This is a genomic window from Bacteroidota bacterium (assembly GCA_039111535.1).
GTDB lineage: Bacteria > Bacteroidota > Rhodothermia > Rhodothermales > JAHQVL01 > JBCCIM01.
On the sequence record JBCCIM010000025.1, the window covers coordinates 1 to 43,821 of the forward strand.

The following is a 43,821-nucleotide window of genomic DNA, read 5'->3' on the forward strand; positions in this document are numbered from 1 at the left end:
ATCACACCGAGCACGAGATCCGAAGATCGTTTCTTTTGCATGTTTATTACTACTTTCTAGTGCAATTCGAAGTCTGCCTTAGACCGCGCTATCAACCACCAGAGATAAGTTGTTTGAACCTTCTCTTGTTGTTGGAATAATGCATAGCCGTTTCGGGCGTAATGAAGCGTTGCTGCATTAACCTATACAAATCTTGCTCCATAGTTATCTGCCCCTGGCTACCACCTTCCCACATCATCTGATAAATTTCGCCAACGTTGTTATTTTTGATAGCGGCACGTGTTGAAGGTGTCATCCAGAGTACTTCTTTCGATAGTATTCGTCCCCCTCCAACTTTCGGGCAGAGCTTCTGCGAAATAATACAGCGCAAAACGTCAGCCAGACGGTTTCTTACGCGATCCTGTTCATCTGTTGGATATTCAGCAATAATACGGTCGATGCTCTCCACAGCAGAACTGGTATGAAGCGTGGAAAACACTTTGTGACCAGAGTCAGTCACTTCAAGTGCCGCCGAGATGGTTGTCGGATCACGCATCTCACCAATTACAATCATATCCGGGTCCTGGCGAAGGGCCTGAACCACGCCGTCTTTAAATGTTGCAACGTCTCGCCCTACTTCACGATGTCGTACAATACAGTGTTTAGACTCATGCATATACTCAATCGGATTACCGATGATTACAACATGGGCGTGCACATCCTGATTGTTCGCATCAATGATGGCGTCGAGCGTGGTACTTTTACCAGAACCGGTAACTCCGGTGACAAGCGTAAGCCCATCTCGAACGTTTCGGAACATCAATCCATTTTCTATTATCGGATGAAACTTCAAAGAACTAAGCGTTCTGAGTTTATCCTCAATAGCACGAACGTTAAGTGCAAGATGCCCGTAATCGAAATAAACGGTTACACGAAAGCGTCGGTCGCGCTTGCCTTCAACGTAAAGGGCGTAGGAGAAGTCTGCAGCTGAATGTGTAAAGAGGTGATCAATCTGGGCTTCAGATAACATATTGAGGAAGAGGATATCAGCCAGGTCCTCATCAATGCGCCCCATTTCTTTATGGGGGCCTTTGTTACCGTCAACGCGGTACCAGATGTACCCATTACACGCAGTGCCGCCGGCGTCGATATCACTCGCGCCAATTTTCAACATGTGTTTCACGTAATGGTCAACATGCTGCCGCAGAATCGCGCGGTCTTTGTCCAGCAAGGCCATTACATGCTCACTCAAGAATCGTACACGATCAATTCCTTTGACCGCACGTGGCACAGAATCAATAATGATCTGGCAAACCTTTGGAGGTTGGGGTGCTAAAGGAACCTGAACACGGGCTTTCATGGCGCCTTCTTTACGAGGCCCACGATCCCAACGGATTTCGTTACTTTGAGGATTCAAGATATACTTCGCGTTGGTAGTGAGAAAAAACTACGATTCTCCAAGCGGCGATAGGCGATTGATGTCTAACTGCACGAATTTCCCCGTCTGCTGTGTTTTCTATTGTGGATCAAGAAAACCAGTATGATGATTCCAGTTTCTGCGACGCTCACACGGGAACGCCCTGAAACTGTTCCTCTGATAAGGACAGCGCGCGACAGTTAATATAAAGACATGTAACATTAAAGCTCCATTTGCGAACGGACTACATCCTGTGGAGCAAGTAATATTAGATAATTCGCTTGATTCAACTATGTTTCCCGCGGAGGGAAACCCGACAGTTTATCTAACTGCTTTTTTAAAAGTACGCATATTCAAGCAAAAACTAAAACGAACTGCTATTTCTGGTCAATTTGCGGCAAGTAGACCAAAAGTTGTGCCCCAGTGCGTTTCGGGAATATAAGCATCTTCTCCATAGGGCATGGCCATCGCAACTTCTATGCTAATCTGCTCTGCATCAGCCACAGCAAATACATTCTGTCCCCGATCGTTTTCGAGGAGTATGTTAAAATGGGTAACATATGGCGCACTCTCTCCTGTTACGGTCCCTCCTACAAGGCGCTGAACCTGCCAAAGCGGTACATCTGTACCATTGATTTCCATAAACACTTGCTGACCAGAAGTCGTTACCGGAATCACCTGATATTGCACAGTGGCGACGCCTGTTGTATCGCTCTGTTTGCGATCGAAGGTAAACTGTCTTGTCAAAGTTGGAATCGTATCATTCTGGGCAATACCTGATATACCATTTCCCGTTGTAACTCCCCAACCAACATTTACCATATCCTCTTCCACCCATTTGCCAAAATCCAGGATATTCTGGTTCGCAGCGTACATCATCACCTGTTCTGCTGATACACGCTGCACACGCTGTTGCATGATAACAAGCAGCAAAAGAACAGCTATACCTATCAGTGTGGCAGAAAGATTATCGAAAATAAGAAACATGTCATTTCCTCAGGAGCAGATTGCTACAAACAACCATCTGCTGGTTCGCAAACTACAAGACGCGTAATGCGAATGGGTTTTAGCATAATGCCTATTAAATCCTGTGCTTCTACAGCAATTAATTTGGAATAAGTCTCATATGTAACAGAGGAATCCGGATTGACAGTATCATCCACGTAGAACACCTCTGCTGATACTGCAAAGGCAAACGTATCATCCCGCCCAGAAAAAGACATGGTATCTACCGTCATACTATGGTAGTCGTCTACATCCAAACAATTCAGATCCAAACCCTGCAAAAGGCAGTCATTACCCTGTACAAATGGCAGATCTTGCAACTCAGAAGGATTAGAGACGGTTGCGGTACCAGAAACGGCATTATCAAATTCACGCTGACTGATGTATTCGATGGACCGCAGCGCAACAGCAGATGCCATGAATTCCATCTCATCATTCAACATCAACTCATAAGCCAACAACATCGACTGCTGCTGGTTTAAAGACAGCATGGTAACGATCATCATTGCCAGAAAGGCTAGAACGGTCTGCGGCATAGTAAATACCCAGTAATACAGGTACCTAGCCGGGGGTTCTAGGGCAATTTAAGAACTAAGAATGAGGGGGGATCAACCTTCAGCAGTCACAACGCGAATCATCTCGCGAACAGACGTTTCGCCCAACTTCACAATTTCACGTGCCGAGTCGCGCAACGTAAGCATGCCTTCTTTTACGGCTTGCTCTTTGATGGCGCCTTCGTCGATCATTTTGTCCGCCTCAACAATCATGTGCCGGATTTCGCGGGAGAAAAAGAGCGCTTCACAAATGGCGCGACGTCCTTTGTATCCAACCCCTTTACAGGTTGGACAACTGGAATCGTTGCCTGGCTCGTAAAACGTGAGGTTGGCTACTTCTTCTCTCGTAAACCCAAGCTTTTCAAGCATAATGCCATCTGGATCCAGGTCGGGCTGCTTACAGGTTGGGCAGAGCTTTCTGATCAGTCGCTGGGCAACAATCAGGTTGATCGCGTAAGCGATCAGGAAGGGTTCGATACCCATTTTGTAGAGTCGGCTGATCGCGCTCGGGGCATCGTTGGTATGGAGCGTGGAGAAGGTAAGGTGACCCGTATTGGCAAGCTTGATAGCAAGCTCAGCCGTTTTCTTGTCACGCATCTCACCCACCATAACAATGTCGGGGTCATGACGCAGGATAGCGCGCAGTGCGTTTTCGAGCTCCAGCTTGAAATTCAGCTTAATCTGCCTCACGCCTGGGATGATATACTCCACAGGATCCTCAACCGTGAGCACATTCACTTCACCATTGATTACGTGGTGCAGCGCAGCTACAAGCGAGGTACTTTTACCCGAACCGGTTGGACCTGTAAGAATGACCATACCATGCGGCTGCGAGATTGCAGACTCAAACGTCTCCATCGCGCTATCAAGCAAACCGAGTTTGCGCAAATCACGGATTACTTTACGGTCATCGAGTACACGAATTACAATACTTTCAGAGCGAATTTCCTGGCTGGCATTGGCAATCGGCAATACCGACACACGAAAACGGATGAGTACGTCATCAATCCAACGCTGGATGTAACCATCCTGTGCGGCATCCCGCTCGAAGCGGTCGACGTTCATTGCGTTGTCTTTGATAACGGCTAGCAATGCTTCCGGGTGCACTTTGTGCTCGGTATGCCAGAGCGAAAGCCGGCCGTCGATACGGAAGTGAATTTCTACACGCTTCTTGGCATTCGGATAAATATGAACGTCCGATGCGCCCTGACGCACAGATTCAACGAGCGTTGCCTCAAAGAGGTTAATGAGCGACGAGCGACTAATTTCAGCCTCAAGCGCATCTTCGTCGATGATCTCGGTGCCTTCTTCGTAGGTCATGCCAAGATCAAACGCCATGGGATCTTCCAGAACGCGCTCCATGAACTCGTTCTTACGCGGGAAGGCCTCAACAATCACAGCTTCCACTGCAGATTTCGGCGCATAATACAGGTCAAAGCGATCCAGCTTCAACTCTTTCATGACCTTACGAACTTCGGTGCGCATTGGGTCATGGGTAATGAAGACGAGCTTAACGGTACCCGACTGCTCTGTTTCGCATTCAAACGGTACCAGATGCAGGTTTAAGAGGCGATCTCGATTTTCCTCGGAAAGCGTCTCCATCACAGAACGCACAAACTTGGCATCCAGCTTATCTTTGGTATCTGCGATTGGGAATGCGTAGATACGCGCAGCTTCTTCAAAGACTGCATCGCTGTCAACAGACTCCATCGCAACGAGAATACGCCACAGCGTTTCTCTGGAGCTCTCACGCTCCTTAACCTTTTGCGCTTCGTAGACCTGCGTAGCTGTCACAATCTGCTTTTTGAGCAGAATGCCGACAACGCGGTCTTTTGTACGAAGGGCTTCAATATCAATTGATCGAGGCTGGGCTTCCAGTTCCTCCGTCTGACGCTTGGCTGGCAATTGCGAGCCGGGTGCTGGCGGCTGCGGAGGGATTGCCGCGGGGCCACCAAAATGTGGCGGCACTTGCTCGTCAGGCACAATTTGTTCAGGCTGCTGCGGGCCACGTGGCTCCTGGACAACTTCGTCAAAGAAAGCACTGGCAAGATCATCAATACCGCCGCCGTCTTGGGGGCTGGCATCCTGTACACCGATATTTCCAAAGCCGTCGCCCATAATGGCATCAGCATCAAGGGGAATACCAGCGTCAGGTTTCTGACCGGGACGCGGCACAAGTTCTATGTCTTCTGGGCCAAGTCCATTGCCGGCAGGCCCAGGCGTCTGATGTACATCAGCCCGATAATCATTTACTTCTTGAGAATGTGTATATCCTTTAGCACTTGCAGTGTCTTGAGGCGCGGGCTGGTCATCGTCAGAAATGAAATCTACCAACCAATCCAGCCGTGGACCGCGATCATCCTCATCATCAAACTCAAATCCATCAGCCATCTGGTCTTCCAGACGCTGCGCAGGAGAAGCAGGCGGCGGCGGTGTTGGCGGCGCAGCCTGGTTGCCTTTTGCTTTGCGCGCAGCAATGGCACGACGTACAGATTCTAGATCGTTGTCAGCACCACCAGCCGGCGCATTGTCTGCATCTTTACCAAAGAGTGCAGTAATTTCATCACGTGCGGCAACATCCCAGTCAATTGAAGACATTTTTTTGGATGCGCGGCGTTGTGCAACAGCACGGCGTGTACCTTCAAGGTCTTTGCCGTTCTGGTTATCCTTTTTAGACCGACTAAAAATTGAGGCCATCTCCTCTTTCGCCTTTGCATCCCATCCACCAGCAGGTTGCTTTGGTGCAGGTTGATTTGCGGCCGGCTTAGGGGGCACACCATTCCCATGACGCATCTCATCCTGGTGAGATCGCCTTGCTTGCTGATCCTTTTTCTTATTTCCGCCTTTCCGTTTAAACAACATGCTGATACTGCCTTTAGATCAGAGCGATTATCTAAGTAGCACCTAGCCGCCAATACCCATAATATCCTGGGTATTTGGCTGAATGAGCGCAATCTCAGAAGAGATTATTGTAAGGAAACAGATGGCTATTGTGATTAGTACGGCAACCATGGTTTGAATACCTTCCACAGCTGTTCTCAACTTGAGCGTAGTTTCTTTTTCGTAATAATCAGCCATTTGCTGCGAGCTTTTACGGACATTACCCGTCTCAGAGCCACTTCTAAATCGAGCAATAGCCATAGGCGTAAACACACCACTGGCCTCCATGGCTCTTACAAGCTCAGCACCCTGTGCCACCATCATAGGCACAGTTATGGTCTTTATACGATGTTCCAGATAAGCGTTCCCGCTTGCTTCAGCGGCAACCTTGATCACACTGATATTTTCACCGCTACCAGAGTACAAGATAGCAAATGTGCGACAAAAAATCTCAATGTTCAATTTGTGCAAAAGTGACCCAATTACGGGAATCTGGATCATGTATCTATGCAAAATGAACTTACCCTTCGTCGTTTTTGCAAAGACAAAAAAACCACCGACCAGTAAAAAGGTGAGGGTAAAGACCCAGCCGTAGTTGTGGTCAAACCAGTCAGCAAACTTGAGTGTTGCTGTGGTCATTGGGGGCAGTTCGATATTGTATGAAGAGAACAGGCCAGCGGTTGCAGGGAAAATGTACCATACATACCATACAAACGCGGCAATGAGCACAAGCACGGTAATCGCCGGCGTAATCATAGCGCTGCGAACGCTTTTATTGAACTCTTGCTGTCGTTCAAGAAATCGGGCTGTTGATTCGTAAATATCAGCCATGTTACCGCTTCGTGATGCAATGCCAAGCATATACGCGGTAAACTTGCCCAGCATGTGCTGGTGCTTCATAAACGCTTGCTGGGCTTCCATCCCGCCTTTAAGGTCGGCATTCAAGTCACGAATAACCTGCTTGAGGCTTTTGGACGAAACGTCCCCCACAAGCAGATTAAGAATTTCGTCAAACGGCAGATGTTCACGAAGGAGGTTGGCAGACAACCGCACAAACATAATAACATCCTGTCGTGGCGGCTTAATTTGGAAATCGAGTAATTTTTTCTCTACCCGAATAACCTCAAGGCCCATTTTGGTAAGCGCCTTGACAATTTCTTCCTGAGAAAAAGCTTTTTGCTCACCACTGGCAACTTCGCCATTCGGATGCCGAACTTTGTATAGAAAGGCTTGGCGTTTCTGGATACTCTGCGGGCGAAAATGATGCTTTTCAGAAAGGCTGGTTACTTTCTTTTCAGCTGCGCGCTTGGAGGGAGCAAAAATAGTCCCTTGCACTGGCTGCCCTGCTGCGCTGATTCCATTGAATTTAAATTCTTTGACAGCCATGAAAAATTTGATGCAGGTGGTTTACTGAAACAGTTCGGAGTTGCCGGAGAAATAGACAAAGGCACCCCTAAAGTACAAAATAAGAAATTATTTATATAGCAAAAACAGCGCCAGACCTAAACGAGAATGCCTGACCAGGCTTTAATCCAGGGTAATTCCCCCGTTGTAGTCAATATCTGTATCGACAATTTCTTCGCCGGCTACACTTACCCGCACGCCAACATCCGGAAAGCGTTTACTGACAGCAATGATGACGAGAGAATCAGAAGTGGCCGTAATAATTTTAAACTCTCCCCCTTCTGTCTGATCGCCTATAAAGAGGCGGTCAAACCCTCCTTCGGTCAATCCAGCGTAGCTGGCATTACCGCCTTCAAAAGGATCTGTTTTCGCTTTCCAGAATACGGCTTCTTGGGCAATGCTTAAACATCTGTTAATGAGGGCATCAGCATCATGCTGCTTAAAGCTAATCTCAGACGCCGCATATCCGGCAAGGATAGCTACGCCAACAATGACAATCCCCATTACAAGCAATAATAGCTGCTGCTGCCCCATGGTACCTTACAAATTCGCAACTTAGCAAACTAAGGTTGCCCTTGAGAGCAACCTTGCGAAGAAAACCCCTAAAGCCGGGGGGAATTATAAGGGGAAACACTAGCGCATATAGATGAGCATTGGTGTTGCTGAGAGAAGCCATGTTGTCTCACAACACCAATACTCATCATTATGCAATATGGAATGGCTTCAAAAAATCGAAGCCAAACGCTACTCCTTACGGAGTTGTACAGCCAGCAGGCGCCGTTGCCGGGTTGATGGCTGTAGTAATGTTTTCAACCAAGACGCCGGCAACCGTCACACAAATGAGGTTGTTGTCACCAGCACCACTCGTAGCAGCGCTACCAGCAGAAATAACAAGGTTGTTGCCATTTACTGAAATAGCATACTCACCGTTTACATCGGCATAGTTACCATCGCCGTTCAGCGGGTATCCCAATCCTTCAAGCGTAATCTCTGTAGAAAGACCGTTAAAGTTAGTCCGACGGTCACCATTCGTGTCTAGGCTTGCTCCACCAAACTGGACTGGTTTACGCAAAAATGCCTGCGCGTCTGACGCAATACGCATAGCTGTCATTACCATTGCGTCTGCATTTGCTTTTTTCTGGTTCTCACTAAACGCCTGAATACCAACGACAACCGCCAAACCGACGATTACGATACCCAGTACGAGAAGTAGGAGTTGTTGCTGACCCATAGCAGAATCTCCGTGTTTTGTTTAGGTTATTATATTGAAAGATGATGCGGCTTAATGTCCCAGGCACATGGGTCTATCCCATGGTGGGGTATCAACTTGTCTCCATAGCGTACGAGTTGTACAAGGTTTATCGACACAATAAATACATCTCTTAAGCCAACGAACTGCACCTACCTGATGTGAAAACGCTCATTAAACGCCCATACAGTATAAGACAGCGTAAGGGGGCAATTTTCAGTTATTTCGCTGATAGCACCTCCCTTTTAAACAAAGGGACTTGATCAGGAACAGTTAACATTTTTTCTCACAATGAATCTCATATAGATTCAAGGCTCGTCCTCCTATTCTTGTATTGATAAGGCACAAGTCCGTGTTCTTCAAGCAACCTGTTTAAAAAATGCATCAAATTCTGAAGCATTCGCTTACGGGTTCCAACACCGTGAGAACAACAAGTAACTTTGATACAGACACCAATTATGCCAAAAAATCAAGTTTGAGCAGGAATTTACGTAAAGAACAAAAAACGAACGTATTGATTTCTTTTTGAGTAGTTAATCCAAGTCCTTTTGAATTCACTCATCCTGATCGTTACACACATGTTACCATGCGAAAAAACAGGATTACAAATAGTAATCATTCACACCTACGCTAAAGCAGACAATCTAACCACACTGCCTCTATTTCGTTCAACGCAACAACATGTCGCGCATCGCGTAACTTTTTAAGACGCATTATTCGACATGCCGTCTTATTTTCTGACTTCTCCCAAACCTAACCCTGTGCTATGTCTGCTACCAACACATCCGAAAGTTCATTCGAACACATGAAAGTCAAAGGCAACCAACTCAAGGAAAAAATCAGGGAAATTATTGAAGAAGGCACTGCGCGGCGTGTCATCATACAAAAAGATGGACGAACCTTGCTTGAATTCCCGCTTGCCATCGGCCTCGGTGGCGCTGCAGCTGCTATTTTGCTCCATGCACCACTTACGGCAGTTGGTGCCATCGCAGCACTTGTTACTGATGTTCAGATCATCATCGAACGCGATACAGTTACGGCTGAATCTGCAGATGAAACAACTGAATCATCAGACAACGAAGAGGAAGACTAATACCAATATCTATCTTTCAGTCTTGTTAAGAACAAAGTCCAGCTCTTTTACCTACAACATATAAGCCATTGCAAGTACAAAAGAGCTACGGGCAATAAACATCAATAAACAGGGCCAGTTGTCACAAAGCTGTGTTGTTTCAGTTTATTACCTCGGTGTATTCTATACAAGAGTGTTGCATAAGTATTCATTCAACTTTCAGCCGGCGCACAGGCGTACTCCCCCCATCATCTCGGGTCCTCTCCTGCATAAAGTACACCGCCACGTTTTCTATTCCTTGCCGCCGGCCTTCCCTCTCATAGTATGCGAGCATATAGCTTCCATGTATCGCACCCTTGTTCATCACCCACTCCATATACTTGCGCCAGCGCTGGTTACCATAGGTGTTTGCGATATTCGCCGGCCGATCCCACTGCAAAGCCTCGTTTTTAGCGCGTAAATCAATACCCTCCCCTCCTGGCCTGTAGCCGGCAACCACAAACCAACCATCTCTACGCGGCGGCTCGGGTGAAAACATATCCCAACGCTGCCGCAAATTTATTGTATTCACAACCGGCTCCACATGCACATACAACCCGTCGTAATACGATTCATCCATCATACCAGCATACAGCATTGCACTCGAAACTACCCCAAACAGTGCTAACACCGCAATCAACGTCTCTGAGACGCCAGGTAACACATTTACAGTTTTTTCTTTTATGGAAACCCATGCTTCCCACCGCTTGCGTAGCTGCCCCCCCAACTGCCTCACCGTACCTATCTGTGTCACTTTATCCCAAAACCCAGCAGGCAACACAAGAATCCAGGCAGTAATACAGATATAAGGAAAAACCCCAAGCTCAAAAGAAATCGCCAATCCTACATGAAACAACATGAACGTAATAGCCAATACCGTGCGAACCGCTCCTGTAAAAAATGGGACCACGAGCAAGAGCGGCCCCCACTTTTCTAAATGCAACGTTGCAAGCGTCAACATGCGCAACACCTCATCTGGCAGTAACAGCAACTGCTGACCAAGGGGCGAGACTATTCGATCCAGACTTAGGGCGAACGCAATGGCCGTACCGTCGATCTGCCAAACAGGGCTAATTTTATGGTGACCAGCCAACACATAGAACAACCCTATCTGTAGTAGAATACCCAACGTTGCCAGCGAAACTACGCGAATTGGCAGTTGCTGACCAGCCGGCTTTTGCATACCATCCCATGCATAACGCGCACCTAATGGGAGGAAAATTCCCCAAAACAATAAATCTACAAGCAGCCAATCACCCAGGTTGTTTACAAACGGATTTCGGACATGCAGGGACAATAACAATAGCCAGCACACAAAACACGACACCCGGCTTCTATATCCGATCAACAATGCGACCGCAGCAACCCCAGTGGCTAAAAACAGAAGCACTTGCAGCAAAGCACCACCACTCAACATATGAAATGACATGAGCCACGGCTGCTCTGCGTGTGCAATAACCAATTCACGGGGTACAACACCGGCATCTGTGTAGTGTGCAACCAGATCAAATGAGCGATTGAGTAGGTCGACCAACACCATCCAGGCAATCATGATGCGAAACGCGCCGAGCGCACGCAAATCAATACCGAGCAATTCTTCGATCTTTAGATACAAACCAGACGTAGATGCTGTATTTTCCGCTTGCTCACTCATTTACACTAAAGTTTTAACGTATGCACCCGGCCTTCCACGCCAATCTTACTTCCGTCGTTTCGTTTGGTACCATACAAAGAGCAGCACAGGTGCTTCAAGGTGTGGCAAACCGCACGCCTGTCATGACTTCGCGCACTATAAACAAACGCACAAGAGCTTCTGTTTTCTTCAAATGCGAGAATTATCAACGCATCGGCGCATTCAAATTCCGAGGTGCATACTTTGCGCTTTCAGAGCTTGGTGCAAAAGAAAAAAACCAAGGTGTGATTACCTACTCGTCAGGCAATCACGCACAGGCTGTAGCCCTTTCAGGTAACTTGCTAGAGATACCTACCACGATTGTTATGCCTGAGGATGCGCCGGCTGTAAAAATTAGCGCAACAAGGGGCTATGGTGCCGAAGTTGTTTTGTACAATAAGGAAGAAATCACCAGAGAAAAACTGGCCAACGAAATTGCGGCGCAACGTGGTCTCACCATCATCCCGCCCTACGATCATCCCGATGTAATCGCCGGCCAAGGTACAACTGCCCTAGAGCTCTTTGATGAAACTGGCCCCCTCGACGCCCTCCTTGTATGCTGCGGCGGAGGCGGCCTCCTTTCTGGGTGCGCAATCACAACTAAAAATATTTTACCATGCTGCGAAGTAATTGGCGTAGAACCTGCTGCTGGAAACGACGCCAGGCGGACTTTTCTTTCGGGAGTATTACAGCAAGTACACAATCCGGATACCATCGCCGACGGTGCGCGTACGCCTTACCTCGGCAAATACACACACCCGATTATCTCTAATTATGTTGACGAGATATTGACCGCAAACGACCATGACATCCGAAAAACCATGTTTTTGCTTTGGGAACGTATGAAAATTGTAGTTGAGCCTACAGGTGTACTCGCAGCAACGGCGTTTCTGAATAATGCTGAACGATTTAGAGGGAAACGCGTTGGAGTCGTCCTCACAGGAGGCAATGTAGATTTGAAGAAATTGCACCTCTTTTTTAAATGATTGCCCATTTCCTTATATCAACTATATACAATTGTTACGCATTGCTATTTTCCTCAACGACAATAAACTAGGCAGGTTTGTAAAGATCCACATTATCCAGCCGGCACATTGTACTATCTTAGCCGGTTGAAATCAGGTATTGAATAGCAGTATTTTCCCCTCTATGTATAGAGCTCTATGAAAGTAGGAATTATTGGAGCAGGACCGGCAGGTATCACCGCAGCCTATCAACTTTCGAAAGCCGGCATAGACGTTGACCTGTACGAAGCCGGCCCTGCTGTAGGCGGATTGGCAAAAACCATCACCCTCTGGAATCAACAGGTTGACCTTGGCCCGCACCGCTTCTTCAGCACCGACCGACGCGTCAACGAGCTCTGGCTTGAAGTTGTTGGTCAGAACTATGCGATGGTTGACCGCCTTACTCGGATCTACTACAACAAAGATTTTTTCAATTACCCGCTCCGTGTTGGCAATGCCCTCAAAAACCTCGGACCATTTGAAGCGGCGCACTGCCTGCTTAGCTATTTCCAGCAAAAAGTTAACCCCATCGAGCAAGATGGGTCTTTTGAAGACTGGGTTGTCAACCAGTTTGGCCGACGCCTTTTCGACATCTTCTTCAAAACCTACAGCGAAAAGCTCTGGGGTATCACCTGCAAAGAACTCGATTCTGACTTTGCGTCGCAGCGAATCAAAAAGCTTTCACTCACTGAAGCTATCAAAAACGCTGTGGTTGGTGGCCGGGGTAACAAACACAAAACCCTCGTTGATCGCTTTGCCTATCCACACCTCGGCAGTGGCGTCGTATATGAGCGCATGGCAGAGAAAATAACTGCCCTGGGCAACGTAGTCCACCTAAACACGCCTGTTGAACGCGTCGTTCTTGAAGATGGACAAGCCCGCGCCCTGGCGCTTACAAGCGGGCAAACGGTTGCTTACGATCATATCATCTCTTCAATGCCGCTCACGTTGCTTGTACAGCGACTCGAGAACACCCCGCAGCAATTACTCGATCACATAAACGAGCTCAAATTTAGAAACACAACGCTCGTTTATCTCAATGTTGACCATAGCGACCTGTTTCCCGACAACTGGATTTACGTACACGACCCGTCACTACAATTTGGGCGCATCACCAATTTCAGGAACTGGACACCGCAAATCAACAACAACGAGACGACAACCATTTTAGCGCTTGAGTACTGGAGCTACGACGAAGATCCTATGTGGAAAGCAGACGATGAAACCCTCATCGCGCTTGGCAAAAAAGAAATCAGGCAAACTGGCCTCATCGGAAGTGCTGATATCCTAGATGGAAAAGCAATCAAAATCCGCCGTTGCTACCCTGTCTATAATAAAGACTACAAGGTACATCTCAAGCCTGTAGAAGCTTATCTCTCCTCGATAGAGGGGCTGTCAGTAATTGGTCGGTATGGTGCCTTCAAGTACAACAACCAGGACCACAGCATTCTGATGGGTATTCTTGCCGCAGAGAAATTAACTCAAAATGCCGACCACAGCCTGTGGGATATCAATACCAATTACGACACCTATCAGGAAACTGCATTGATTACTGAGACGGGACTAACCAAGGCATGAGCACCTCGCCCAACATCCCGCAGCCAAAGCCGGCCGTCGGATTTAAAGCACCCATTATTATCTTCTTCCTCTTCCTATGCTCTGTTCTCCTGCGTACACACGCATTTGAAGAGTCTATCAGGGGCGGGCACGTTTGGCTCACCGCGCACACCGTCATGACCATGCAGATCTGGTTTGAAGACGGACTCCAGGCACACCACTACAGCCCAGTCTACACCTACAACAACGACGCAGATCGAAATATCAGGAGCTTGACCAGCGGCATTCCGGACGAAAACGGCAACTACTACTACGTTTCATACGGTCCAGTCAGTTTTCTTTTAGCCTACCTGGTCTTGAAAACTACCGGGATGGAGCCTTCGCTTTTCGCCCTCCAATTCCTGAACTTGATCATTCATTTCCTCACCTCGCTGCTCATCTACATCATTCTGTGCAGGTTTTACCGCAAACGGGTCCGCGATGCCGTTTGGGTGCCGGCGCTGGTTGGAAGCATCATTTACCTCTTTTCGATGCATCCGCTGTGGTGCCACACGTACGTATATTTTGCAGATACCTTGATCCAACTCCTTTGGGCCAGCGGCATTTACATGGTGATTCAACTTTTCCTCTATAACAAAATTCAGAATTGGCGCTACGTATTGGGTTTTGGAGTACTGGTATTTGTGTCCATTCAAACGGAATGGATCGGGTTGCTCTTTGCTGCCATCGTATTCTGTTTTGCAACCCTGTACGCCTTTAAAGACAAACATTTCTTTGGCCTCATGGGAGCGATTGCGCTGGCTACTTGCCTTGCCCTGGGCTTGTTCGTGTATCAGTATGCGTCAATCAATGGACTCGATGAGTTCCTGGAAGCTTCGTTTCAAAAGTATTTCCAGCGTAGCGGCTATGACAAAGAAAGCTGGTACTTTACCCAGATCGAGCTTATGCATGTGCTCAAACATTACCGCCGGCTCTACTACCCTATTGCCGGCATGATTCTGTTTCTTCTTCTTGCCTCTTTTACCATCAAAAGAACCCGCATGGAGAAAACGAGGAAGCAAGAATTCACCCTGTTTTTGAGTATTCTGATTGTCCCAATCTTGCTCCACCACAGCCTTTTTCTTGGCTTCACAAAAATCCACGACTTTGCGCTACTCAAGTCTTCCTTGCTCGCAGCCTTTGTGATTGGTATGCTGTATAACCGGTGCACCTTCCATGCTGAACCAGATCAGAAGAAATTCTACCATATCGTTTCATCCGCTATCATCAGCTTGATGCTGATGCTGAGCTTGCTTTCTTTTTATGATTTTGACCGGTTTGAATACAAATACATCTATGAACGGGTGGCCAGCATGGTGAAAGCAACTGCAGCCGACGATGAGGCGCTATTCATTATAAGCGAACGCGACCGCGAAAATGGCATTATGGTGTATATCGATGAACACCGCTCCATCAGTCCACAGGTTCAGATGATCGCCAGGCGGAATTTACTTGGTATCGCTCATAAATCAGATGCTTTTGCGCATCTGCAACGATACAACCTGCAAAAAGGGCGCATATACACGATCAGCACGGAAGGGCATATTATTACCATAGAGCCCATAACTATAGACGAGGCAAAACGCCCCCAACATTGAAGCCATGCGTCTGTCTACGTTGTCTTTTGCCTGCCTCCTAGGCCTTTTTGCACTATCGATTGCGGTTCGCAGCCCACACATCAATAGGCCTTTGTCTACCAATTACGAATGGGTTACTGCCCATACGTTGGTAACCTTACAAATCTGGCAAGAAGAAGGTATGTTTGCGCACGGCATGCGCCCTATCTACACCTTTTCGAATCCGAATGATCACTATATAAAGTGTCCGATCAGCGGTATTTCAGACGATACAGGTAACTACTATTATGTATCATACCCGCCCTTTGCCTTCATCTTTCCACACGTGATCTTCAATACCCTCGGAATAGATCCAGATGTCCTTTCGCTGGAATCACTCAATCTGCTGTTGCACTTTCTGTGTGCGGTGATGCTTTATTTGCTGATTGGCAACCTGCTGCCGGCAGACAGTAACCGGCGGGCAATCTCGATACCTGCGCTCATCGCTGCGGCCATCTACATATTTTCGCCCCTGCCCCTATGGCACCACGCAAATGTGTACTTCGCCGACATTCTTGTCCAATTGTTTTTCATCATTGGACTCTATCTAAGTCACCGTCTCCTCTTTGCCCCCGGCAACCAATCGGACCGCCGGCTCTCAGCATTGCTATTTCTCACTCTTTTTCTGATGGCTTACACAGAATGGATTGGCTTTCTATTTGGCATCTGTCTGGCTGCGCTGGCACTTCTTTTCAGAAAACACGTCCGGCATGGTGTACGCGTGATATGGATTTCTTTCTTTGCGTTGCTCTTCAGTGGTCTGCTTACATTTTTTCAGTATAGCACAATTAGTGGGATTACAGATTTTATTGATATTGTACTCAATCGCTACACTGAGCGCAGTGGCCATCTCGGCAAAAATGAGTTTTATCAGCTCAACGCCCATTTGTATCTGAGCAAAGTATACCTCCGCAACTACTTCCCTCAGTTTGTGATTATTGGCTTCCTGGGGTTGATGATGTGGATCGTCAAACCGCTAAAAGTCCGGCTTTCAACTGAGGAGAAGGTGTTTTTATTGCTCGCCTTACTGCCGGCATTACTACACCATGTAGTACTTTTTGAGTTTACCCTCGTTCATGACATGGCCCTGGTAAAAACCTGCGTCTTTATCAGCTTGCTATCCGGCATACTGCTTTACCGGGTACAATCTGCAAAAATAAGCCAGGAAGGCATTGCGTTTAAAATTGTCCCTCACTTTGTGATTGTATCGATGCTTGCCTTTTCAGCATTTCTCTATCACGCGCACGTGATTGAACCAGACGGATTTTCCTTCAAAGCCCTTGGAGAAGAAATCAGGGCAAACGCCGGCCCTGACGATACTGTCTTCTTCAAAACGACCCGTACCCTCGGCGATTTTCTAATACAGGCACCGGAAAACTTTGTTATCGCACCCCAAATACAATATTATTCGGGAAGATGCATTCAGGTTGTGCCAGACGCAGCTTCAGCCAGAGTGCATTTACAAAAATACAACAAGCCCCAAGGTGTGATATTTACGATTGAAAACAATCGGTATCAGATCGAACAGATGGAGCGAATTGCTATTGATTCGCCGTAAGAGCAAACCGCTACATGGATCACAATACAGCGCGCAAAGCCTACCTGGATGGACTCGTAACCAAATACGAAACGCAGGCATTCATCCAACTTGATCCTATATCTGTGCCACATGGCTTTGACGATCCAGCTGATCAAGAAATCATTGGCCTTTTTGCCGCGCTGCTCGCCTGGGGACAACGAAAAACGGTACTTAGCAAACTTGCCGATTTGTGCGAGCGCATGGACTTCAAACCCCATGCTTTTGTATACAACTTCAACGCAATCCAACACGAATCAGTACTTGCAGGCTTCAAGCACCGCACTTTTCAACCATCAGACGCTGTCTGGCTGATTCAAAACCTGTCTTCGATACTTAAGCGCTACCAGACCATTGAGCGGGCTTTTGCCGCTTTCGACGATTCATCGGAACCACATGTTGGGCCGGCCATACAGGGATTTAGTGACTTGCTATTCTCCATACACCCGGAAACACCCCGCCGGCTAAGAAAACACCTTGCGCGTCCATCCACAGGTAGCGCGTGCAAACGCTTGTGCATGTATCTCCGCTGGATGGTACGCCCCGGGCCTGTTGACCTTGGCATCTGGACGCAGATTGCTCAGCACAAACTTGTACTCCCTCTCGATGTACACTCCGGCCGGCAAGCCCGTGCGCTCGGATTTCTTACGAGGAAACAAGACGACTGGCGCGCTGCACTGGAATTAACGGAAGCTTGCAAATTACTCTGCGCCCAAGACCCTGCAAAATACGATTATGCGTTCTTTGGCGTTGGCGCCTACAAAGAACCGCTCGACGCCCGGTTTATCGTCAATCCCACGCCAGCTAAATGACCTTTCGGTTGCGCATCACAAAAGAGATTGACTCTTTGAATGAGCGCATTGCCACTTTAAAAAGTTTGAAATGTTTGATTGAGACAGTGCCCGTCTGCCGAAACTGATTCTTTATGGGCATCTCTTTACAGCGAAGTTTTTTTGCGCCAGCTGCCATCCCGGTAATCAGAACATTAGGCGCAAACGTATCAACAGGAATACGCTGAATAAGCGGACTCAAAGCTGCGCTTCTGAACAAGCGAAAGGGAGAATTAACATCAACCAACCTACTCCCAAACCCTAAACGGACAACCAGCCAGGCGATGTATGAAATAAACTGTCGGGAAATCGGGAAGTCTTTATGCGAGCGCTGCCCGAGTAAAAAGTCATAAGAATCGCGAAGCTCCCAGAAAGCCTCAAACTGGTCTGCCCGTATTTCATTGTCTGAGTCGATCTGAAAAATCCAATCTGCATGCCGCGACTCAGCATATCCCCGCAAGATCGTCGGGCCGTGTCCCGTATTCGGCTTGTTGACTACAACGAGATGGGGGTAGGTAGCATCTAGCTGTGACAGGATATCAAGCGTATTGTCTTTAGAGCCGTCATTATAACACCTGATTTCGAAATCCACACCCATCCCGGAGAGCGTATCATGCCAGTCCTGCACCACAGTTTCAATGATTTCTTCCTCATTGTAAACGGGCATTACTATCGATAATCGGTCTTTTGTTTTATTCATCTTCGCAATTGACCCTGAACGTCAGGCTTAAGGGGATGTACGCCGGGAGACTAGCTGACGGGTAGAAAAGACCTTGCAGTATGCATTTTGGAATATTGGCTCGGACTGCCAAACCCAAGATGCACTATTTCCCCAAACGGGATCGGCTTTTTTAACTACAAGCAAATCGATGTTATATAAATTGGTCATCGCCTGAACTTCCGCAGGCGTATTCTGATCCTCAAAAATGCGCGCTATCGCATCATAATGGGTATAAAACGTGTCACGGTTCACGCCATACAGTTGCCCCAATGTCGTATCGGCTATCGCAACCTGTCGGTTACCGTATAACGCATGGAAATATTCAATCTCAATTTTCGGGTTATGCTGCAGCACAGCTTCTTGTGGTGCAGTTTGATCAATCCACTCGTAGGTCTCCCTGATTGCATAGCCATAGGCGCCCTGCTCCGCGTAGGAAAACTGCCGGATAACAAATGCTTCATAGACATTGGACCCTATACCAAGCGCCAGCATGCCAATGAGCACATACCGCATCGCCGGCTCAAGCTTAAGCGTTGGGTACGCTTTACTCCCAAAACACGCTGCGCAAACAGGAATCCCATATACAAGCATGGCAAACTGGGCAAACATAAAGCCCCGCCAACCCAGATCGTTATTTTTAATATTGGACTTGACAAAGGTGCATAATAGCAACGATACCAAAAACATCACCAGCATGAACTGCTCTTCCCGCTCCAGGGGCCGGGCCTCCTTTTTCCTAAAATCCCAAAACAGCCAGGTTGCCATCAGGAAAAAACCCAATTCAAGTATATAATTGATCGGCAATGCCAGCAGGCGCAATAGCAACATCCCCACACCAGAAACCCCCAAACGCATCTGCTCCAGAATGGGAAACGGGCGCACAGTGAATGCAAGTGGCGACCGGCTAAGGCTTTGCGATCCGTACAAATCGAGAATGTATGGCACAAGAAGCAAGGCCGTTGTCAAACCAACCAATAACAAGGGAAAGAGCTCATTCTTTCTGTCAATGGTCAATACAACGATCATCCAGACCATTAAAATCACAGCCGCTGCAAACGCGATCCAAATGGACATCCCCACCGCAGATGCCAGAGCCAGTACAGCGAAAAGAAGCAATAGATTGCTGCCGGCTCCTGTCTCTTCGTTAAACCGTTCATTAATCAGTAAAAAAGCAAACAAACAGCAAACAAAAGCGCCAACGTAATGTGGCACCCAAAGTATTGCGCTAATCCAGGCGCTGACCTGCTCATTCCACCACTCAATCGAAGGAATTAACAGACCATCAGCTCCCTGTGTTGAATGCGTGAGATAACCACTGTATGCCGGTATAAAATCCAGGCCTGTTACAAGTAACAACAGCAGGCCCCGGACGATATGCCGTGGTGAAAGGCCCAGCTTGATGCGTTGCCGCTTCATCCAAAACAGCATCACAACAACCAGCGATATCCCGCCCCACATAATACTACCCATGACGGCATGGCGGGCTGTTACAATGCTTCCCCCCACAATATCTACAATGCTGCAGAGCTGAAACCAGAAGTAATAATAAAACAGCTCTACCGGTGCTGTCGGGTAAAAGCTGGGATTGACGGGCGGAATGCCGGTCATAGAAATGGCATTGGTTACTGCAGTGTGTTTCGTATAGTCGTAAGATACAAGCGGCCGCACCAGTTCCCCATCAAGAACCAGATCGACCATATAACCCATGGCAACAAGCAGCGCAATACCCAGACCCAACAAGAGGCGAAGGTGTTGCTTTACCATGGCACGCAAGCGGTCCATTGCAAACGATCGCCCGACAAATGAGGTAGTGAAGAAACCCATCCAGCTTACCGCCAAGAGCGTCCATACAGCCGCTATACCGCTGGTTTTGCCTATGAGGTAAATAGCAATGGGGCAACAGGCAAGCGACAACAACAACGCGACGCTGAGTTGATAGCCTAAACCGCGAGATCTGAATTGCAGAATATCTGAGAAGTAGCCAAGAGCAAATCCTGGCAGGATGATCACCAGAGGAAAGAGCGCAAATGCGCTTGATGCCCCCAGTAAATCAGAAACAGTAAAATGCACTAAACAATGGATTAGAAGTCAGCTAGGCAGTACCGCCTACTTTTCGATAGGACTGCTGATAATAGAGCAGCGGCTTGCCCAGAGAAACAGCATTGGCTTCCAGTACTTCGCCAATTATGAGAGAATGATCGCCGGCTGGCACAACATTAAATGGCCGGCAAAACAAGATGGCCAATACATCATCCAACAAGGGCAAGTCATCCCCATCAAGATGGTGCAACACACCCTCAAACTGCTGTTTGCTGGATTGATGAGGAATAGAGAAACGCTCACTTAATGCAGCCTGGTGTTCAGACAAGATCTGTACAGCAAATCGGTCTGACGCCATCAACACATCATGCATTGATGACTCATGCATTACATTAAATGAAATGAGCGGCGGATCCAGTGACACGCTGGTAAACGAACCAATGGTTATACCCTTGGCGCCTTCTGGCGTATCAACCGTAACAATCGTTACAGGGGAAGCAACATGCCGCATAACAGCACGCAAATCTTCACCAGTAAGTAGTGCAGACATTGAATTAAGGTTTAAAAAACCTGGTAGGAATAATTAAAGCTGCTGCCGGCCAGTAGATCAGGTAAAGACGTCTTTAACCTTGCTAAAAAACGATTTTTTATCATCATCTTTCTCTGGCTGCGGGATAAAGGAAGGAGATTCTCTGTACTTTTCAAAGAAGTCCCGCTCTTCATCGGTCAGGGTCTTTGGTGTCCATACATTGATACGGACCATCTGATCTCCCCGCCGATTGCCATTTAACTCAGGCAATCCGCGACTGCGCATACGCAGTATTTTGCCAGATTGCATCCCAGGATCGATATCCAACCGGGCGCGTCCTTTCAATGTAGGCACTTCAACTTCAGTACCCAAAGCCGCCTCTGGGAAAGAAATGTGCAAATCATAATAGATGTCTAATCCCTCGCGGGTGAAATCTTTGTTTGCAACTTCTTCAATTTCAACGCGAAGGTCTCCGGTTGTACCGCCTCGGATACCGGCATTACCTGCCCCACGTAACGTCAGGTAATTGCCTTCCAATACACCTGGAGGCACCGTAATTGTAATGGTCTCCTCCCCTTTCTTCCGCCCATCACCATTACAGCTTTTGCACCGATCGTTGATGATTCGTCCTTCTCCCTGGCAAGTTGGGCAGGTTTGCACGTTCACAAACTGTCCGAACACCGAACGTGTGACCTGGCGCACCTCTCCACTTCCCTGACAGGTCGGGCAAGGTGAATAACCTTCTTTTCCTGCTTCTGCACCTGACCCAGAACAAGGCTCACACTTCACAAACTTGCGCACCTTGATTTTTTTCTCGGTGCCCTCGCTTATTTCAGCCAGTGTGAGGGGTAACTTGATGCGCAGGTCTCCACCGGGGCGGCCGCTCCGTCGTCGGCCACGCGGCCGGCCACCAGCTGCGCCACCAAACACCTCATCGAAGATGCTCCCGCTGTTACCAAAAATATCGCTAAACGCGCTGAAGATATCATTGATGTCCTGAAAGCCCGCTGCGCCGGCACCATTGCCACGAACGCCAGAATGCCCAAAGCGGTCGTATCGCTGACGCTTGTCAGCATTCGACAGGACTTCGTAGGCCTCCGCAGCTTCTTTGAACTTAGTTTCAGCTTCTTTATCGTCCGGGTTACGATCAGGATGATATTTCAGGGCAAGCTTGCGGTATGCTCGCTTGATATCGGCATCTGAAGCGTTACGTTGGACACCTAGTATTTCGTAATAATCGCGCATGTACGTTCAGGTCAGTACTGGTCACATCAGGCTGCTACAACAACCCGGGTGTGACGCAGTACACGATCCCCCATCCGATATCCTTTCTGGATCTCTTCGAGCACAGTGCCCGGTTCAGTATCTTCAGGGGCGGGTTGCTGCATTAATGCTTCGTGTTCTTGTTCGTTGAAGGGCTGACCTTTGGCTTCAATGGGCTCAACACCCAGCCGGGCCAACTCATTCTGGAATTTGTCAAATACCAACTCTACCCCCTGCTTCAACTGCTCGTATCCTTCCTGGAGTTGGTCTTCTTTTTCCTCAAGTTGCTTCACGGCATCAACCGAACGCGTAAAGTCGTCGAGGATTTCCAGCATTTGCTGGACAACTTTTGCTTTGCCGGCTTCAAAGAGCATGGTTTTCTCCTGCTCAGTTCGCCGCTTGTAATTCTGAAACTCTGCAACCTGCCGCAACAGCCGGTCTTTCGTTTCTTTAAGTTCTGTTTTTAAGTCGGTTACTTCTGAGACTGACTCAGGTACTTCTTCAGTGCTCTCCTCCTCCTCTTTTACTGCTTCCTTTTCATCAGCCTGCGACTCAGCAGCTTTTGCTGCACCTTCTCCAGAAATCTCTACTGTATCTTCCATATCATTCATAATTCCAAAATGCGCAACCGGTTAACTGGGTACTGTTCAGAGGGCTTCCAGGGAAAATGGTTAAATCTAAATCAATTGCGTTCGCCTTCTTGTTTGCTGAGGATTACAGAAACCCCTTCAACAAGGGAAAAGACATGCGAATAGTGCATTCTTTTGGGGCCAATGACACCAAGTGTACCTTCTGTATTCCCAAAGCGATAGCGCGCTGTTACAATAGAATATTGGTTTACTGTCCCATCATTGATTTCACTGCCTATCCGGATATTAACCTGGCCAGGCTTCACAATGGGTTCGTTTTCGAGTAATTCTACAATGAAATTTTCATTCTCGAGCAGTTGCACGAGGTCTTTGAGGTCTTCTGGTTGCTCCAAAAACTCAGGTTGGGCAACAATGTTTTGTGCGCCGGCATAACTAACGCGTCCGTCTTCCTGTTCGCTGAAGATATTATCAGAAGATTGCAATACGAGCTTCACAAGCCCGGTCGGCTCGTTCTGAACATCCCGCATGCGATCCGCATACGTTTTGCGAATTTCGTCGATGGATAACCCAGCGAGCCTGCTGTTGAGCAATGCCACCACATCATCCAATTCCCGCCGACCCAGCGTAGTATGCAATTCGAGTACAACAGTTTTCACCAACCCGCCTTCCAGGCTGATGACGAACATAATCCGGGATGACGAAAGCGGCACAACTTCCAGCCTTTCAAGAATCCCGCTGCTCAACTTTGGACTGAGCACAACGCCAAGCAAGTTTGAAAGCCGGCCCAGGATTCGAGAGCATTCGCGTAACAACACATCAGGTTGATCTTCCAATCCACCCAGCTTGGCCTGAAGGTATGCCTGGTCATTCATAGACATGCCCTGCGGCTGCATCAATTGGTTGACAAAGGTACGATACCCTAATTCCGTAGGAATCCGACCAGCTGATGTGTAGGGATGATCAAGCAAGCCACGATCTTCCAAATCACTCATCGTGTTCCGTATTGACGCGGCACTAAGCCCGCCAGGAAAACGCTTTGACAAAAAGCGTGAACCAACCGGGCCGGCAGTATCAACAAAGCTCCGTACAACCAGACGTAAAATTTCGCCTTCCCGTACGGACAGTTTTTCGTTGAATGATGGGCTATATGTCTGTTGCTGATCACTCATGTTAGATACCTAAATCGAGCAAAAGCCTTGCCGATCAGTTCAAGGCAGAGCAATATAGGTCGAATCGGCAGATACTTATACTTACCAGCACCATTTTGGTTGATCCAACGCGCAGGATAACTGCCAATATTACCTATCACGTTCAGGGGCCTGCCACGCTGACACACACATTACTGCGTATTTCCTATAAATCCCACACCTTCTCGCCTGTTTTTTGTGTCTTTTCTGCCCCAATATTGATAGCGTATACTGATATATTCGTTGCTTTCTATGGGGTTCTCGAACACTTTTGGCAATGGTATGGCTAGCGGGTTGCGCAATTTATGATAAAGGTACGCAATCTCATCATTTCGAATCAGGTAATACGCGCATGCCCCGCTCGTACAGCCAGGCAATAACCAGCTCAATATGCTAAGGCTCAAACCACGTAGAGACGTCTTTTAAATCTTTGCGACCGATGTCAGGTACCGTGGCATCACTCGCGGGGTAACCTATAGGAAAGAGGATAAAAGGCTTTTCATTCTTGGGCCGGCCCAGAATTTCGTTCAGAAACTTCATCGGGCTGGGTGTGTGCGTGAGCGTAGCAAGGCCCATGTTGTGGACTGCAGAAATGAACATGCCACACGCGATACCACAGCTTTCCTGAACGTAGTAATGCTTCCGCCGGCTTTCGTCTTCGTTGAACCCGTAACTCTGCGCAAAACACACAACGATCCAGGGCACCGTTTCGAGGAAAGGTTTTTCCCAATTTGTACCAAACGGAGCCAGAGCCTCAAGCCATTCATCAGACATGCGGCCGCCATAACTCTCTTTCTCTTCCTTCTCAGCCGCAATCCGTATTTCGCGCTTAACTGCGGGATCACTGATTGCTACGAACGTCCAGGGCTGCATATGGGCGCCACTTGGAGCCGTACTTGCGGTCTGGATGGCACGCTCGATCAAGTGCTTCGGAACGGGTTCATCACTAAAAAAGCGAATAGACCGGCGCATGTCCATCATTTCGTAAAAGGTGTCAGCGCGGTCGACCATCGTGTCTTCTGGATATCGATGGTGTTTAAACGGAATATGGAGGGAGTCCTGCATAATGTCGGTTGGCTATGCGATCGCCAATTAATACTGGGCAAACTGGGCCCACCTGTAGAAATTGAACGCAAAAAAACAGGGGATTGTGAATGCAACAGGTTCTTTACATTCACAATCCCCCGAAGAGATTCAACAGGAGCCGGGAAGTCCCAAATTATTTCACGGTAATCGTGCTACTTGATCAAAAAAGTAACTTGTACAACAGCACGTACTTCCATTTCGCCGGCAGCATAAGCCTCTGGCTCAGGCGCAGCTTCTGCTTTGGCAAGCCGCACATTGTGGTCGGCCATATGCACTACAGGCCTTGGCATCGAGAAGCTCTGCTCCGTTATTTTCCAGACACCACCCAGTTCTGCATCCAGGCTTGCAGCCATCAGCGTGGCTTTCGACTTCGCGCGCGTCATTGCCATCACAAGCGCCTTATCCCGTACATTTTCGCGATCTTGCAAACCATATGAAATCCCATTGAGACGGTTGGCGCCTTCCTGCACAATACCTGCGATGAGCGCCGGCAACATTTCAAGATCCTCTATTTCAACCACCAGTTCCCGCGTAGCTTCAAACCCTTTATCTTCCGGCTTCCTTGTTTGTGGATTGTATTCGCGAATGGGCTGCAATCGAAGGGTCGCCAGTCGAATTTTCCGTTCCTCGATGCCCAAATCACGCACAACATTCAACGCATTTTTTGATACTTCAGCGTTTTTTGCACGCGCTTTCTCGGGGTTCCAATTTTTGGTAGAAATGCCAAAGCGCACAGTTGCCATGTCCGGAATGGCATCTACAATGCCCTCACCAGAAACCGTTATCGATCTGTATTCTTCAAAAGCCTGCGCAGTAACGGTACCAGAAGGCACAACTGCGCTAATAAGCAAAAGGGTCGTTAGAAAAAGATTAATGTATTTCATACCTGTACAATAAGATTAGATGGCGAAGCACCAGTAGGTGCAAAAGCCGCGCCCTTGCTCTATTAACGCACTACAGTGCTGATTATTACCCACTATGGGTGTAGCCGACCCAAAAGGCGTGGGAATGGAATGGTTTCCCGTACGTGCTGGATGCCGCAAATCCAGGTTACTGCGCGCTCCAACCCGAGGCCAAATCCACTGTGCGGCACCGAACCAAAGCGGCGTAGGTCAAAATACCACTCGAACACTTCGGCCGGCAAGTTATGTGCTGCAACTTGCTCTTCCAGGAAGGCAAGGTCTGTTGCCCGCTCACCACCACCAATAATTTCGCCGTACCCTTCTGGTGCCAGCACGTCCATGCCAAGTGCAAGCCTGTCATCTTCAGGATCGCGTTTCATGTAGAATGCCTTGATCACGGCAGGAAAACGGTGTACGATGATCGGCTGGTCGTAATGCCGCGTAATCAAGGTTTCATCGCTACCTCCAAAATCGTTGCCCCACTCGAAGTTACGGGCAGACTCACGCCATTGCGGCAAATTACGCAGCTGCTCTTCAATTTCTTCGAGTCGCTGGTTTATTTCAATCGCCCGCGCATCGATACGCCGCTTCTCCCCTTTCTTCACCTGTCCGTAACGCTTCTGGTTGTCAGCAAGCTCCTGCTTCAACCGCGGCCCTTCTTCTTCGAGCGCTGCGATCTCCTCGGTCACCATGTTGTACGTTTTATCGCTACGCAGCAGGTCTACCGCATCTGAATAATGCAGGCGAGGGAAAGGCGTCTTTATTTTTTCGAGCTTGGCAACGTCGCGTCCGACAATTTCCAATTCAGGCCGGCAATTGGCAAGAACGGCCTCCACAATGGCTGCCAGAAAATCTTCTGCCAACGCCATGTTCATCTCTAAATCGTAAAACGCCATCTCCGGCTCGATCATCCAAAACTCAGTAAGGTGCCGGCGGGTTTTTGACTTCTCTGCCCGAAATGTAGGGCCAAACGTATAAATCTTCCCCATCGCCATGGCCATTGCTTCCCCATACAACTGGCCACTTTGGGTCAGGTATGCGGGCTCGCCAAAGTAGTCGATTTCAAAGAGGGTTGATGTGCCCTCTACTGCATTGCCCGTCAAAATCGGTGCATCCGCCTGGATAAATCCACGGCCCTGGAAAAAGTTATGGATGGCCATCGTAATCTGGTTACGGATGCGCATGATGGCCCACTGCCGCCGGCTACGCAACCACAAATGGCGCTTGTTCATCAGGAAATCGATGCCATGCGACTTCGGCGTAATCGGGTAATCTTCAGAAGCGCCAATCAGCACAACTTTCTGGGCCTGCACTTCTACCCCACCAATTTGCCGCTCATCAAGGGAGACGGTGCCATGAATTTCCACAGCACTCTCCTGGGTAAGTCCGTCAGCTGCTTCCCAACTGGCGGCATCCACTTCTTCCTGATTCACAACACATTGCACCATCCCGCTTCCGTCGCGCAACACCAAAAACTGCAGGCTCTTCGACCCACGTTTATTGTACAGCCACCCTTTTAATTGAACCGTCTTACCTTCAAGAGATGCCAGTTTATCTATCGTTGTATAGTCCATCTACGCCGTTCAGATTTGAAATTATTCCTGATAAAAACGCTTTTGCCGGCAGTATACGCACGAAAACCCAGAAATGATCGGTCTTCATAACATCTTGCGTTTCGCTGTTGTTAAACAGCAGATATAGTACACGCAATCGCTTACCAATTGTATACCAAGAGTGTTGTAATCAAGGGCCATGCAACCAGCAAATCAAGCAGCAATCCATACACCAAATACGATGCATGCAGTGGCCGCAAGCACAATAATAGCATGAGCAGCGGTCCCGCAAGATCTATAAAAAAGAGCGCCGACCACCCCAGCAAAACACCACACCATCCCCCCAGCATAATCGCTACCAGCGCGCTACCTGCAGCCATGAGGCGCAACATCCGTTCATCAACAAGCATCGCCAGAGAATGCAAACCGGCTTGTTCATCGCCAAGCCTGTCTTGCCAGTCAGCCAGCAAGACATTGGGCAGAATAAAAAAGAACCGATACCCCAGAAAAATCAGCACAACTGGCGCCATCGCAAAGTTCATCTCGACAAGCGGTAGTGCTACCCCGCCAAGTGCCCAGGCACCTGCAATGGCTACAGGTTTGACGTACCAGATACGCTTAAGCCGTTTTCTCAGCGGCAATACATACGCAAAGCCACAGCCAGCCAATAATGCTCCTGCAAGCAGCGCTGCACCCGAGAGAAAAGCCGTTCCAATCAATCCTGCAAGCAGCGCAAATGCGCACGACGACCAGACATACATGTGATGTCGTGCAATCCACGCAACCCGTTCTGGCTGATTGGCGCCGTCTTCTTTGCCCGGCAACCAGCCCCGATCGAGTTGATAGAGTAGAAAAGCCCCGCAGCAGCCGGCCAACACGACCGGCACACTGAAACCTGTGCCAAAGAGCGTAGATGTGCCAGACAATAAACCAAGCGCAACAACAACAATATGCAAATTGCTGTACTGCAGGAAAGCCAATAGCCGGCGTGCTTGGTCAGCAACCGGCCTGGCGTGTTCTACTGAAGAAGGGATTGGCATGTAATACGAGCGGCATGATACCGAAAGAACAGGCTGTTCAAGTCTCGTATGTATGAAGGGATCCTATGCCGTCAAAAATTTGATCAGACGGCTCCGGCGCTGCCTATTTCAACAACGTCATGGTTTTGCTTTGTGTGTACGAACGCTGATGCCCACGGGCAATCACACGGTACACGTAAGTGCCTGACGAAAGGGATGAGGCATCGATCTGGATCGCGTGGTCCGAACCCGCCTGAAACGTCGTAACCGGTGTCTGCATAACGGCGCGGCCGAGCATATCAAATATTTCAATGCTCACGTCAGCTGTTTCCGGCAAGCTAAACTCAACAGATGTTGTTGGATTAAATGGATTCGGATAGTTGCCGGCTAGGTCAAATGCACCCGGCAACGCGTCTTCTCCCTCATTGTTTGTAGCAAGCGGCAAAAATATCGCCTGACCATCTGGCGCGTAGGCGGTTATCGATAGATCGGGTTGCCCAATAACAGGGTTTACAAATCCCTGCAGAATGAAGAGCAAAGCCGCACCGCCTGTCCGGCTCAGGTCCGCACGGTAAATACCAATGCGTTCACCGCTGTTCTCGGTAATCTCGATATTGTACAAACCGGGCTCAAACTCGCGGGTTAGAAAAGATTCCCCAAAAGAAAGTCCCTTCGCCAAGGTCATGATTCGGTTGTACGATTCGCTATCGTCTACAATGTAGGCGTTCACAGGCGGCGCATCTGGTGAGCCCTGAAACACATTCAAGCCCACCGTATTTTCGTCTGTCGATTCCTGCTGAGAATCTTGCACAACCAGGCCAATTGCCTGCTTACCAGATCCGGTGTAGAGTCCGTTGATAACGGCTACATAGTCTTTATCGCTTTCCAACGACACGTTTGTCGTCGTGATCGGGCTTGCATTACTCGTAGCATCACCGCGTACCACATCCAGTTTCACAATGGGTGAAGTAAGCTCAAGAAATGCCGTAGCGCTGCCGTAAGACAACCCATCAATCTGCAATATATCATTCAGATAGATATCAACTACGGGCGCATCAGACGAGTTGTGCACAATCTGCAAGTAGGTTGCAAAACCCTGTACGGTGACGCTGCCATCGATTGTAGTTACAGATGGACTGCCGTTGTTGTACTGGAAAGAGGAAAAGGTCACGTCGCTTGTACCCGGTCCCACGAGAGTGCCACTAAGGTTTACAAGCGTGCCGGCACCCGACAAGGGCGTGCCTGTACTCATGCTAACAACAGCTTGTCCGGGTACAGAGGTGTCAACCGTCACACTGTTGCCGGCAGAAAGGGTACCGTTTACCGTCGCACCCGTGATGGTAAAGTCCTGCGCATCGTAGGCGATCGAGAACACATAAGACAGTACATTCTCTCCTGTTAAATCCCCAGTATTAATAGGCACAGTTACCTGCTGACCAATTTCGCCAACAATGCCAGTTGGGATGGAAACGGTGATTTCCCCTGAGGCCTGAATGGTGATGCTCCCATTGGTCGTATTGGCTGGTACGGCGCCACCGTTAAACAAAAAAGAGTCAAACCCGAGTACGCTTGTTCCGCCGGCAATCAGGTTGAAATTAAGATTAAACAGGGTACCTGTTCCTGACAAAGCCCCTCCGTTCCAGGTCACGCCAACTTTCCCAGGCGTACTGAGATCCAGTGTTGCGGCATTGCCGGCTGAGAGGGTACCCGACTGCCCGATACTCGCTACCTGCAACAGGCTGGCATCATAATCAATGACCGTACTAAACGATGTGATACCGCTGCCTGTAAGGTCGCCTACGGTCACAGGTACCGTGAGCGTTTCGCCCGAATTTCCACTCGCTGCCGGCAGAGTAACCGGAATCGGGTCATTTGCACCGTTAATGGTCACGCTACCATTGGTCACATTGGCTATCGGATCGCCACTGTTAAACTGGAAAGCAGAAAAATTGAGGGCTGAAATGCCACTCGCAACCGGGTTTACTAACAAATTGCCCAAAACGCCGGCGCCTGAAATTGGCGTGCCGTTCGACCAGGTTACTGTTACCTGGCCGGGCGTACCCGTATTTACGATAGGTGCAGCTGCACCTGAGAGCGTACCAGCAGTGGCGTAACTTGCGACGTTTACCGTGGCCGCATCGTACGTCAGCGTAAACGAATAGCTTGTGGCATTCTTACCCGTCATATCGCTGACGGAAATGGGAATACTGAGCTGGCTTCCGCCGACTGTACCGGTAGAAGAAGCCGGCAGGTTAACATCTACAGATCCCGTAGATCCGCCGCTCACATTTACGCTGCCATTGGTTGTAGAAGCTGCAGGTGCACCTTCGTTAAAACGAAAAGAATCAAAGGCCAGACTGCTGGTCCCTTCTTGCAGGAAACTGGCCTGCAGATTGACCAACACGCCGCCCCCTTCCAGGGCAAAAGCATCCGCCCAGGCAATTGAGACTTTGCCAGAAGTTGTTGTATTCACAATCGGCGATACAGACTCGGTAAGCGTACCGGTACTGCTCACACCTGTGATTTCGACGATCGTCGGGTCATATGAAATGGCAAACTCAAATGACTTGACCTCAGACCCAGTGAGATCTCCGACGGTAATTGGGATGAGGGATGAAGCACCTGATGCAACCTCCAGGGTTGGCAGGGTGACGGTTACCTGTGCGGTAGCCGTACGTTGTGTGCTGATGAGCATCAGCAAAAAAACTGGAAAAACCCGTAGTAATAGTCTCCACATAGCTTTACGGAAAGAAAACAATTCCTTGGTTCGTCTTTGCTGAAGTAATCCTTCAGTCAAATAAGAACAGAGTTATTAGTGCGATTGCGCTTCCTACAGGTCCGTTTACATGGTATGCAAGCGAGATCTTGGGGGACGTTTACCTGGTGCAATAATACCATGCAAAACGGGAGCCAAAATGCATTCACAAACACGATTGAGGACTTCGCAGAAGCAAGAACGAGAGAATAGACAGGCGATAGAAGAGAGCCAGTAGAGCATCGGCAGAGCCGGCTGACAATCTTTCATTTCGAAAGGCAAGCCTACTATTTGATGAGCGTCATGGTAGCAGATTTGACGTAGGTACTGGAGGCACCCCTGGCGCGAACCTGGTAGACATAAACGCCTGAAGCGAGTGAGGAGGCGTCTAGTTCAACCCGCTGCTTGGCGCCGGCCTGATATACTTGAGATGGAATCGTCAACGCCTCACGCCCCAACACATCTACAAGTGTAATCGTTACCTCAGCTGACTCCGGCAGATCAAATTGGATGGTTGTTGTTGGATTAAAGGGATTTGGATAATTCCCGAGCAACTCGAAGTCTTGCGGCAAGCCGGCTTCATCTTCATTGCTTACCTGAACAGTATTGGAAATTTCGCCATTTTGTGTTGCAACAACCGGGCTTCCTTCATTAAAGGAAAAGGTATCAATGGCAAGGCTCGTTGTCCCTTTTTTGACAAACTTACCGACGATGCGCAGGAGCACACCATCACCCTGAAGTGGTTCAAAATGTGCGCCGCCGACGGTAACCTCGCCTGGCACATCAGTATTTAGGATAAGGGAGAAATTCTCCGCCAGATCACCCTGCGCCTCAACGCCGGTGATTTCGATAACTGAAGCATCATACTTCATCGTAAGCAAAAAGGCCTTTACATCCTGGCCAGAAACATCTCCGACTGTTAGCGGCAGCGAAATATCGCGTGCGTTGTAATATTCAGTTGGAAGGGCAACCGGGATTTGGGCATACACAGAATTGCTTACGAAAAGTACTACCCCCAAGGCCATAAGAAAAACCTTTGGCAATAATTTGGACATTTTCTCTATTCTGTGGTTTGTTGCAGAAATGTGTCTTTCGAAACAGAATCTTCATGACATCATCCGGGGGGCGAAAGATAATTCTTTCAGATTCTGTTGTGATATTATGCTGACAATTTTGCTCGAGAAGGGGATCAAGGCCGTTTTGCCAACATGACTGACGCCAAAACAAAACCCATGCCAACAGGAAGATATCACGGGAAAGGATTGCTCCTTCTGGCAATGGAAATCATGACATTTCTGCGACAATACCAAACGACCGCATAGAGATGAAAGCACAAAAAATGACTTATCGCCTAACAAGAAAACCCCTTTTCCGGGGCAGCAGCGCAGATCAGCGGTTAAAATGGAAAGTGCGTGATTGGGCAAAACATTGATCATCCGGCTTGTATGTGCGCTCGTGAATTGAGTAGGCACCGGGCAGGATTTCGATCAGATTATAAAAATTGCGGTGCCGGTTTGAGCGCCGGCCGCGGCTACTTGTGGCCGTCCCGGCACTTGCAACCACAGGTCCTTTCTCATTGTCGATCTCAAGAGACTCAACATGGGATACATGCGCATGGCCGCACAAGATCAGATCAACCTGGCTAGCCTGAGCCGCTGCGAGAGCTTCCGTACCGTTTATCGAAATATCGTGAGGAATAAGTCCTTCGAGGGTGGTGAGGTGGTGGTGCAGCATCAAGACCTTAAAGGCACCCGCCGGCTGCCGATCGAAGAAGTCCGAAATACCCCGGACAATCGCACTTGTCACTTTGCCCCCTTTTATGGTTAGGCCGTGGGCTGAATTGAAGCCCATAACTGCAAGACCCTCTTGTTCGTGTGTCCGAACCAGATCAGCACCAAAATAGGTCTGAAACCGAGCCACGGGTTTTACCAGCCGCATCCAGGGGCTCCACCACGGATATACGTCGTGGTTTCCGGGGACCACCATGTAGGGTGCGGTAAAACGATTCAGGAAGGCCAAGGCCTCCCTGAATTGTTTATGCAAAGCTCTTTGTGTAAGGTCACCACTGACCGCAACCATATCCACATTCGCCTGGGCTACATCTTCGATTAATGCATCGAGAATGTGCGGAAACGCTATACGGCCAAAGTGGATATCCGAGACATGCGCTATTTTCAACGCTAACGTACCGGGAAAGTGATTACAATCATCCCCTAAAGCATCATGTTCATCGGCTGCTCGAGGTATTGCTTGACGGTATTCAGGAATTGGGCTCCTGTAGCACCATCAACAACACGATGATCGCATGAGAGGCTTAGCTTCATCCGTTTACCCGGTACAATGGCACCGTCTTTTACAACGGGCACGTCGCGAATACCTCCAATTGCCAGGATACAGGCATTGGGTGGATTGATGATCGCTGTAAAGTTCTCGATGCCAAACATACCGAGGTTGCTGGTTGAAAACGTAGAGCCTTCAAATTCGTGCGGCTGCAATTTGCGATCACGCGCCTTGCCGGCCAGTTCACGCGTTTCAGCAGCTATCTGAGAAAGCCCTTTGTTGTCAGCATTGCGAACAACTGGCGTAATCAAGCCCTCGTCAATTGCTACGGCAATCGCAACATGCACCTCATTGTGGAGCCGGATTTCTCCTTCGTTCTCCATGTAGGAAGCATTCACGTAAGGATGCTCACGCAGCGCGAGCGCACAAGCTTTCGTGATCAAGTCGTTATACGAGACCTTTTGCTTGTCCTGAGACAACGCAAGCTCGTTCAGCTGCTGGCGGAACGCCACAGCGCCGTCCATATCCACATCGATCTGCAGATAGAAATGGGGGGACGTGAATTTGCTTTCCGAGAGCCTGCGCGAAATTGCTTTTCTCATCTGAGAAAGCGGGATAGCATCATATGCTGCGCCAGCCACAGGTGCAGGCTGCTGCGCAACGGCCTGCTGTACAGGTTCTTGAACAGGTGCTGCAGGATGGCTCGTTCCGATAAGGCTTTCGATATCCCGACGTACGATACGGCCATCAGGACCAGAACCGCTTACCGAAGCAAGGTTAACCCCATGCTCCTGGGCCATACGGCGTGCTAGCGGCGACGCCTTTGTGCGCCCGTTAGGCGCACTTCCAACGGGGGCAGCAACAGGAGCGGCAGCACCATCACCAGAAGCTGCCGGAACAGCTGCAGGTTCTGCAGCAGGCTCAACTGCCGGCTTAGCTGCTGCAGGAGCCCCACTTCCATAGCGGGCGAGCACACTTGAAACGTCTTCACCAGCTTTACCAAGGACGGCAATCAGGCCGCCGATAGGAATCGAATCCCCTTCACCTGCAACACGCTTGAGCAACACCCCATCATCATACACTTCAAGATCCATGGTTGCTTTATCCGTCTCAACCTGCGCAATAACATCGCCGGCAGCGACAGGCGCACCTTCATCAGCCAACCACGCTACAAGGACCCCCTCCTCCATCGTGTCGCTCATCTTCGGCATTTCTACTGGAATAGCCATTCTCTCTTTCTTTTCAATTTTCAGGGTTCAGATGCCGTGCCGGCTGCAAAACGCGTTATTTATTTCTCCTTGCGATACAGCCCGGGGTGCGGCAAACAATCAGTTAGCGTACATTACCTGGCGGCATGCTTTATACGTATCTTCAGCGCTAGGCATGTAGTATTCAATCAGATTCTTCGCGTAAGGCGCCGGCACATCTTTGGCGTTTACACGGAGCACGGGAGCATCGAGGTAATCAAATGCTTCACGTTGAATCTGGAAGCCAATTTCTGAAGCAATACTTGCAAACGGGTTGCTTTCATCGACAATCACACACCGGTTGGTTTTCTTGACAGAAGCCAAAATGGTTTCCATGTCAAGTGGCCGGATTGTGCGCGGATCGATCACTTCAGGATCAAACCCTTCCTGCACCAGCATTTCTGCGGCCTTCATGGCAACCCAGTAGCTTTTGTTATGGGCGATGATGGTTACGTCTTTGCCTTCGCGTGCAATGCGTGCCTTGCCAATCGGGATGAGGTAGTCTTTTGCATCAGACACTTCTCCTTTCATGCCGTACATCACTTCGCTTTCCATGAACAACACTGGGTCGTCATCGCGAATAGCAGACTTCAAGAGGCCTTTGGCATCGTCCGGGTTTGAAATCGAAATAACTTTCAAACCAGGGATGGTTGAGAAAATAGACTCAAAGGAGGTGTTGTGCGTAGCAGCAAGCTGCCCGGCAGCACCGTTAGGACCGCGAAATACGATCGGGAATTTGAACTGCCCACCCGACATGTAGCGTACTTTGGCTGCATTGTTGATCAGTTGGTCCATTGCTACCATCGAGAAATTCCAGGTCATGAACTCGATGATTGGGCGGAGGCCATTCATTGCAGCGCCAATGCCGAGGCCGGCAAATCCGTTTTCTGCAATCGGGGTGTCGATGACGCGTTTCGCGCCAAACTGCTTCAACATCCCCTCACTTACCTTGTATGCGCCATTATACTCGGACACTTCCTCACCCATGAGGAAAATTGACTCGTCGCGCTCCATCTCTTCGACCATCGCCGCGCGAATTGCTTCTCTTAATTGTAATTCTGCCATTTTAAAAACTTGGTTCTTTATACACGTCGCCGGGACGCGTGATAACGGGTTGCAAGAAACTCAGAAGGATGCGCGACTACGTGGTAAACGGGTAATCCTTATCAGAGTAAATGTCTTCGTAGATCGTTTCCAGGCCAGGTGCTGGACTGTTTTCAGCAAACTCTACTGACTCCATCACTTCTTGCTTAACTTCATCGTCAACTTTGTCGAGCTGCGCGTTTGTTGCCATTTTGTGCTCAAGCAAGTAGGCTTTCAAGCGCAGAATCGGATCTTCATCCTTTTTGGCATCCAGTTCTTCTTTCGTCCGGTATTTCTGTGGGTCACTCATGGAGTGGCCGCGGTAGCGATACGTCCGGATTTCAATCAGGGATGGTTTACCTTCACGCGCCATGGCAACGTGGTGCTGCATGGCTTCGTAGACACTAAACACATCCATGCCGCTGACAAGCGAGCTTGGCATGTCGTAGCTGAGCGCCTGTTTGTACAGATCGGGCTCAGCAGCAGCGCGGTCAACAGCGGTGCCCATTGCGTACTGGTTGTTTTCCACAACAAATATTACGGGCAGATCGTAGAGGCCGGCGAGATTAGCGGCTTCGTGGAACGCACCCTGGTGGATAGCCCCATCACCAAAAAAGGCGAGACAAACCGTGTCTTCACCTTTATACTTATTTGCAAATGCGATGCCTGTACCTACTGGAATATGGGCGCCCACGATACCGTGTCCCCCCATCATTTTCAATTCCTTGCTAAAATAGTGCATCGAACCGCCTTTACCGCGCGAGCAGCCGTCAATTTTACCAAACAGCTCAGCCATGCACTCGTTCGACGTCATCCCCATGGCAAGCGCGTGACCGTGATCCCGGTATGCAGTGATCACTGAGTCTTCTCCAATCCGAATGGCCTGGGCTGTTCCTGTCGAAATGGCTTCCTGTCCAATATAGAGATGAAGGAAACCGCCAATCTTCTGCTTCCCGTACATCTGAGCAGCCCGCTCTTCAAAACGACGCTGAAGTAACATGCTACGGTACATGTCCAATACATCAGCCTTGGTAAGGCCCAGTTGCCGGTGTGTTTTGTTGCTCGGCGGATAAGTATTGAATGTAACTGAAAGCGGTTCAGCTTTAAGTCCATCAAGCGCATGACCGTTAACACTAGATGTCGCCGCGCTTTTCCGCGGTGACTTTTTCTTTACTGTCTTTTTTCCTGTTTCGCTTGCCATTAGAATAAGTATGTGAATTTGAAATTCTATCTCGTCTTCACGCCGAAGAATTTATATACATTGAAAGCAGTTATTGACCCCTGATAAGACGCCAGTCACCTTTCATTCGCATCACCGCAAATTGCATGCGAAAGATGCATCAATTCTGTGCGATTGTTTCAGCACGAACACCAAGCCTCATTTCGGCATACAGCCAGGCTTGTAAATTTAAGCGCATCGCATTTTTAACCAGCGGGGTAACCGGGCCCTTCTTCACTTCAGCGACACGATTCGAGGGCGCTGCATGCACACGTTATCCGGGGCCACACGGCCGGGCCAAAATTTCATTCAGCATATTAATTTATGAAATCTGCCTTTTAAAATTTGGCTCTTATGTAAGAACTTCTTGAGTAACTTGTGAAGTTATTGCCGGTTGAAATCGCTTTTTTCATTATTTTAACAAAAAGCACAGATTGAAGAGGTCTAGCCCAGATTAGATCCCTCCCCTTCCGGGCTCTCACAAAATTTTGACAATCTGGCAGGCTACAAAACAGCCCAATCGAAACAGGATCGCCCGTGAAAGGTTTTGTATTTTCTTTGGATAGACAAAGGCTGTAACACTCTTGGTAAGGCACGCACTAAATCCCTAAAGCATGCAAGTCCAACCTAAAGATACTTCAGGTGACATAGATCTGGATGCCCTTTTAAAAGGAGATGCCGTTGCATTTGAGCGGCTTGTCCAAAAAGAAAGTCCCAGGCTCTTTCGTATGATCATGCGCATAGTGCAGGATGAAGACGAAGCACGGAGTGTCATGCAGGAAACGTACCTCCAGGCCTATAAAAGGTTGGATACGTTCCGGCGTGAATCCAAGTTTTCTACCTGGTTATATGCCATTGGCCTCAATTTAGCGCGCGCTTCATTGCGTAAAATGAAGCGTTTTGACGCATTAGAAGAGGACAAGATGGATCGATTGCAACCCAGTTTTACGGGAGGCATGTTTTCGGAAAGCCCTGAGGTATGGAATCCTCAAAAAATGGCTGAGCGCGCAGAACGTAAACAGCTCGTTCACGATGCCATTAAAGAACTACCGGTAGACTACCGCACCGTTCTGACCCTGAGAGACATTGAAGAGCTATCGACTACTGAAGTAGCACAAACGCTTGACATAAGTGAGGGCGCTGTGCGTGTGCGGCTCCATCGGGCCCGACAGGCATTACGCGGGATACTTGACCGGTATTTCCGTTAATCGATGACTGGATATTCAAACGTGTAACTACATGAAATTGCTCCACAAAATAATGCACCTGTTCCGGCCCATGATGTCGTGCGAAGAGGTCAATGATTTTATTCTTGATTACCTCGAAGGCCGACTCCCACGGGAGACAAAACTAAAGTTTGAAAAGCACCTGGAAATGTGCCCGTGCTGTGTACCGTTCCTCGACCAGTACAAACAGACGGTAGAAATGGTAGCAACGGAAGGCCAAATCGAAGTGCCTGCCGACCTTGCTGAACATACCCTGTCCTTTCTGCGCGAACAACTGCCCAGCCTGCAAAAATAATTCTGACAGCTATTCGATAAGAGCGTTACCACACCAAGCCACCAGCGTTTCTTTCTTCCCGCCTATCTTTTGCAGTTTATGCTGCATCAAGCGTATCTTTCTCCCGCTTGCCGCAACCAACTTGCGTGAGCGCGAGGCACGCCACCTCCTCCAAAGCCGCCTGCTCCAGGCACTTAATTCAATGGGCGCTGTAGTATATACCACCACCGTACTGCACCGTGTGAACGACACCGTACGCGTATAACCGCATTGCTTTCTGTCGACAAGCGGTTTATAGCAAAGGAAAATATTGAGGTTGAGGGCATGACAGGACGTTCCCTGGTACTGATTCCCACCTATAACGAAGCTGCCAACATATTGCTTGTCATCCAGGCTGTATTGGGACTGGATGAAGACATTGCTATGCTTGTTATTGACGATGGCTCTTCGGACGGCACAGCAGAGCTCGTCCATGACATGCGCAGCAAGTATCCAGACAAAATCGACATCCTTGAACGCGAAAGTAAACTAGGCCTGGGCACGGCCTACCTCGCCGGCTTCCGCTATGCACTGGAAAACAACTTCGATTTTGTGTGCGAGATGGATGCAGACTTCTCCCACAATCCAACTGATTTGCCCCAGTTGATTGCCCCTGTTAAAAACGATACAGCCGACCTTGCCGTAGGCTCACGGTATATCAATGGTGTTCGAGTAATGAACTGGCCACTTAGCCGGCTTATTCTTTCTTATGGCGCCGGCATCTACACACGTGCCATCACTCGCCTTCCGGTTCACGACGTGACAGCCGGCTTCAAATGTTATCACCGACGTGTACTCGAAGCTATTGATTTGCACCGTGTCAAATCAAATGGCTACTCGTTTCAAATAGAAATGAAGTACCGTGCCTGGCGAAAAGGCTACCGGCTGACAGAAGTCCCGATTGTCTTTACCGAACGTACCGAAGGACAATCCAAGATGAGCAAGAAAATTGTGTGGGAAGCCATGCATAAAGTCTGGGAGCTGCGGTTTAGAGACCTGATCAAAAAACTTTAGCAGCCGTCACAATCACCAATCACCATCACACAGGTGCCATCGGAGGCACCAAAAGGTGTGCGCTTTGGGCCTTTTTCGCAAATTTAGCGCAAAAAACGTTTCTCAATGGAACGTTTTTGCTTTTTCTAAACTATCTGTTGGCCCAACAGCACTACGATTTTTAAATACCCATTACCCTAAAGCTAGCTTTTGCAATGCCTGAATACACAAAATTAGTTACGCCGACCGACGGAGCGCGCATCACACTTGAAGATGGCAACCTGGTTGTCCCAAACAACCCGATTGTACCTTTCATCGAAGGAGACGGCATTGGGCCTGACATCTGGCGTGCTGCTCAGCATGTTTTTGATTCTGCAGTTGCAAAAGCCTACGGTGGCAATCGCAAAATCTCGTGGTTTGAAGTATATGCCGGCGAAAAAGCCTTTGCCAAATACGATGAGTGGCTGCCGAACGATACGCTGGAAGCCATCCGGCACCACCTCGTGTCCATCAAAGGCCCGCTAACAACCCCGGTTGGCGGCGGTATCCGCTCGCTGAACGTGGCCCTGCGGCAGAAGCTTGATCTTTTCGCTTGCGTCCGCCCTATCCAGTACTTCACCGGCGTACCATCACCCGTTCGCGCGCCAGAGAAGGTCAACATGGTCATCTTCCGCGAAAACTCGGAAGACATTTATGCCGGCATCGAGTACGAACATGGCTCTGATGACAACGCCAAGCTGATCAAATTCCTCCAGGAAGAAATGGGCGTAACGTCTATTCGCTTCCCGGAAACGAGTGGTATTGGTATCAAGCCTATTTCAAAAGAAGGCACGTACCGCCTCGTTCGGTCTGCCATCAAATACGCTATTGCTGAAGGACTGCCAAGTGTTACCCTCGTCCACAAAGGCAACATCATGAAGTTCACCGAAGGTGGCTTCCGCGACTGGGGATATCAGATTGCCAAAGAAGAGTTTGGCGCTGAAGTAATTGGTGAAGGCCCGTGGTGTAAACTGCCAAATGGTATTATCATCAAGGATGTAATTGCAGATGCGTTCTTGCAGCAGATTCTCACGCGTCCTGCTGAGTACAGTGTGATTGCAACCATGAACCTGAATGGCGACTACATCTCTGACGCCCTCGCGGCACAGGTAGGCGGCATCGGTATTGCACCGGGCGCAAACATCAACTACGATACAGGACTGGCCATTTTTGAGGCCACGCACGGCACAGCACCAAAATACACCGGGCAGGACAAGGTTAATCCTGGATCCGTTATTCTATCTGGTGAAATGATGCTTCGCTACATGGGTTGGAAAGAAGCAGCAGACCTGATCATTTCGTCCCTTGAAAAGACCATCAGTCAGAAGCGTGTCACGTACGACTTCGAACGACTGATGGAAGGCGCCACGCTGCTCAAGTGTAGCGAGTTTGGCAATGCCATGGTCGAAAACATGTAGTTGATCCGACAAAAAGTAGAAAAGGGAGTGCTGAGGTTCAGCACTCCCTTTTTAATTTGTCTATGTTTTTTAACGCCTCAATGCTTGCTAGACATTTGAGTCACTCACTAACTGGGGCTTGATTGCCTCGGGCATTCTTGCGGTCTTGAACCCCAACACGTTGATGTACGCATCAACCAGCTTGGGCACGGAATATTCCCACGCAATCGACTGCTCAACGCGCTGCCGGCCAATTAAACCCATTTCATTTCGGCGCGCCTCATCGTCCATCAATTGGGCAAGGGCCTCGCCAAATTTTTCTGTATTGTTGTCCGGCACATACATGGCTGCATCTTTCGACGTAAACCGGTGCTCAGGCAGATCAAACGCAATGATCGGCTTGGAAAAAGCCATGTACTCTGTCATTTTGATCATCGTGCACTTGTCATTGAAGTCGTTTGACGGATCCGGATCCACTCCGATATCAATCGAAGTCAGGTACCGCATCAGCTTTTCTTTTTTGAGCCAGCCGGTAAACTGAACGTGGTCTTCAAGTCCATACTCACGCGTCATTGCCTTGATGCGCGGTACATCGTCGCCATCTCCCATGATAATGGCAAGAAAGTCGTCCCGATTAAGGCTGGTCTTGAGATGATGGAGTGCTTTGATAAAGTAATCGAGCCCATCCTGGATGCCAATAGAGCCGGCATAGCCAAAAATGGACTTCGGCATGTTGACCAGTTCAGGGTAAGGCTGCACGTAATCCATGAAACTCAGCGGCGGCCCGTTACGGACAATTTTAACTTTCGACTCAGCAACTCCACCACGTGTTAGTGCTATTTTTTTATACGACTCATTGGTTGCTATAACGAGATCGGCCGTACGAAATGACCACCGCTCCAGCAGCCTGAGTACGTTGTAAACCAGTTTATTGCCCTTCCCACCGGTTCTTGCCATGTACAATTCAGGAGCAAGATCGTGGTGATCAAAGACAAATTTCTTCCCGAACAGCTTGTAAAAAAGCCCAATTGCAAAGAGGGTATCAGGTGGATTGTGGGCATGGATTACGTCAAACCCTTCTTTCCTCCAAACCGAAAACGACACAATGAATGCGACAATGGTAGAATACAGAAACTCCCATACGAACCCCCAAAACGAATCGCGTTCCGTGGGTTCGGGATACCTGTATACATGGACATCATCCACTACATCCCGTTTAGGCTGCCCCAAAGCGCGTGGCGCAATAACTGTTACGTGGAAACCCGCGTCTACAAGCGCCAATGCTTCTCTCCGGACCCGGGTATCACCAGGATAGGAATTGTTTTCCACCAGCATTAGAATGCTGTTTTTTAACGCTGCCATCAATAATCTGCAGTTCTTTTAATGACTCGGGTGGTATCATCAGGACACCACACTGATATAGAGAAATGAGCCACTCACCTGGGGTAAGACAATAAAATCCACTTTCCTCAGTGCATATACACTGATTTGCAGCACTGCGGCCCTGGCTTATTCAGCCAAGATCGAATTATCTTCAGTAAGGGCTGTGGATCTTAGTCTCTCCACTCATTCATCACGGTGCGACGTGTCTACGGGTAAAAAAACATCTTTGCTATTTCTTTACCGAAGGGTATCAAATGACGTGCCTGTATGCCGAATAGTCTTAAGAAGGGGCTAAATTACTGCTTTTTTGTGGCTACCGACTCAAAAAGCGCATCGTAATGCTTTACGTGCCGGCGCCAGTCCAGGTGTTTCCCAACCTCCCGAAGCGATTCAACGGGCAGCGGTTTTTCTTCGCGCTTCAGAATCTTAAACATCGTCTTGAACAACGCCTCCTCATCCTCATAGAGTGTAGGCGAGTGCAGCAAGGGGCGATGTAACGAATCAGGAATCAATTCCGGGTAACTCAACCGGTTAGGCAGCAAGGGATGGCAGCCACAATAAATGGCCTCCATCACAGCGATCCCGAAAAACTCGTGGATGGCAGTGGATACAATGATGTCAGCCCGGTGAAGCAGCGATGAGTACTCTTCAAAGTCTTCTGCGTACCCGTAATGCAGAATACGCTCCGCATAGCGTTCAAACGCGCGCTCAAACTCGTAAGGCTGTTCTTCAAAGTGTTCGCCGGCAAGAATGAGCCGGAAAGCACATCCTGCGTCATCGAGCCGGTTCATCAGCCGAAAAAAGGCCTCAGGATTCTTATCGTATTCCCAACGCTGATTCCATAGCACCACGGGCATATCCATGAGCTGACCACGGGTACGGGGCGTGGCACTCTGCGCATGCTGATCGTGCGCATTGAGATCCATGCCAAGGTGTAGTACAGAACTGCGCTCTCTGATTTTCTGGACGCTATGCAGGTGGTTATAATCTGGAAACGCCCGCAACATCACAGGGAGCGCAGTTCTGTACTACACCTTGGCATGGATCTCAATGCGCACGATCAGCATGCGCAGAGTGCCACGCCCCGTACCCGTGGTCAGCTC

Annotated in this window: 36 protein-coding genes; 10 read left to right on the top strand and 26 right to left on the bottom strand. The window is 48.9% G+C overall.

Features of this window, described 5'->3' with window-relative positions:
• Positions 1-91 precede the first annotated feature (91 nt).
• The 7 genes from AAF564_06175 to AAF564_06205 form a co-directional block, all read right to left on the bottom strand.
• Positions 92-1,231 (bottom strand): type IV pilus twitching motility protein PilT, encoded by a 1,140-nt coding sequence (locus AAF564_06175; protein MEM8485115.1) that lies wholly within the window; start codon positions 1,229-1,231, stop codon positions 92-94.
• A gap of 552 nt (positions 1,232-1,783) precedes the next feature.
• Positions 1,784-2,383 carry a hypothetical protein gene (locus tag AAF564_06180; GenBank protein ID MEM8485116.1) on the bottom strand — a complete coding sequence of 200 codons (600 nt, stop codon included), beginning with the start codon at positions 2,381-2,383 and terminating at the stop codon, positions 1,784-1,786.
• A 23-nt stretch (positions 2,384-2,406) separates the two neighbouring features.
• Positions 2,407-2,937, bottom strand: a complete 531-nt coding sequence (locus tag AAF564_06185; GenBank protein ID MEM8485117.1) for a hypothetical protein — start codon at positions 2,935-2,937, stop codon at positions 2,407-2,409.
• Between the two features lie 72 nt (positions 2,938-3,009).
• Entirely contained in the window at positions 3,010-5,817 is a 2,808-nt protein-coding gene (locus AAF564_06190; GenBank protein ID MEM8485118.1) for a GspE/PulE family protein, read from the bottom strand.
• Between the two features lie 42 nt (positions 5,818-5,859).
• Complete coding sequence (locus tag AAF564_06195; GenBank protein MEM8485119.1) at positions 5,860-7,221, bottom strand: type II secretion system F family protein; 1,362 nt, start codon at positions 7,219-7,221, stop codon at positions 5,860-5,862.
• Positions 7,222-7,362: 141 nt separating this feature from the next.
• The gene (locus AAF564_06200; GenBank protein ID MEM8485120.1) at positions 7,363-7,773 is read right to left on the bottom strand and encodes a hypothetical protein; all 411 of its coding nucleotides are present in this window, start codon (positions 7,771-7,773) and stop codon (positions 7,363-7,365) included.
• A gap of 217 nt (positions 7,774-7,990) precedes the next feature.
• Positions 7,991-8,470 carry a hypothetical protein gene (locus AAF564_06205; GenBank protein MEM8485121.1) on the bottom strand — a complete coding sequence of 160 codons (480 nt, stop codon included), beginning with the start codon at positions 8,468-8,470 and terminating at the stop codon, positions 7,991-7,993.
• A gap of 784 nt (positions 8,471-9,254) precedes the next feature.
• Between AAF564_06205 and AAF564_06210 the strand changes: the two genes are divergently transcribed.
• Positions 9,255-9,581, top strand: coding sequence for a DUF4342 domain-containing protein (locus AAF564_06210; GenBank protein ID MEM8485122.1), 327 nt, complete (start codon positions 9,255-9,257; stop codon positions 9,579-9,581).
• A gap of 187 nt (positions 9,582-9,768) precedes the next feature.
• On the opposite strand, the gene AAF564_06215 is transcribed toward AAF564_06210, so the two are convergent.
• Positions 9,769-11,253 (bottom strand): HTTM domain-containing protein, encoded by a 1,485-nt coding sequence (locus AAF564_06215; protein MEM8485123.1) that lies wholly within the window; start codon positions 11,251-11,253, stop codon positions 9,769-9,771.
• Between the two features lie 20 nt (positions 11,254-11,273).
• Between AAF564_06215 and AAF564_06220 the strand changes: the two genes are divergently transcribed.
• The 5 genes from AAF564_06220 to AAF564_06240 all read left to right on the top strand — a co-directional run bounded on the left by AAF564_06220 (position 11,274) and on the right by AAF564_06240 (position 17,875).
• A complete protein-coding gene (locus tag AAF564_06220) occupies positions 11,274-12,257 on the top strand; it encodes a threo-3-hydroxy-L-aspartate ammonia-lyase (protein MEM8485124.1) in 984 nt (327 codons plus the stop codon).
• Between the two features lie 177 nt (positions 12,258-12,434).
• Positions 12,435-13,853 carry an FAD-dependent oxidoreductase gene (locus AAF564_06225; protein ID MEM8485125.1) on the top strand — a complete coding sequence of 473 codons (1,419 nt, stop codon included), beginning with the start codon at positions 12,435-12,437 and terminating at the stop codon, positions 13,851-13,853.
• Positions 13,850-15,469 (top strand): hypothetical protein, encoded by a 1,620-nt coding sequence (locus AAF564_06230; GenBank protein MEM8485126.1) that lies wholly within the window; start codon positions 13,850-13,852, stop codon positions 15,467-15,469. Before AAF564_06225 ends, AAF564_06230 begins: the two co-directional genes overlap by 4 nt.
• Positions 15,470-15,560: 91 nt before the next feature.
• Positions 15,561-17,045, top strand: a complete 1,485-nt coding sequence (locus AAF564_06235) for a hypothetical protein (GenBank protein ID MEM8485127.1) — start codon at positions 15,561-15,563, stop codon at positions 17,043-17,045.
• A gap of 14 nt (positions 17,046-17,059) precedes the next feature.
• Positions 17,060-17,875, top strand: a complete 816-nt coding sequence (locus AAF564_06240; protein MEM8485128.1) for a TIGR02757 family protein — start codon at positions 17,060-17,062, stop codon at positions 17,873-17,875.
• Here AAF564_06240 and AAF564_06245 read toward each other — a convergent pair.
• The 16 genes from AAF564_06245 to pdhA all read right to left on the bottom strand — a co-directional run bounded on the left by AAF564_06245 (position 17,868) and on the right by pdhA (position 37,349).
• Entirely contained in the window at positions 17,868-18,593 is a 726-nt protein-coding gene (locus tag AAF564_06245) for a glycosyltransferase family 2 protein (GenBank protein ID MEM8485129.1), read from the bottom strand. The genes AAF564_06240 and AAF564_06245 overlap by 8 nt on opposite strands.
• 27 nt (positions 18,594-18,620) lie before the next feature.
• Positions 18,621-20,684 (bottom strand): hypothetical protein, encoded by a 2,064-nt coding sequence (locus AAF564_06250; GenBank protein ID MEM8485130.1) that lies wholly within the window; start codon positions 20,682-20,684, stop codon positions 18,621-18,623.
• A gap of 22 nt (positions 20,685-20,706) precedes the next feature.
• Positions 20,707-21,204 carry a flavin reductase family protein gene (locus tag AAF564_06255; protein ID MEM8485131.1) on the bottom strand — a complete coding sequence of 166 codons (498 nt, stop codon included), beginning with the start codon at positions 21,202-21,204 and terminating at the stop codon, positions 20,707-20,709.
• 57 nt (positions 21,205-21,261) lie between these two features.
• Complete coding sequence (gene dnaJ / locus AAF564_06260) at positions 21,262-22,428, bottom strand: molecular chaperone DnaJ (protein MEM8485132.1); 1,167 nt, start codon at positions 22,426-22,428, stop codon at positions 21,262-21,264.
• A gap of 26 nt (positions 22,429-22,454) precedes the next feature.
• Positions 22,455-23,048: a nucleotide exchange factor GrpE gene (locus AAF564_06265; protein ID MEM8485133.1), complete on the bottom strand. Its 594-nt coding sequence runs from the start codon at positions 23,046-23,048 to the stop codon at positions 22,455-22,457.
• 80 nt (positions 23,049-23,128) lie between these two features.
• Complete coding sequence (hrcA, locus tag AAF564_06270) at positions 23,129-24,205, bottom strand: heat-inducible transcriptional repressor HrcA (GenBank protein MEM8485134.1); 1,077 nt, start codon at positions 24,203-24,205, stop codon at positions 23,129-23,131.
• A gap of 411 nt (positions 24,206-24,616) precedes the next feature.
• A complete protein-coding gene (locus AAF564_06275) occupies positions 24,617-25,288 on the bottom strand; it encodes a nitroreductase family protein (GenBank protein ID MEM8485135.1) in 672 nt (223 codons plus the stop codon).
• A 173-nt stretch (positions 25,289-25,461) separates the two neighbouring features.
• Entirely contained in the window at positions 25,462-26,193 is a 732-nt protein-coding gene (locus AAF564_06280; GenBank protein MEM8485136.1) for an SIMPL domain-containing protein, read from the bottom strand.
• 92 nt (positions 26,194-26,285) lie between these two features.
• Entirely contained in the window at positions 26,286-27,785 is a 1,500-nt protein-coding gene (locus AAF564_06285; protein ID MEM8485137.1) for an asparagine--tRNA ligase, read from the bottom strand.
• Between the two features lie 140 nt (positions 27,786-27,925).
• On the bottom strand, positions 27,926-28,804 hold the full coding sequence (locus AAF564_06290) for a hypothetical protein (protein ID MEM8485138.1): 879 nt from the start codon (positions 28,802-28,804) through the stop codon (positions 27,926-27,928).
• A gap of 103 nt (positions 28,805-28,907) precedes the next feature.
• Positions 28,908-31,520 (bottom strand): cohesin domain-containing protein, encoded by a 2,613-nt coding sequence (locus AAF564_06295; protein ID MEM8485139.1) that lies wholly within the window; start codon positions 31,518-31,520, stop codon positions 28,908-28,910.
• A gap of 305 nt (positions 31,521-31,825) precedes the next feature.
• Entirely contained in the window at positions 31,826-32,593 is a 768-nt protein-coding gene (locus tag AAF564_06300; GenBank protein MEM8485140.1) for a T9SS type A sorting domain-containing protein, read from the bottom strand.
• Positions 32,594-32,927: 334 nt separating this feature from the next.
• Complete coding sequence (locus tag AAF564_06305; GenBank protein MEM8485141.1) at positions 32,928-33,716, bottom strand: metallophosphoesterase; 789 nt, start codon at positions 33,714-33,716, stop codon at positions 32,928-32,930.
• A 35-nt stretch (positions 33,717-33,751) separates the two neighbouring features.
• On the bottom strand, positions 33,752-35,047 hold the full coding sequence (locus AAF564_06310; GenBank protein MEM8485142.1) for a pyruvate dehydrogenase complex dihydrolipoamide acetyltransferase: 1,296 nt from the start codon (positions 35,045-35,047) through the stop codon (positions 33,752-33,754).
• Positions 35,048-35,146: 99 nt separating this feature from the next.
• A complete protein-coding gene (locus AAF564_06315) occupies positions 35,147-36,130 on the bottom strand; it encodes a pyruvate dehydrogenase complex E1 component subunit beta (protein ID MEM8485143.1) in 984 nt (327 codons plus the stop codon).
• Positions 36,131-36,206: 76 nt separating this feature from the next.
• The gene (gene pdhA / locus AAF564_06320) at positions 36,207-37,349 is read right to left on the bottom strand and encodes a pyruvate dehydrogenase (acetyl-transferring) E1 component subunit alpha (protein ID MEM8485144.1); all 1,143 of its coding nucleotides are present in this window, start codon (positions 37,347-37,349) and stop codon (positions 36,207-36,209) included.
• A 632-nt stretch (positions 37,350-37,981) separates the two neighbouring features.
• Between pdhA and AAF564_06325 the strand changes: the two genes are divergently transcribed.
• From AAF564_06325 to icd, 4 genes are all read left to right on the top strand, one after another.
• Positions 37,982-38,575, top strand: coding sequence for a sigma-70 family RNA polymerase sigma factor (locus AAF564_06325; protein ID MEM8485145.1), 594 nt, complete (start codon positions 37,982-37,984; stop codon positions 38,573-38,575).
• A gap of 31 nt (positions 38,576-38,606) precedes the next feature.
• A complete protein-coding gene (locus tag AAF564_06330) occupies positions 38,607-38,888 on the top strand; it encodes a zf-HC2 domain-containing protein (GenBank protein MEM8485146.1) in 282 nt (93 codons plus the stop codon).
• Positions 38,889-39,191: 303 nt separating this feature from the next.
• Positions 39,192-39,920 carry a polyprenol monophosphomannose synthase gene (locus AAF564_06335; protein ID MEM8485147.1) on the top strand — a complete coding sequence of 243 codons (729 nt, stop codon included), beginning with the start codon at positions 39,192-39,194 and terminating at the stop codon, positions 39,918-39,920.
• A 194-nt stretch (positions 39,921-40,114) separates the two neighbouring features.
• A complete protein-coding gene (icd, locus tag AAF564_06340) occupies positions 40,115-41,356 on the top strand; it encodes an NADP-dependent isocitrate dehydrogenase (GenBank protein ID MEM8485148.1) in 1,242 nt (413 codons plus the stop codon).
• 87 nt (positions 41,357-41,443) lie between these two features.
• Here icd and AAF564_06345 read toward each other — a convergent pair whose 3' ends face one another.
• Together AAF564_06345 and AAF564_06350 are read right to left on the bottom strand one after the other, a co-directional pair.
• On the bottom strand, positions 41,444-42,697 hold the full coding sequence (locus AAF564_06345; protein ID MEM8485149.1) for a glycosyltransferase family 4 protein: 1,254 nt from the start codon (positions 42,695-42,697) through the stop codon (positions 41,444-41,446).
• A 317-nt stretch (positions 42,698-43,014) separates the two neighbouring features.
• Entirely contained in the window at positions 43,015-43,644 is a 630-nt protein-coding gene (locus AAF564_06350) for a glycosyltransferase (GenBank protein ID MEM8485150.1), read from the bottom strand.
• Positions 43,645-43,821 lie beyond the last annotated feature (177 nt).

What these genes read in the sequence shown, in the direction of transcription:
- AAF564_06180 (MEM8485116.1), bottom strand. Translation starts at nt 2,383, where the DNA reads ATGTTTCTTATTTTCGATAATCTTTCTGCCACACTGATAGGTATAGCT.
- AAF564_06255 (MEM8485131.1), bottom strand. Translation starts at nt 21,204, where the DNA reads ATGTCTGCACTACTTACTGGTGAAGATTTGCGTGCTGTTATGCGGCAT.
- AAF564_06345 (MEM8485149.1), bottom strand. Translation starts at nt 42,697, where the DNA reads ATGGCAGCGTTAAAAAACAGCATTCTAATGCTGGTGGAAAACAATTCC.
- AAF564_06285 (MEM8485137.1), bottom strand. Translation starts at nt 27,785, where the DNA reads ATGGACTATACAACGATAGATAAACTGGCATCTCTTGAAGGTAAGACG.
- AAF564_06280 (MEM8485136.1), bottom strand. Translation starts at nt 26,193, where the DNA reads ATGAAATACATTAATCTTTTTCTAACGACCCTTTTGCTTATTAGCGCA.
- AAF564_06225 (MEM8485125.1), top strand. Translation starts at nt 12,435, where the DNA reads ATGAAAGTAGGAATTATTGGAGCAGGACCGGCAGGTATCACCGCAGCC.
- AAF564_06210 (MEM8485122.1), top strand. Translation starts at nt 9,255, where the DNA reads ATGTCTGCTACCAACACATCCGAAAGTTCATTCGAACACATGAAAGTC.
- AAF564_06185 (MEM8485117.1), bottom strand. Translation starts at nt 2,937, where the DNA reads ATGCCGCAGACCGTTCTAGCCTTTCTGGCAATGATGATCGTTACCATG.
- AAF564_06265 (MEM8485133.1), bottom strand. Translation starts at nt 23,048, where the DNA reads ATGGAAGATACAGTAGAGATTTCTGGAGAAGGTGCAGCAAAAGCTGCT.
- AAF564_06300 (MEM8485140.1), bottom strand. Translation starts at nt 32,593, where the DNA reads ATGTCCAAATTATTGCCAAAGGTTTTTCTTATGGCCTTGGGGGTAGTA.
- pdhA (MEM8485144.1), bottom strand. Translation starts at nt 37,349, where the DNA reads ATGGCAAGCGAAACAGGAAAAAAGACAGTAAAGAAAAAGTCACCGCGG.
- AAF564_06295 (MEM8485139.1), bottom strand. Translation starts at nt 31,520, where the DNA reads ATGTGGAGACTATTACTACGGGTTTTTCCAGTTTTTTTGCTGATGCTC.
- AAF564_06245 (MEM8485129.1), bottom strand. Translation starts at nt 18,593, where the DNA reads ATGAATAAAACAAAAGACCGATTATCGATAGTAATGCCCGTTTACAAT.
- AAF564_06330 (MEM8485146.1), top strand. Translation starts at nt 38,607, where the DNA reads ATGAAATTGCTCCACAAAATAATGCACCTGTTCCGGCCCATGATGTCG.
- dnaJ (MEM8485132.1), bottom strand. Translation starts at nt 22,428, where the DNA reads ATGCGCGATTATTACGAAATACTAGGTGTCCAACGTAACGCTTCAGAT.
- AAF564_06215 (MEM8485123.1), bottom strand. Translation starts at nt 11,253, where the DNA reads ATGAGTGAGCAAGCGGAAAATACAGCATCTACGTCTGGTTTGTATCTA.
- AAF564_06240 (MEM8485128.1), top strand. Translation starts at nt 17,060, where the DNA reads ATGGATCACAATACAGCGCGCAAAGCCTACCTGGATGGACTCGTAACC.
- AAF564_06315 (MEM8485143.1), bottom strand. Translation starts at nt 36,130, where the DNA reads ATGGCAGAATTACAATTAAGAGAAGCAATTCGCGCGGCGATGGTCGAA.
- AAF564_06205 (MEM8485121.1), bottom strand. Translation starts at nt 8,470, where the DNA reads ATGGGTCAGCAACAACTCCTACTTCTCGTACTGGGTATCGTAATCGTC.
- AAF564_06310 (MEM8485142.1), bottom strand. Translation starts at nt 35,047, where the DNA reads ATGGCTATTCCAGTAGAAATGCCGAAGATGAGCGACACGATGGAGGAG.
- AAF564_06200 (MEM8485120.1), bottom strand. Translation starts at nt 7,773, where the DNA reads ATGGGGCAGCAGCAGCTATTATTGCTTGTAATGGGGATTGTCATTGTT.
- hrcA (MEM8485134.1), bottom strand. Translation starts at nt 24,205, where the DNA reads ATGAGTGATCAGCAACAGACATATAGCCCATCATTCAACGAAAAACTG.
- AAF564_06275 (MEM8485135.1), bottom strand. Translation starts at nt 25,288, where the DNA reads ATGCAGGACTCCCTCCATATTCCGTTTAAACACCATCGATATCCAGAA.
- AAF564_06190 (MEM8485118.1), bottom strand. Translation starts at nt 5,817, where the DNA reads ATGTTGTTTAAACGGAAAGGCGGAAATAAGAAAAAGGATCAGCAAGCA.
- AAF564_06350 (MEM8485150.1), bottom strand. Translation starts at nt 43,644, where the DNA reads ATGGATCTCAATGCGCACGATCAGCATGCGCAGAGTGCCACGCCCCGT.
- AAF564_06220 (MEM8485124.1), top strand. Translation starts at nt 11,274, where the DNA reads ATGCACCCGGCCTTCCACGCCAATCTTACTTCCGTCGTTTCGTTTGGT.
- AAF564_06230 (MEM8485126.1), top strand. Translation starts at nt 13,850, where the DNA reads ATGAGCACCTCGCCCAACATCCCGCAGCCAAAGCCGGCCGTCGGATTT.
- AAF564_06290 (MEM8485138.1), bottom strand. Translation starts at nt 28,804, where the DNA reads ATGCCAATCCCTTCTTCAGTAGAACACGCCAGGCCGGTTGCTGACCAA.
- AAF564_06335 (MEM8485147.1), top strand. Translation starts at nt 39,192, where the DNA reads ATGACAGGACGTTCCCTGGTACTGATTCCCACCTATAACGAAGCTGCC.
- icd (MEM8485148.1), top strand. Translation starts at nt 40,115, where the DNA reads ATGCCTGAATACACAAAATTAGTTACGCCGACCGACGGAGCGCGCATC.
- AAF564_06325 (MEM8485145.1), top strand. Translation starts at nt 37,982, where the DNA reads ATGCAAGTCCAACCTAAAGATACTTCAGGTGACATAGATCTGGATGCC.
- AAF564_06195 (MEM8485119.1), bottom strand. Translation starts at nt 7,221, where the DNA reads ATGGCTGTCAAAGAATTTAAATTCAATGGAATCAGCGCAGCAGGGCAG.